Annotated in this window: 42 protein-coding genes, 2 pseudogenes and 1 other annotated feature (1 of these 45 running past the window's edge); of the genes and pseudogenes, 22 read left to right on the top strand and 22 right to left on the bottom strand. The window is 64.3% G+C overall.

The features are described 5' to 3' along the window. From KAK07_RS23945 to KAK07_RS23865, 17 genes are all read right to left on the bottom strand, one after another. Positions 1-2,485, bottom strand: partial view of a conjugal transfer protein TraN gene (locus KAK07_RS23945; protein WP_210863500.1) — the 5' portion only. 29 nt of this gene lie to the left of the window's left edge; the window shows 2,485 of its 2,514 coding nt (coding positions 1-2,485); it begins with the start codon at positions 2,483-2,485; its stop codon lies off the left edge, out of view. After that, positions 2,482-3,189, bottom strand: coding sequence for a type-F conjugative transfer system pilin assembly protein TrbC (gene trbC / locus KAK07_RS23940; protein WP_210863498.1), 708 nt, complete (start codon positions 3,187-3,189; stop codon positions 2,482-2,484). Before trbC ends, KAK07_RS23945 begins: the two co-directional genes overlap by 4 nt. Positions 3,190-3,199: 10 nt before the next feature. Continuing rightward, on the bottom strand, positions 3,200-4,174 hold the full coding sequence (gene traU / locus KAK07_RS23935) for a conjugal transfer pilus assembly protein TraU (protein WP_210804442.1): 975 nt from the start codon (positions 4,172-4,174) through the stop codon (positions 3,200-3,202). A 113-nt stretch (positions 4,175-4,287) separates the two neighbouring features. Then, positions 4,288-4,881: a type-F conjugative transfer system protein TraW gene (gene traW / locus KAK07_RS23930; protein WP_210804443.1), complete on the bottom strand. Its 594-nt coding sequence runs from the start codon at positions 4,879-4,881 to the stop codon at positions 4,288-4,290. A gap of 29 nt (positions 4,882-4,910) precedes the next feature. Next, the gene (locus KAK07_RS23925; RefSeq protein WP_210804444.1) at positions 4,911-5,486 is read right to left on the bottom strand and encodes a S26 family signal peptidase; all 576 of its coding nucleotides are present in this window, start codon (positions 5,484-5,486) and stop codon (positions 4,911-4,913) included. Between the two features lie 77 nt (positions 5,487-5,563). Beyond that, positions 5,564-5,971: a hypothetical protein gene (locus tag KAK07_RS23920; protein WP_210804445.1), complete on the bottom strand. Its 408-nt coding sequence runs from the start codon at positions 5,969-5,971 to the stop codon at positions 5,564-5,566. Positions 5,972-5,973: 2 nt separating this feature from the next. Further along, positions 5,974-8,610 carry a type IV secretion system protein TraC gene (traC, locus tag KAK07_RS23915; protein ID WP_210863496.1) on the bottom strand — a complete coding sequence of 879 codons (2,637 nt, stop codon included), beginning with the start codon at positions 8,608-8,610 and terminating at the stop codon, positions 5,974-5,976. Further along, the gene (locus KAK07_RS23910; RefSeq protein ID WP_210863494.1) at positions 8,607-9,236 is read right to left on the bottom strand and encodes a TraV family lipoprotein; all 630 of its coding nucleotides are present in this window, start codon (positions 9,234-9,236) and stop codon (positions 8,607-8,609) included. The genes traC and KAK07_RS23910 overlap by 4 nt, the downstream gene beginning before the upstream one ends. Positions 9,237-9,294: 58 nt before the next feature. Next, complete coding sequence (locus KAK07_RS23905) at positions 9,295-10,086, bottom strand: DsbC family protein (protein WP_210863492.1); 792 nt, start codon at positions 10,084-10,086, stop codon at positions 9,295-9,297. A 5-nt stretch (positions 10,087-10,091) separates the two neighbouring features. Next, positions 10,092-11,543, bottom strand: coding sequence for a TraB/TrbI/VirB10 family type IV secretion system protein (locus KAK07_RS23900; RefSeq protein ID WP_210863491.1), 1,452 nt, complete (start codon positions 11,541-11,543; stop codon positions 10,092-10,094). Positions 11,544-11,553: 10 nt separating this feature from the next. Beyond that, positions 11,554-12,381 carry a TraK domain-containing protein gene (locus KAK07_RS23895; protein WP_210863489.1) on the bottom strand — a complete coding sequence of 276 codons (828 nt, stop codon included), beginning with the start codon at positions 12,379-12,381 and terminating at the stop codon, positions 11,554-11,556. Then, complete coding sequence (locus KAK07_RS23890; protein ID WP_210863487.1) at positions 12,368-12,970, bottom strand: TraE/TraK family type IV conjugative transfer system protein; 603 nt, start codon at positions 12,968-12,970, stop codon at positions 12,368-12,370. Before KAK07_RS23890 ends, KAK07_RS23895 begins: the two co-directional genes overlap by 14 nt. Positions 12,971-13,034: 64 nt before the next feature. Beyond that, a complete protein-coding gene (traL, locus tag KAK07_RS23885; RefSeq protein ID WP_210863485.1) occupies positions 13,035-13,331 on the bottom strand; it encodes a type IV conjugative transfer system protein TraL in 297 nt (98 codons plus the stop codon). A gap of 33 nt (positions 13,332-13,364) precedes the next feature. Next, positions 13,365-13,703: a hypothetical protein gene (locus tag KAK07_RS23880; RefSeq protein WP_210863483.1), complete on the bottom strand. Its 339-nt coding sequence runs from the start codon at positions 13,701-13,703 to the stop codon at positions 13,365-13,367. Next, on the bottom strand, positions 13,700-14,158 hold the full coding sequence (locus tag KAK07_RS23875; protein WP_210804454.1) for a hypothetical protein: 459 nt from the start codon (positions 14,156-14,158) through the stop codon (positions 13,700-13,702). The genes KAK07_RS23880 and KAK07_RS23875 overlap by 4 nt, the downstream gene beginning before the upstream one ends. Positions 14,159-14,288: 130 nt before the next feature. Then, positions 14,289-14,867, bottom strand: coding sequence for an OmpA family protein (locus KAK07_RS23870; RefSeq protein ID WP_256441170.1), 579 nt, complete (start codon positions 14,865-14,867; stop codon positions 14,289-14,291). A gap of 227 nt (positions 14,868-15,094) precedes the next feature. Beyond that, positions 15,095-15,691 carry a lytic transglycosylase domain-containing protein gene (locus KAK07_RS23865; RefSeq protein WP_310740770.1) on the bottom strand — a complete coding sequence of 199 codons (597 nt, stop codon included), beginning with the start codon at positions 15,689-15,691 and terminating at the stop codon, positions 15,095-15,097. Positions 15,692-16,547: 856 nt separating this feature from the next. On the opposite strand from KAK07_RS23865, the gene KAK07_RS23860 reads away from it, so the two are divergent. From KAK07_RS23860 to KAK07_RS23840, 5 genes are read left to right on the top strand one after another with little or no spacing between them, the layout of a single operon-like run. Then, the gene (locus tag KAK07_RS23860; protein WP_210863481.1) at positions 16,548-17,030 is read left to right on the top strand and encodes a hypothetical protein; all 483 of its coding nucleotides are present in this window, start codon (positions 16,548-16,550) and stop codon (positions 17,028-17,030) included. Then, a complete protein-coding gene (mobH, locus tag KAK07_RS23855) occupies positions 17,027-19,249 on the top strand; it encodes a MobH family relaxase (protein WP_210863479.1) in 2,223 nt (740 codons plus the stop codon). Before KAK07_RS23860 ends, mobH begins: the two co-directional genes overlap by 4 nt. After that, the gene (locus KAK07_RS23850) at positions 19,246-19,659 is read left to right on the top strand and encodes a hypothetical protein (protein WP_210863477.1); all 414 of its coding nucleotides are present in this window, start codon (positions 19,246-19,248) and stop codon (positions 19,657-19,659) included. The genes mobH and KAK07_RS23850 overlap by 4 nt, the downstream gene beginning before the upstream one ends. Before the next feature lie 33 nt (positions 19,660-19,692). Continuing rightward, positions 19,693-21,759, top strand: coding sequence for a type IV conjugative transfer system coupling protein TraD (gene traD, locus KAK07_RS23845; protein WP_210863475.1), 2,067 nt, complete (start codon positions 19,693-19,695; stop codon positions 21,757-21,759). Position 21,760: 1 nt separating this feature from the next. Beyond that, positions 21,761-22,501, top strand: a complete 741-nt coding sequence (locus tag KAK07_RS23840; RefSeq protein ID WP_210863473.1) for an IncC plasmid conjugative DNA transfer DtrJ family protein — start codon at positions 21,761-21,763, stop codon at positions 22,499-22,501. Between the two features lie 727 nt (positions 22,502-23,228). Here KAK07_RS23840 and KAK07_RS23835 read toward each other — a convergent pair. Next, complete coding sequence (locus tag KAK07_RS23835; RefSeq protein WP_210863471.1) at positions 23,229-24,281, bottom strand: cell wall hydrolase; 1,053 nt, start codon at positions 24,279-24,281, stop codon at positions 23,229-23,231. Between the two features lie 171 nt (positions 24,282-24,452). Between KAK07_RS23835 and KAK07_RS23830 the strand changes: the two genes are divergently transcribed. The 5 genes from KAK07_RS23830 to KAK07_RS23810 all read left to right on the top strand — a co-directional run bounded on the left by KAK07_RS23830 (position 24,453) and on the right by KAK07_RS23810 (position 31,676). Then, positions 24,453-25,505: an IS5 family transposase gene (locus KAK07_RS23830; protein ID WP_210863510.1), complete on the top strand. Its 1,053-nt coding sequence runs from the start codon at positions 24,453-24,455 to the stop codon at positions 25,503-25,505. Positions 25,506-25,775: 270 nt separating this feature from the next. Beyond that, positions 25,776-27,467 carry a hypothetical protein gene (locus tag KAK07_RS23825; protein WP_210863469.1) on the top strand — a complete coding sequence of 564 codons (1,692 nt, stop codon included), beginning with the start codon at positions 25,776-25,778 and terminating at the stop codon, positions 27,465-27,467. 18 nt (positions 27,468-27,485) lie between these two features. Then, positions 27,486-28,949 (top strand): cell wall hydrolase, encoded by a 1,464-nt coding sequence (locus KAK07_RS23820; protein WP_210863468.1) that lies wholly within the window; start codon positions 27,486-27,488, stop codon positions 28,947-28,949. 15 nt (positions 28,950-28,964) lie between these two features. Beyond that, complete coding sequence (locus tag KAK07_RS23815) at positions 28,965-30,869, top strand: peptidoglycan-binding domain-containing protein (protein ID WP_210863466.1); 1,905 nt, start codon at positions 28,965-28,967, stop codon at positions 30,867-30,869. A 12-nt stretch (positions 30,870-30,881) separates the two neighbouring features. Then, entirely contained in the window at positions 30,882-31,676 is a 795-nt protein-coding gene (locus KAK07_RS23810; protein ID WP_310740769.1) for a peptidoglycan recognition protein family protein, read from the top strand. Between the two features lie 280 nt (positions 31,677-31,956). On the opposite strand, the gene KAK07_RS23805 is transcribed toward KAK07_RS23810, so the two are convergent. Then, the gene (locus KAK07_RS23805; protein WP_210863462.1) at positions 31,957-33,324 is read right to left on the bottom strand and encodes a replication initiation protein; all 1,368 of its coding nucleotides are present in this window, start codon (positions 33,322-33,324) and stop codon (positions 31,957-31,959) included. A gap of 602 nt (positions 33,325-33,926) precedes the next feature. On the opposite strand from KAK07_RS23805, the gene KAK07_RS23800 reads away from it, so the two are divergent. Beyond that, on the top strand, positions 33,927-35,156 hold the full coding sequence (locus KAK07_RS23800; RefSeq protein ID WP_247664578.1) for a ParA family protein: 1,230 nt from the start codon (positions 33,927-33,929) through the stop codon (positions 35,154-35,156). A 1-nt stretch (position 35,157) separates the two neighbouring features. Beyond that, positions 35,158-36,264 carry a ParB/RepB/Spo0J family partition protein gene (locus KAK07_RS23795; protein WP_210863460.1) on the top strand — a complete coding sequence of 369 codons (1,107 nt, stop codon included), beginning with the start codon at positions 35,158-35,160 and terminating at the stop codon, positions 36,262-36,264. Positions 36,265-36,342: 78 nt separating this feature from the next. Here KAK07_RS23795 and KAK07_RS23790 read toward each other — a convergent pair whose 3' ends face one another. Continuing rightward, positions 36,343-38,157, bottom strand: a complete 1,815-nt coding sequence (locus KAK07_RS23790) for a site-specific integrase (RefSeq protein ID WP_210863458.1) — start codon at positions 38,155-38,157, stop codon at positions 36,343-36,345. 387 nt (positions 38,158-38,544) lie between these two features. On the opposite strand from KAK07_RS23790, the pseudogene KAK07_RS23785 reads away from it, so the two are divergent. Continuing rightward, positions 38,545-38,872, top strand: a pseudogene (locus KAK07_RS23785) (IS3 family transposase); the annotation flags it as partial. After that, positions 38,786-38,885: a sequence feature (AL1L pseudoknot), on the top strand. (Overlaps the previous pseudogene by 87 nt.) 6 nt (positions 38,886-38,891) lie before the next feature. Here KAK07_RS23785 and KAK07_RS23780 read toward each other — a convergent pair. Further along, positions 38,892-40,045 (bottom strand): IS3 family transposase gene (locus KAK07_RS23780; protein ID WP_210863456.1). Its coding sequence is split into 2 segments (ribosomal slippage): positions 38,892-39,796 and positions 39,796-40,045, totalling 1,155 coding nucleotides; the frame shifts between segments, so codons are not numbered across the junction. A 66-nt stretch (positions 40,046-40,111) separates the two neighbouring features. Here KAK07_RS23780 and KAK07_RS23775 point away from each other — a divergent pair. The 8 genes and pseudogenes from KAK07_RS23775 to KAK07_RS23740 all read left to right on the top strand — a co-directional run. Beyond that, positions 40,112-40,969 (top strand): annotated as a pseudogene (locus tag KAK07_RS23775) (IS3 family transposase); the annotation flags it as partial. Positions 40,970-41,435: 466 nt separating this feature from the next. Next, a complete protein-coding gene (locus KAK07_RS23770) occupies positions 41,436-43,631 on the top strand; it encodes a TonB-dependent receptor plug domain-containing protein (RefSeq protein ID WP_210857231.1) in 2,196 nt (731 codons plus the stop codon). 57 nt (positions 43,632-43,688) lie between these two features. Continuing rightward, on the top strand, positions 43,689-48,731 hold the full coding sequence (locus KAK07_RS23765; RefSeq protein ID WP_210857230.1) for a non-ribosomal peptide synthetase: 5,043 nt from the start codon (positions 43,689-43,691) through the stop codon (positions 48,729-48,731). A gap of 53 nt (positions 48,732-48,784) precedes the next feature. Beyond that, complete coding sequence (locus KAK07_RS23760; protein ID WP_210857229.1) at positions 48,785-51,322, top strand: lantibiotic dehydratase; 2,538 nt, start codon at positions 48,785-48,787, stop codon at positions 51,320-51,322. Beyond that, on the top strand, positions 51,319-52,122 hold the full coding sequence (locus KAK07_RS25935; RefSeq protein ID WP_210857228.1) for a 4'-phosphopantetheinyl transferase family protein: 804 nt from the start codon (positions 51,319-51,321) through the stop codon (positions 52,120-52,122). Before KAK07_RS23760 ends, KAK07_RS25935 begins: the two co-directional genes overlap by 4 nt. Beyond that, positions 52,119-53,426, top strand: coding sequence for an MFS transporter (locus KAK07_RS23750; RefSeq protein ID WP_210857227.1), 1,308 nt, complete (start codon positions 52,119-52,121; stop codon positions 53,424-53,426). Before KAK07_RS25935 ends, KAK07_RS23750 begins: the two co-directional genes overlap by 4 nt. A 10-nt stretch (positions 53,427-53,436) precedes the next feature. Beyond that, entirely contained in the window at positions 53,437-56,664 is a 3,228-nt protein-coding gene (locus tag KAK07_RS23745; RefSeq protein WP_210857226.1) for a non-ribosomal peptide synthetase, read from the top strand. A 19-nt stretch (positions 56,665-56,683) separates the two neighbouring features. After that, the gene (locus KAK07_RS23740) at positions 56,684-56,866 is read left to right on the top strand and encodes an MbtH family protein (RefSeq protein WP_210857225.1); all 183 of its coding nucleotides are present in this window, start codon (positions 56,684-56,686) and stop codon (positions 56,864-56,866) included. 174 nt (positions 56,867-57,040) lie between these two features. Here KAK07_RS23740 and KAK07_RS23735 read toward each other — a convergent pair whose 3' ends face one another. Continuing rightward, positions 57,041-57,244: an integrase core domain-containing protein gene (locus KAK07_RS23735; protein WP_210857224.1), complete on the bottom strand. Its 204-nt coding sequence runs from the start codon at positions 57,242-57,244 to the stop codon at positions 57,041-57,043. A gap of 96 nt (positions 57,245-57,340) precedes the next feature. On the opposite strand from KAK07_RS23735, the gene KAK07_RS23730 reads away from it, so the two are divergent. Next, entirely contained in the window at positions 57,341-57,529 is a 189-nt protein-coding gene (locus KAK07_RS23730) for a hypothetical protein (RefSeq protein ID WP_210857223.1), read from the top strand. The last annotated feature ends 142 nt before the right edge of the window (positions 57,530-57,671 follow it).

The following is a 57,671-nucleotide window of genomic DNA, read 5'->3' as shown; positions in this document are numbered from 1 at the left end:
AGCAGGTCATCTGCTTCTTGAAGGCCTCGGACTGCAGGCCGCCCAGGTCAGCCTGGGTGGGAACGATCTCGGCGTAGAACTCGCTGAGGTCCATCCGGCTGAAGTCGAGCGCCTGCAGCTCGGCGATCGTGAAGCCGTCACAGATCGGCGCCTTGGGGGTGCCCCAGCCACGAGCGAGCTGAGGTCGACCCTGCTCGTTGATGATCCGAGCCAGCCTGGACGGATAGCAACAGTAAGTCTGGGTGCGCGTGATGCAGCCGCCGAAGAGGTCACGGTCCGAGCAGTAGTCGCCCATGTCGTGGCACAGCTTGGCATCGCGCTTCATCGCCGTGGTCTGGCTCGAGGTCGGGCAGTCGAGCAAACCGGAGAGCTGTATCGCCAGCATGGCGAGAGACCAGGGCCCGGGCACCAGGCTGGTCAGGAAGTCACCCACACCGAGGTTGCCGGCCAGCACCCCCGCCAGTCCCGAGTCCAGTCCGGTGCCAAACAGACCCTCAAAGCCCGAGATCACCCAACTCGGCGCCTCGGAGGTGAAGAGCGCGTCATAGGTGTAGCTGGAAAACGCCGCCTTGCCGACCATGCCCACCGCAGCGCTGGCCACGCTGAGCGTGTTGAAGGCCGCAAAGGCGTTGGTGCCGCCACCCTTGCAGCAGTTCTTCAGGCCCCACAGCTCGCGATCGCAGCGGTTGTCCGTGCCCTGGAAGATCTTCGTCGCCGCCGGGTCCAGGTAGCGTCCGGACTCGCGCTGGGCTTCCATCATCGTGATCGCCTTGACGAAGTCCTGGTCCTGGCTGTAGGACTTGTCGTAGCAAGAACCACCGTAGCAGTAGCTCTGGCCCCCACACTCGATCGGCTGCTCGTAGACGGCGTCAGCGGTCTTGCAGTCGAATTGCGCGCTGGTGCTGAGGCAGTGGCCCTGGGCGTCGAACTGGTTGCAGGTGAGGCCGCCGTACTGGCTGCAAGCCCGCAGCCTCGGGTCACTGCAGGTCGAGGGCTGTCCCAGCGTGGTGCAGTCAAACCGAGCCCGCCACTTCCAGCAGGCCCGGTAGACCGGAACGCCCTCGATGTCACGTGTGGCCTCGCCCTCGATGCAGACGCTGTCCATGCGTACGCACTGGGCGGTCGCGAGCAGCGAGAGCGCCGGCAGTGCGATTGGTGGGTCCGGGTTAACGCCGTCGGGCGGCAGGGCGACGGTCTTGGCCTCGTAGGACGCGCAGGCGTTCTCCCAATAGTCCCCCGCAATGTGGTCGATGTGGGGCTTGTCCATCGACTCCACCAGCGTGCGCGTCGGGCCGGACGGAACGACGAAGTACTCCGAGGTGGGGCTGGAGCTGCCTGCCTGGTGGTAGGGGCTGAGCTCGGTGCCACCCAGCCGCCTGGCCCAGGCCATACCCCCTGGTGACCAACACGCCGCGCCGTCACCCCGCGCCTCGCTACAGCTAGGTCCGTTGTCGCCGCCCTGATCCACACACTCCACGAAGATCAGTTCATTGCCGGGCACCTCGCCGCCCGGGCAACTGAAGCGATGGTCGAAGACCGCCGGCGGGACCGGTGGGTCGCAAAAGGCTTCACCGTCGCCATTGACCCACGAGCAGTGCTGATAGCCCTCGTGGAAATGGAAGTCGAGGCGGCAGCGCCCGTCGCGATCACAGGCTGGCCCGTCGACGTAGACCTGCACCGAGAAGCTGTCGAGCCCGTAGGCACCTTCAAACTCCGCGATCACCGGCGGCAGTTGGCCGGCGACTGGGATCGGCGAGTCCACAGCCAGCGTCACCTCACGGGACTGGGCACCCACGCCGATCCGAAACAGTACCCGGCCGTCCTTGCGCCCCCAGTCGCAGTAGGCGGCCACGGTGACCGTGCCGGCCAGGTGCAAGCTGCCACTGAGCTGTGCGAACCAAGTCGACTGCTCGCAGCTGTACTTGTCCTTGGTGAAGACGGTCAGCGTCTTGTCGCACGTGTTGGTGTTCCAACTCCCCGTCTCTACGGAGCAGCCTGTGCGCTCATAGGTGGCCGCCTTGAGCAGCTTTGGCGCGCCGACGGTGCAGGCGCTGTAGCTCTGGGCCACATTGCCGAGGACCTGGCTGGGATCCTTGGCGACACCAGCGCCAGCCAGGGCCGGATCTGCCGAGGTCACCGCTCGCGCCGGGCGAGTGGCCACGCCGAGCGCAACCCCGGCACAGATGGAGTCGCCCGGGTTAGTCTGGCACTGGGCCCGCACACTGGCCGCCGGCGACACCAGGTCGCCCTTGCGGTAGTAGTCGGCCTGTGGCGGCGTGTCGGTGTAGTTGGGGACCATCGACTTGGTGGCGCCGGACTTCAGGTCTTGGACCGTTCCCGTGACCAACTGCTTGCCCAGGGCCTTGCCCGCTTCAAAGTCGTCTTGGGGATCAGCTGCCGCCGCTGCGCAAGCGCTGACCAGCGCGATGGCCGCCACCACCTGGCCGGCGGCGTGGTTGGCCACGAACAACCGCAGCCAGCTCATCGCATGCCCCGCATGGCGGCCAGGTGCCGCCGGGCGAGTGCCGCAAACGGCGGATCCTCTCGCTCCATGGTGCGCAGCGCATAGTCCATCGACACATCGCCCGTGAGCTTGCTGAAGGCCATCGGCCCACATTGCCCCCCATCGCAGCCCACCGTGACGGGCTGCCTCGGATCGACCAGCACAAAGGTCGGCACCGCAGCGACCGCGAAGCGCTCAAAGGCCTGCGGGTCGATCGTCCAGGCCACCTTGCGCGTGCCCAGCACCGCGCGCACGGCTTCAGCGGTCTTGCGGATCGAGCGGTCCTTGAGCCCGCGCATCACCAATTGGGCGTGCGCGCGCTCCGCCTGCTCCACCAGCGCCTGCAGGGTGGCGCGCGGCATCGACAGTGACACGAAGATCATCAGATCGGCCACGCTTCGGGAAGCCGAGTCCTGAGGCCGCCCACCGGCCCCGAGGCCTGTGGCGCGCTCAGCCTGGGCGGCAATCGCCTGGATGTCGATTTGCGAACCTGCGCCCGCCGGCAGCGCCAGGACAGGCATCTGGTCTCGGCTGGCGGCCATGGCTGCGGCCATCTCGGCATCGGTCGGCATCCGGGCCGGCGGCAGAGGCTGGCTGGCGGCCGGCAGACTGATCGCCAGCGCCAACGCGGCAGACAGCGCAGCGCGACCAGGGCGACCAGAGCGACAGCTTGCATTCATGGTCATCGCCTGGTCCTCACCACGCGCAGCAGTTGCGCTTGCGGAACACCATGTAGGAGAAGTCCTCCCCCTTGATGGGGTACTCCTTAGCCATGCCCCAGATCTGGGTGGTCCTGCCCAGTGGCTGGCAGCAGCGCCCCTCGTCCTTGCTGGTGTTGGGGACCGGATAGACGAGCTGGGTCTTGTAGCCGGTCTTGTCCATCAGTGGCGCCAGCTTCGGGCCGCACTGCGCGTCGCGGCCATGCCATCTCCAGGCCAGCATCTGCCTGTGCATCTTGGCCAGCATCCGCTGCACGAGCAGTGAGGAGGCCTGGACGCCGCCCACATGGGCCTGCACGTGGCCGTCAAGCGGGTACACCGTGCCATTGCAGCCGGCGCACCAGATCATCTCCTTGATGCCGAAGCCGATCGAGGCAGCCACGCAGTCGGCAGCGCAGGCCGCCTGGGCCACCGGGTTGGCGAACAGGATGGCCTCGGGGTTCAGGATCGCCGTGAGCTGATCGTCGTTCCAGGCGGGGTCGAGCTCGGTCAGGTAGGCCAGGTCCAGACTGCCCTTCTCCAGGCAGGGAAAGTCGAGCAGCACCTCCAGGTAGTACAGGATCAGGTTGGTGTAGTAGTGGACCTGGTAGGTCGATCCACGCATCGTGCCGTCCCAGGCCGCTCGCGAGTCCTGAGCGCCGCGCGGTGCGTCGATGCCGGGGTCGAAGTCGATGCCGCCCAGCGACACCAGGCAGTAGGGCGTCCGGGTGACCTCGATCAGCCGCGCCGGCTCCCAGAATCCGATCTCGATGCCGATACGCGGCGTGGGCGTCGCACAGAAGCACAGCGGGTCCGAGGGGTTGGAGATGTCCTCCTGGTCGAATTCCAGGATGGTCATGTTGCCTATTGACAGCGGAAAGATGCAGGACCAGCAGATGTCGGTGATGGGGTTGGGGAACTGCCCAAAGCACGTTGCGCTGGCCACAGCCGGCGTTGGCGCGGCGATCAGCAAGGCACAGGCCGCCCCGGCGAATAGGCCGACGGCGTGGCTGGACCAGCATCGGCCAAGTTGGAGTGCCCGCAGACCAAACTGCCACAGCCGTTGGATTGCGCTCAGTGAGGGACTCACAGCGGCAGCTCCTCAACCTTCAGCCGCAAGCCGTCCTGGCTAACACGGGCGGGCACCTGACGGATGCCAAAGCGCTGCACCAGCTGCCCGTCTTGGTCGAAGAAGACCTGAACCTTCCACTGCCGGGTCAAGGCCAGAGGCTGGCCGGCCACGAGGATGGGCTTGATCAGGGTGCCCAACTCGTCCAGGCGGGCCTTGACCAACTTCACTTGATCCGGGTCGCGCCCATCGAAGAAAAGCAGCTCACGGGTCAGACGAACCGCCTGCAGAGGGTTGCCCACGGTGCCCGCGGCGATGACGATGCGACCTTGGTGGTCGACTACGGGCTCGTCGAAGCGCACAGACGGGTCGAAGAGGAAGGTGCGCGCCCTGACCGTCCGGCGCAGGCCCGGCACCGCCGCAGGCGTCTCCACCCGCGCGATGGCCCGGCGCTTGGCCTCGTCTTGCAGGCGCTGCAACTCGCCGCTGGCCTGCTTGGCGCGCATCACCTGAAGCATCTCCTGGAGCAGGTCGGGCTCAGAGATCTCGTAGAGCGGCCCTCTTGCTCCCAGGTCGCGGGCCTGGGCACTGACCGTCCACACTGATGCCATGGCCAAGCACAGTGACAGTGCTGCACGGCTCACCACAGCGCTATCCCCTTGCCAACGATCGCGGTCGCCGGCACCAGGCCCATGACGGCATAGCGCGAATCGAGCGCGTCGACATGCGGCGCCCACATGTAGGTGTAGCCCGGTGGAATCACCTGGGGTGTGATGGGTGTCAAGGGCACACCCGCCCTGGACTGCGGCTTGCAGGCGCCGGCATCGAACCGCTCGCCTGTCGGTCGCACGATCCAGACGTGGTTGGCCACCACCTCAATGCGGTCCCCAGGCACGCCGACCAGGTACTTGACGAAACCGTCACCCTTTCGCGGCCCGTCGGTGGTGACTGCAGGCCTCCAAGCCTGCTGGACTCGGGTCCAGGCGTTGTGCAGGTAGTAGCCAGGAATCGCCTCACCGGCATAGGCGAAGACAGCCAGCTCGCCCGGTCGCGGGGGGACGCTCTTGAACACAAGCACGACGCTGGTGTGCACGCTGTCCGTCATGACCCAGGCCAGGCCCAGATACCGTGCCAGGCCAGCCAGGACAAGCACGACAGCCAGATCACGGGGCAGCTGGCGACGGATGACAGGCCAGCGCATCATCAGGCGATCCATCAGGCGCTCGCCGAGCGGCCGCGGGGGGACTGCCGCTTGACCGGCCCCTGGCATGGCATCGGGGATAGCCGGCTTGCTCACTGATGGCCCTCCGGCGTTGGCGCTGCCTGCAACTGCAATCGACGCGCCGCCTCGGCCGTGAAGTCCGGGATGGACGGGTGTTCACCCACCACCGCGGCCATGGCCACCAGGGTGCATTGGCATTCGGCCGCCAGTCCCTTGAGCGTGCCCTCCAACTGGGGCCCGAAGTCCTCGGCGGTACGGAACAAGGCGCCGACCGCCGCGCCAGCGGCCTGATCCCCGCGCTGCGTGCCCACGGCCTTGCTCGCAGCCACCCGCTCCGCCAGGTTGTACAGCCGCGCGACATCCACCACGGCCAGGCGCGGCGTGCTGGGCGAACGCACCAGCCGGTCGTAGGCCGTGATGCCAATCGCCACCAAGGAAGTGGCCACCATGGCGTTGATCACGGTGTCGCGCAGACCCATGCTCAGGTCGCCTCCTCGATGCCGCGCTCTCGTAGTACCGCGTCGATGGCCTCGGGCACACCCAGGCCGCAGGCGAGCTGCTGGTCAATGGGGGTGTTGTCCTCCGGCCGGTTGGAGAACAGCAGCAGAGTGCTGGGGTTGAGCACCAGGCGCACGACGCCCTTGAACAGCGGGCTGTGGACGTACCACTCCTTGAAGTGCCCGCTGCCGCCCCCGATCGAACCCAACAGGCGCCGCAGGTTTTCATCCAGGCGGATGGCCTGACTCTTGGCCGCCGCCTCTATCGAGTTCTCGCTCTGACGGCCCATCAGGATGAAGTCCGACTGGTTCCAGATCGAGGCGCCGTAGGACGAGGTGAAGTAGTGCGCAACGTCCTGGGTGGCGGTGATCGCTGAGCCGTTGTACTTGCGCACACGCAGGTAGAGCTTCTCCAGGAACTCGGCCAGGATGCGGTCATCCGGTCCAGAGCCGGCCAGCGCCTCTTTCGCCTCGTCCATGATGAAGAGCTTCTGGCGGGTGCGCTCCTCCAGCATCTCCTGGGTGATCTGGTAGAGCAGGATCATTTGCACCACGCCGCGCAGATGCGGGTTCGTGGAAAGTTCCTGCAGCTCGAAGACGATGAAGTCGTTGCTGAAGTCGAGCGTCGCTGGTCCCTCGAAGTAGTTGGCGTACGGCCCGTTCTCGGCAAACGGCGCCAGCATGTCCGCCATGTCGAAGTAGCGCTGGTCAACGGGTCGGCCCTCATAAAGCCTTCCCTCCTGATAGCGGCGCATGACGTCGGTCACCGTCATGGCGCGGCCCTTCCTCTGGAACTCCTCCTTGATGACGGTGGCCAGGGTGGCGTAGATCGCCGGATCGAGCGACTCGTTGGGACTGGCCATCTTGGCCAGCAAGGGCTGAAGCATCGCCACGTCGTCATCGATGCCACCGCAGAGCTCGCCATCGATCTCGCGAGGGTCCGACACCAAGGAAAACGGGTTAACGCAGATCAGCTTGTCGGAGTTGAAGCGGACGAAATCGCCGCCCAGGCGGTCGGTCAGGCGCTCGAACGACCGGCCGGCCTCGAAGACGCGCACGCGGGCGCCCTTGGAGGCGTAGGAGGCCGCGATCTCCTGCAGCAGGGTGGACTTGCCCGAGCCGACCGAGCCGACGATGGACACGTTCTTGCCACCCTCCCGGTTGTCGTAGAAGTCCAGTGTGGTGAGCTGACCTCGGCGCCCCAGGCCCAGCATGGTCGGCGTGCCGGTCCCGCGCGCCTCGGCGATCAGTGGCGCCATGTGGATGGTGTTGCCAGAGGTCCGCAGGTCCAGCCGCTTCAGGCGCTCCAGATCAGCGGCGAAAGGTCTGCTCAGCGTCATCGGCAAGGACTGGAGCAACGCGGTCTTCTGGATGTAGCCATCGACCACCAGCTCGAATCCACGAGCGCGCCAGACGTCGCGGATCGCGCTCTCGGCGCGCTGGCCTTCGCCAGGCCGCGCGAACAGCGCCACCTGGTGGTAAGACCACACCAGCTTGCCGCCGGCCTCCATCGCCTTGAGCGCCGCGGCCCAGTCCGCGTTCTTCTCGGCCATGCCGGGCGAGAGAGACGCAAAGTCCGATTTCGCATTGCGCTCGGCCTGGATCTTCTCGGCCGCTGCAGCGCTGCTCATGGACTTCTGGTCCGGGACGACCGCGCCCATGGTGATCATGAACGGGCACGGCACCTGCAAGGTGTCCTGGAACAGGTCACCGATCAACCCGCCCATCCCCCAGAGCGTGAACCGCTTGGGGGCACGCTGCAGCGAGAGCATGCGCAGCTCGACCTTCTGGTCCTCAGTGCCCCCCAGACGCTCCAGGGTCGCCTTGGTCGGGTTGCGCCAGTCCCCAGTCGTGTCGCGGTCGACGCACTGGTCAGCCAAGGAGCGCATGGGGTCGTACTCGGTGTTCACCTTCGCAGCGGCACGCAGCTTGGCGGGATTGAGCAACTCGGCGACGAAGTCGATCAGGTCGCTGGCGCCCAGGACCTCGTTCGGAAAGCGGGCCGCCTCGAAGGTGGAGCGCATGCCGTCGCGGATATCGAGCAGCTGGTCGACCGCACCCAGGTTCTCGATGTGCCCCGGCATGGTCACGCTGACCAGCAGACGGAAGTCGCGCACCAGGAAGCCCGAACCAGCCACCAGCGCTCGCTGCGAGCCACGGTTGAGGTGGGCGTAGCGGCGCCGTGCCATCAGCCGGAAGACGTTGCCGTTGCGGGCCGGCCTGCCTCCGAGCAGGCTGGATGCGGCCTCGGCGTCTGCATCCATCTGGCGCAAATTGGCATAGTCGCGCAGGATGTGCGAGACGTTGGGCGACGCAAACAGGTGGATCTGCATCGTCGCGTCGGTGGGCAGCCTGGCGTACAAGCCCTTGAGCCGGTCCGCTGTCTGCTGGTCAGCGCCGGTCTGTGGCAAAAGCTCCAGCACGAAGCCGAGCGAGTCGCGGTTGATGAAGAGCTTGTCGTGCTCCCGAAACGACCTGTAGGGCAACCAGTCCGACATCCTGGCGCCGTCCTCGTGGAGATCCACATGGCGGGCGTCATCCTCGGTGGGGTCAAGGTCGTCGGGCGCGGCGAAGAGCTGCCTCAGCATGGACTGGGCCGAGTGGAGCAGTCCATCGATCATTGCGCACCCTCCTGCTTGGGCACACCGGTGCCTAGGACACCAGCTCCGGCTGTGGTGCCGCTCGTGCGCGCGGAAGCGCCGCCCTGAACCGGCCGCGCGGCACCCGGCACCGTCGGCATCTGGGGGTTTCGGGTCTGGGCTGCACTGGCCGCCAAGGGCGCGAACTCTCGCCGAATGCGCTCGCGGTTGTGCTCAATGAGCCAGCGCCCGGCGTCGATCTGCAGATAGACACGGCTCTCGTCGTTGAGATCGCCGTCCGAATCCTCCCAGGGTGCAATCCAGATGCGGATGACGGTCGGCTCCGAGCGGATCGCACCGAGCATCGGCGCCGGGGAGGTGTCACCCGCGGTCAGCGCATCACGAATCCCTTCGGGCATTCCGCCTGCGAGTGTGCGGGCGCGGCCCGGTGCACCCAGGTCTGCAGAGCGGCCGGCCGCGGCGCGCTGTGCCGGCAGGGTGCCCGCTCGCTCGTTGAAATGCACGCCGCTGACGCTCTGACAGGGGATGCCCTCAGGTGCCTTGCATTGAAAGTCACTGGTGCCGCCCAGGCCCGACAAGTTGGTACAGCCGGCGAGCAGCGCGCCCATCAGCGTGAGAGGCACAACGACAACACGGGAAGATCTCATGCGACGGCTCCAGTGGGCAGGATTGCCCGGGCGTCGGGCTGGTGGACGGGCTGGTGGCTCATCGCGCGGGCGTCTTGACGGTCGTTGTCGCGGCATCACGGGGCGCCGCCCCGACCGGGCCAAGCCAGGCGCTCAGTTCTGCAGCAGGCAAGGCACCGGCGTGCTTGCGGCCGTCCGCAGCGACCAGGGCAGGCGTGGCGCCAATGCCCATCGACTCGGCCAGACGCTCGATCGCAGCGAAGGGAGTCTCGCAACTCGACCCAGCGGGGGGCGGCGACACGCCACGCAGCATCCAGTCGCGCCAGGCGGCGCCCTTGTCCGGCGCACACCAGACGTCGGCCGCCAGGCGGCGGGACTCCGGCCCAAGGATAGGCAGCAAGAAGGTGTAGACGGACACATCGTCGAGGTCGCCCACGGCCCTCTCCAGCTGGCGGCAGTAACCACACTGGGGATCGGCCATCACGTAGAGCACACGCTTGCCGCTGCCCCGCACGCTGCGAATCGCCAGTTCCTTGGGGAGTGCGGCCGGGTCGACCTTGTCGAGGGCCGCCTTGCGATCCGCTGTCAGGTCCTTGCGGGCCTGCATGTCCCAGACATGGCCAAAGAGGAAGTAGCGCCCCGTGGGCTCCACATAGGCCACGTTCTTACCCATCGTGACCTCGTAGAGGTTGGGCACCGGTGCTGGCATCACAGCGTCAAAGCGGGTGGCCGGGTACTGTGCCTTGAGACGGGCAGCGAAGGCGTCCACGTCATTCCCGCCAGAGACGGGCTGCGCCAGGGCGGTACTGAACAAGGCGGAGATCAACCATGCCATGGCAGCCGAGGCCGACGAGGTGGTGCGTCGAGTCATCGGGATCAGTCCTCGTCATCCGTGCGGACCGCCTGCATCAGCTTGCTGCGGTCGTTTCCACTGTCACGGCTCGCCAGCTGAGAGCCGGCGGAGAGCGTGGCGTCGAGCTGGGCACCTTGGGTGACCACGATGTCGACCACGCGACCCGGCAGGATCTCGATCACCGGAAAGGTCTTCTCGGCCAGCGAGATGTAGTACTGCGACAGGCGGTCGAGCGCCTTGCCCACGCCGGTGCCGACACCGGCCTGCACGATGGACTTGGCATCCGTGCCCGTTGTCGTGGTCGAGCCCAGCGGCGAGGTGGTGATGGTCTGGCTGGCCTGTGCGAGGCCGGAGCCCAGGCCGGAGGCGATGCCGGCAAGCAGTGCGTTCGTCAGGATCTGCCCCTGCTTGGTGACCAGCTTGCCCATCATGCCGTTCATGCCGTCTTCGCCGAAGACCGAGCCCTTGAGGGGAATCTCCATGACCCGGCCGTCACGCATCACGCAAGACAGCAGGGTCGTGCGGATGTAGGCGCGCTCCGCCGACTGGTCGCCAAAGCCCTCGCCAATCACGAGGCAGTCCTTGACTTGGCTGCGGAACTGGTTGGGCAAGACAGCTGCATCCATCAGCCTCAGAAGAACCGGAACGGGGTTCGCCTGGGCCTGCCCGCCGGTCGGCGCTGCCAGGCCACCGAGCAGGACCGCGCGGGTGAAGCTCACAGGAAGAAAGTTGTCCACCCGCCGCGGCACCGTGGCGCCACCGACAGCCCCCGTGCCCGTGGCCTCAGCGCCCTCCCCTCGCCCTCCCCCACTGCGAAGTGAGACCCTGAGCACAACCGGTGCCGTCTGCTCAGCAGCGAGGACAGGCCCAGCACCGGGTGCGCCAGTACCCGCGGCTCGGTTCGGCGTGCCGGGCGGGTAGGCCGTCGACGCGCCAGGGCCTTGGACCGGTGCCGGTAGTCGCTCGCTGCGCGGCTGTGCCGGAAAGCTGCTGCCGCCCATGGCCGCGGGTGTCCCCGGGCGATCCAGGGAGCGATCCGAAGTGCGGTCCATGGGGCGGCTCGCCGAGGCTGCGGTTGCCGGCTCGCGCACAGCAGACATGGCCGTGTCCGCTCTCCCCTCCCGCATGGCCTTGAGCTCGGCCATCAGCTCCTTGTTGATCCGCTCCTGCTCCTCACGCTGATGTCGAACCTCATCGGCCTGCAGCTTCAGGTCATCCCTCATCCGGGTGAGGTCCTTGCCGGCGGCGCCGACCCAGGCGTCCTTCGTGTCAAGCGCAGCACCTGGCACGGCGCCTAGGGGCTTCGGCTTCGGCGCATCCTGCGTGGATGCACTCTTGATCGCGGGCGGTCCGCCGACGAAGCCCGAGGCGAAGAGCACGATGCCGACCATGACGAATCCGCCGAGGGCCATGTTGACCTGTTGCTTGCGCTTGGGGCTCAGGCGGCTGTAGCCAGGGATGGTGATGCGGGGCATGCTCAGCTCCTCACTGCCCCGCCTGGGCCTGTCGGATCACCCACACAGGCGTGGATTCGCCTGGCGCCAGCACCAGGCGACGCAGCGCCACCGACAAGACGCCCTTGTCGAACAGCTCGCGCTCGTCGATCACCATGCGCTGACCGCTCACGTTGATCAGCTCATACACCTCGCCGACCATGCCTGTGGCCACGTGCCGAGCCTTCAGGACAAAGCGCGCCTCCTTCCAGAGCGCCAGCTCCTCACCGCCGCCAGGCAGCCACTGCGGCGGCACCTCGCTGGCGAGGTCTGGATTGGCCATGGCCAGCGTCAAGGCCTTGATGGCTCGAACATGGGCCGCACCCTTGTATCGCGCGGCAGCCTCCGCGTTGGGCTTGATCGGCGGTGGACCTGCTGGACGCAATATGAGGGTGTCCCCGGGAACATCCATCGGCTGTAACAGGAGCGCAAAGGTCCCGCGGTCGCTCTTGATGTCCAGCTTCACCGGCACCGGGGGCGAGCCAGGCAGCACCGGCGCGGCACCGTCGCCCGGCGCCACCTGTGTGACCGGGCGGACATAGACCTCGCCGTCCTGGTCGTCCTTGACGAGCACGATCCGGCCGGCGGGGTTGCGCTGCGCGTCATAGATGTCGCCCAGCACGTCGGTAATGCGGGCACGGTCCACGCGGATGCGGGTCTGGTCTCTCTGCGAGATTCGGGCGATCGCCGTGTCGCCATCGCGCACGTCCAACTGCTGCGCTGCCCAGGCACCGCCATTGGCGACCAGGGCCTGGAGGGCCACCGTCCAGGACAGGCAGCGCGCAGCCACGCGAGAGGTCCGGTGTTCACTTGCCAGCACGCTTGTCCTCCTTGGCCTTTTCAGCGGCTCGCGCCTGCTCCTCCATGGCGCGGACAAGCCATGGATCGTCCGGCGGCACTTCCTTCCACTCCTTGATGAGTGCGCGCCCCCCGATCGACTCGAAGCTGACCTGATAGGCCACGGTGCGACCCGTCCCGCCAACCTTGGCGCTGTTGACGTAGGTCTCCAGTTGGCCCATGACCAGAACCCGCTGGGCATCGGGGTCGGGCGCCACCTGCGATGGCCAGAAGATCGTGGTGGCATTCGCCTCGGTCATTCGCTTGGCCTGGACCGTCATGCGCTGCTGCAGCTCACCGTGCGTCGACGGGTGAACCCACTTCAGGATCTGCTCTTGCTGCCAGCCGATGGACTGGGGCGTGGCATCCAGCATCAGGTGGGCAACCCACAGTCCCATCTCCTCAAGCCAGGCCCCATCGACGCGATCACCGACGACGGTCATGGTCCTGGCACGCGTTGGCGGCTCCAGGATGGTCGTCGTGCGCTTGGTGAGCACCGCAAATGCCAGCAACAGGCACAGCACGGCCAGCGTGGCACTCAGCAGCTGCTGCCGCACCAGCAGCTGTCTCATGTCACGCGTGTCTGCGAGGTGTTTGTGTGGAGTCATCGAGGGCCTGCCTGTGGCAGCGAGAGAATCAACCGACCGTGCGGATGCAGTACATCGGGGGGGTGCGCTGGAGCCGTGACACAACGGGCGGCAAGTACCAGTAGCAAAGATGACGGACATAGCCGCGCGGTCGGTCCTGTCGCGCCTTGTGCACCCAGTAGCCGATCAGCCCGGGAACGGCCATGACGATGAAGGTGTTGAGGCCTGCCATCAGCAGGGCGATGCCGATCGTGGAGCCGAGCATCGCGATGTCCATGTCCACGAACAGGAACTTCCACGGGTCCTTGAGCCGGGAGACGATCGTGGTGTCGTGGTCCTCGTCCATGGCAGGCCTCCAGGTGCTGGGCCGCTGGGCTGGTCAGATGACGGCGCCAACCAGCGTGACCGCGGCGGACAGCGCCGCACCCAGGAAGATCGCGTAGCCGATGAACTTCATCACCACGCCGGAAGCGTTGGTGGCGATGTAGCCGATCGCCGCAATCACGAAGCCCATCAAGGTCAGGATCTGCTTGCCGTAGCCATTGGCCATGTCGTCCAGGCTGTTGTAAGCCGCCTGCAGGGCAGTGCCCTTGTTCGACGCCGCTGTGGCGTCAAAGGCGAACAGCAAGGCCACCAGCAGCACGAAGCCGGTGGTCAGCACAAGGCGCCCGCTGCCCTCGATCGAGGGCAGAACGCGCGTCAGGGAAAGCTTGCTCATGGGTCTGTTTGCTCCAGATGGATGTGATGAAGGGACAGCTGCTGCAGTTCAGACAAGTGCTCAATGAGCGCCTGCCTGGCGTGCCGCTCCCACTTGGCCTGTTGATCCGCTCTTCGCCGCAGAAGGCCAACGGCCCCCTCGACCAGGTAGCGCATCTCCAGGCGTGGTGTGTGGGTGGTTCGCTGGATGGCCTTGAGCCGCTCGAACGCCGATTCGCCGACCTGCAAGGACTTGCAGTCGGCATGACGACGAGACGGCGCGCTGCCGCCGTGAGTCCGGGCTGACGCCCCTTCGGCGGCGGGTCTGGCCCGCACACCGGTTCCTGACTCGCTGCCCAGGTCCATCGGGACCTGCAGGTGAGTGGTGAGCGCGCAGCGTGCGGCGTCGATCCATGCAGACCGGAGCTCCTGCGATGCGCTCAGCAACGCGACGGCGCCCTCGATGAGGTAGCGCATGTCCAGGCGCGGACCTGACCCATTCGCTTGCGCCACCCTGAGGGCTGTGAAGGCGTCCTTGCCGACCAGCAAGGACCGCGCCGCTGTGACAGGGCGGCGCCGGCTGCCTCGCACCACAGGGGCCTTCGGTTCAACTGGCAGCACGAGCGCCTCCAGCCGAGGGGAATCGGACCATTGCAGGACCGGCCAGCAACGGCTGGTGCCGATCGATCAGCCAGGCGTTGCCCGGCGTGTCCTCCAGCTCGATCAGCAGTTCCACCCGGCGGTTGGCCGCGCGCGCACCCCAGCTCTGGTTGGCAACCAGGTAGCAGCACAGGCCACGACCACTGGGGATCAGCGGGGTCTGGCTGGCCTGGCCCAGCAACTGGCGCAGCTGGCTCGCAACGGCCAGGGCTCGCGCGAGCGCAAGCTTGTCATTCAGCGCTTGGTCACCGATGTCGTCCGTGTAGCCGACGATCCTCACGCGGGCGGCCTGCTTCAACAGCACGCTCAGCTCGGCCAAACGCGCCTTGGCCAAGTCGCCGACGTTGGCACTGTCGGAGGGGAAGATGACGACTGCACGCTCCAGACGCCGCGCCGCCCGACCTGGCCTCTGGGCCTGGTCCTGGGGCTGAACCGGTACAGGTGCTGCGGCTACTATGGGCGCCTGCAAGGGCCGAGCGGCGGTGGTGATGGTGGAGACTGCCGAGCCCCCTGCCCCGCTGGTCATAGCCGTGACCTGTGCCCCCAGCTGGCCCGCGCTGGCCAGGGTTTTAGGCGTCGGTCCTTCGCACCCACGGCAACTGATGAAGCGGCCGTCGTCGCGCTGAACGATGCCCTGTGAGCCAGGATCTGGCTGGGGTATGTCGGCCGGCCGCGATGGGAGCGCCGAACATCCGCCCAGAACCGCGGTCACGGGTGCGACCAGCAGAGGCCACCAACGTTCGCGACGCTGGATCACTGCGATGCCTCCTGATGGCCTGGGGGCAGCGATGACGAATCGACACGCGCGACCTGACTGAGGGCGTTGATGGACACCAGGCCAGGATCCGTCGGGCGCATCGACCTCGCCGGAGTTGTCGGAGCGAACTGCACTGCCGGCAGCCCTCGTGCGGCGCTTGGGGTCGCGCCTGGAGCGCGCAGCGCATCGCGTTGTTGGCTGCGCCAGACCTTCCAGGCGTAGGCAGATCGCGCCCGCCGGCAGGCCTCACCCTTGAGCTGGGTGCAGGCGGCGTTGTAGGCGCCGACCGCGTCCCAGGAGTTCCCGTGCCTGCGCACCAGGTCGGCGAGGATCCACGCGCCGACCTCGATGTTGGTGCAGGCATCGCGCAGCTCCCTCAGGCCGATCCCGTGCTGACGCAGCACCGGCAGCCACCCAGTGTTGATCTGCATGAGCCCAATGTCCCGCGTTCCCGTGCGCTGGAAGTGGTCGTTGTTGTCCGCGCCTGGCCGCAGGCCAGACTCCACGACGGCGACGGAGCGCAGCAGACTCGCATCGAGTCCGAAGCGTGCAGCCTGGAACTCAAAGCACTGTTCGATGGCCGGCTCGCTCACGCTGCGCCCACCTGCCCTGGCGTCAGAGCTCGTGAACCACGCCAGCAGAGCCACTGCGCAGACAGACTCCACGGCAAACAGCGCCCAGGTGAACACCTTTGCGCGGCTTGACCGCCTGTTTGCCGACACTGAACCTTGACGAAGCACGACTCACCCTCAAATCTGAAAAAGCCCCCGAGGTCTCAAGACCCCGGGGCCAACGGACAGCGGAGCCGGCGAGAAGCACGAACCGGCCCGGCGCCAGTGTGGAAAAGCGTCGAGGGAATCTCCAGCGAGAACCCTAAAGTCGATTCAAGAAGGTTCTTGCTGGACGACGCTTTCTTCGCAAGTTAGGATGAAAGGTTTTGCGCGAAAGGGCCTGCCTCTGCAGGATTCGCCGAGTTCCTTCTGAATCAAGCATCTAGGCGACGCGCCCTCGACTGAGGCGCCGCGGCCGAAACAGTCGTGTCATCAGGCCCAGGGCTGCAGCAGCAAGCCAGCCACATCAAGACCGAGGGCTACAGAAGGGTAAAGGCCTGACTGAAAGGGCCTCGGCCCCCTTCGTCGCAAACCGACTTGGGGGCCTCGAAAGGGCCAAGGGACTAAGAGCGAGGTCCCAATGGATAAAGGCTGCAAAGGGTCAGCAGGTTGCCGGCCTCATCGGCGGAACCTGCAAGTGGCGCTCCCCCAAGGGCCTCTCGACATGTCAAGCGATAACCCTCGTGCATCGGTCAGGGGGTTTTCGCTTCGAGTCCATCGCCTCTCTGACTAGCCTGCCGGTGTGCGGCGTCAAGCCAGCAAGCCCCTGTGCCACGGAGCGGAGCACAAAAGGGCCTGTCGGCGGGCATGTTGTCCTGGGCCGCCATGGACCCTGCCCATGCACGCCAAGACACCGAGCGCCGAACCACCGGACCAAGACGACCCCGACCTGATGCAGGTCCTGGTGGGGCTCGGGTTTGGTCACTGGCACAGCCTGCTGATGGACCTGTGCCAGCGCTTTGACGGCTGGCTCGTGGACTTCCTGCAGGCGCCCGAAGCTTCGCCCGACTACCGACCGATGATCGACATCGTCAAGGCTCTGCGCGCGTTCCCCCAAGCCCAGGCGGGCCAGGACGTCGCGCTGGCCAGAACCATCGGGACTTGCGACTTTCTGGCCAGGGCAGCTCGTGACTGTTGGGGCGGCCGCATCTGCTGGGACCCTTTCGTTGAGACCTACAACACGTTTGCGCAGCGCCATCCTGAGCGCTACCCCTACTGGGAGGCGCAACCGGCGCGCCGAGAAGCCGAGTTGACCGCCTGGATGCTGGGTCATCTGCCGCCCCACCCGCCCGCAGCGACCCCACAGCAAGGCCACCAATGACACTCAGTTGGTGGGACCTCGGGCTCGTGTGCGGCGCATTCGCCACCGGCACCGTGCTGGTCCACAGGCTTCAGTCCAGCCATGCCACTCGTCAGGGACAAGGCGGCGCGTCCGCCGCGGTGGCGACGACGCCCAGGCCAGCTACACAACTGCCCGTGCGCGGACCCGATCAGCTGGTCGAGATCACACGCACCAAGGATCTGATGCGCTCGATTGAGCGCCGCACCAGGTTCTCCAGCAGCGTCTTCAGCAGAGATTGCATGCCCGCGCTGGAGGCACTGGCCGAGTTTGTTCAGATGCTCCCCGCATCGGAGGCCCATCACCACGCACAGCCTGGCGGGCTGTGGATCCACCTGCTGGAAGTCGCCGACGCAGCGCTGACGATGCGTGCAGGTCTGGAGCTGCCCCAGGGCGCCACCACTGAGGAGCGCAAGCGCCTGGAGCACCGATGGACCTACGCGGTACTGATCGCCGCGCTGCTGCACGACGTCGGCAAGCCGGTGACTGACGTCAAGGTCATGCTCTTCAATGCGGACCCACGGGCCGGCAGGCCCTGGGCACCGCTGGCCGGGTCCATGCGCGCGGCCGGCGCGCACTGGTACAGCGTTGCGTTTGCCGATACGGCCGTGCGGGACTACCAGGCACACCAGAAGCTGGCCGCGATGCTGCTGCACCAGTTTGTGCCGTCCAGGTTGATGCGCTGGCTCAGCGAAGACGGCAATGTGCTGTCTCAGCTGCTGGCATTCCTTGCGGGAGAGGCACCTGATGGAACCTTGGCCGACATCGTCAAACGTGCGGACAGCGACTCGGTGCGGCGAAACCTGCTGCACGGCCCACGCACCAGGTTCTCGACAGCGCGCACCCGGCCGCTCATTGAGCGACTGATGGAGGCCCTGCGGCGCATGCTCCTCGAGGGCACCCACCTGCCCTTGAATCGACCCGGTGCCGCTGGCTGGGTTCACGACGGCTGCCTCTGGTTCGTCTGCGCGCGCCTCGCAGACGAGGTGCGTAGCTACCTGTCTCAGCACGAGAGCCTGCAAGGGGTTCCCGGCAAGGACAAGAACGACCGGCTGTTCGACACCTGGCAGGAGCACGGTGCCTGCATTCCCAGCGCCGACGGCGGTGCTGTCTGGCGAGTACGGGTGGAGTGCGAGGCCTGGCGCTCGCCCGACATCCTGACCGTGCTGTGCTTTCCGCTGGAACGACTGTATCCGCGCCCCGAGGACTACCCGGCAGCCATGAACGGGCGAGTAGTCGCTGAGCGCCCCGCAGGGTCCGCTGGCGGTGATGGGCTGGCCCAAGCAAACGACACTCCCCGCTCCCTTCCCAGCGCGGTGCCAACGTCTGCGGGTCCTGGCCCAGCTCCCGCGCCCGCTCTTGCTGTACCCGTGACTTCGGCGGCCGATGGAGCGGGCCTGGAACCCCCGTCCTTGCCACCCAACGAAACGGACGCTATCGCGCCGCCTTCAACCGCCTCGCCTGTGAGGACGGCCGTCGACCCTCTTTCGGATCAACACCAACTTGCACAGGCGCAAGTGATGCCGTCAGAGGCCGTCCCACTGGCTCACCAGGCGCCCAAGGCAGTTCCGCCACCGGCAAAGCCTCGACCGAGCGAGAACGATGAGGGGGTGTTGTCGCTTGGTGAGTCTGCCGCGCTGGTGGAGCGCGCCGTCGCTGCCCCGGCACTTCCGCCAAGTGCAGCCGTCACCACACTAGGGCCACCCATGCGCCCGCATCAGCCGGGACAGCCGCCCAAGTCGAAGAAAGGCCCGACGCCCGCTGCAGAAGCCTTCATGGCCTGGGTCGCTCACTCGGTGGGGTCCGGTGAGCTCAAGTACAACGAAGAAGGCGCCCTGGTGCATTTCGTGCAGCAAGGCTGCCTGCTGCTGTCGCCAGAGATCTTCCGGCGATTCCTCGATGTGTATCGCGAGCTGACGGAAGGCCCAGTGGCGGTTCTTCGGGCGAGTCATGGCGAGAAGGCGTTCAGCCGTCTGCAGAACGAGTTGGCCAAGAGCGGCTGGACGCAGCGCAATGGCGACGAGAACCTCCACTACGCCGCCTTCGTCAAGGCGGACGGTAGCTTGTCCAGGAAAGCCAGCTTCTACCTGGTGCCGAAGCCTCATTTGTTCTGGAACCCGGTGCCTGCCCCCAATGACCGGATCAAGGTGCTTCCAACGCCAAAGAAGCTGGCCTTGCCGAAGCCAGGAGGCGTTCATTGAGTCCCGTCGTCGACCTCAGCCCGAGGGACAGTCTTGTGGCGCGCGACATGGCCATGTCGCTCCTGCCAGGCACGCTCAAGACCCCCATTCAGGTCGACATGCTGGCCGATGTCTTGGAAATCACAGCGGCGCTGTACGGACGGTACTTCACCGAGGCGGCCTGCATCAGTGAGCTGATGCATCTGGCATCGACACCGCTCCCAGAAGTGACGCACCTCGCACATGCGCTCACGCAGGTGCGTTTCAACCTGACGGCCGTCGGCGTCTCGCCTCCACGCCGATTTCTGCTGCGCTACCACCGGCGGCGCGACCGGCTGCTGGCGCGAGAGGACTTCGACGCAATCGTGGCGCGATACGGCTGGAAGTCCCCCGAGCTTCGCCGCGCGATCGGCGCCGCCACCGCGGACTGAACAGTCCTTCAACGAGCCTGAGCAGAGGGAGTCATGAGCGATCCGATCTCGAACGTCTACCGCTGGCCATACGAGTACGCCAGTGTTGTTGCCTTCTTCGCCGCCGTATCGATGGTGTTGGCCAAGCCCGAGGTGTTCCTGCTGTCACGAGACATCGCGCCGGCCGTGTCTCTGAGTCTGGCTGCCATCGGCGCGTGGAGGTTTCGTCAGGCACGCCGCATCGCGCGGCACCGCAAGGCCGTGCGAGTCCTGAAGCCCTATGCGCTGGCCCCTGACGAGCTGCCATGGTCGCAGCGTGCTGTCTTCCTGGGTATGGGCTTCGAGTGGAGCGTTCGACACACGCAACGCATGGCGCTGCTCGCTCTGCCTGAGAACGAGTCGCTGCGTCAGCCCCCTGTCTGGTATCGATGGGCCCGAGCGATTGAGCGCGATCCGCATCGACCGGAATGGCTCCGCGAGCTCCTCAGCCAGGACAGCCCCTGGAATCCGTGCCGTCCGATGCCACCGGTTGGCGGCGTTCCCGCTCTGCACGGCGTTGAGATCGACGAAGAGAAAGTGTGGACGCCGCTGCCCGAGCTGAACAACCACATGATGGTCTACGGCACCACACGGGTCGGCAAGACGCGGCTTGCCCAGATCCTGATCGAGCAGGACATCAAGCGAGGCGACGTCGTCATTGTGTTCGACCCAAAGGGTGACGTTGACCTGCTGCTGGGGATGTACTCCGCCGCCCTGAGAGCCGGCCGTGCCGATGAGTTCCTGCTGTTCCACCTCGGATTTCCGGAGGTGTCCGCACGGTACAACCCTATCGGCAACTACGAACAGGTCACCGAGGTAGCGACGCGCGCCACGGGCCCACTGCCTGACCAAGGCCAGTCCGCAGCGTTCAAGGCCTTCGCCTGGCGCTACGTCAACGTCATCGCGCGCGCCATGGCCGCCGTGGGCGAGCGCCCAGATTTTCGGAAGATCTACGAGTACGGCGTGTCGATCGACAAGCTCGCAGGCAAGTACGTTCGCCAATGGCTCAACGCCCATGCACCGAGCTGGTCTGGCGAGTTCGACCCAACGCCCACCAAGGAGCACAAGGACTTGGTGACCAAGGCCGAGAAGAACTCGCGCGATCTGGAAGTCCTGATGCTGCTGGCCTACTTCAAGGAGAAGGGCTACCACGACCCGATCGCCGACGCCCTCAGCTCCGTCCTGGCTAACGACCGGACCTACTTCGAAAAGCTGGTCAACTCGTTGTACCCATTGCTCGAGAAGCTCACCAGTGGCAGCCTGGCCGAGCTGATCTCGCCTGACTACGAAGACACCGCCGATCCTCGGCCCGTGCTCGACTGGCTGTCCGTGATCAACCGCGGCAGCATCGTCTATTGCGGCTTCGACGCCCTGACCATCCGCGATGTGGCCGAGGCCGTCAGCGCGTCCATGCTGGCCGACCTGACCAGCACCTTCGGCCGCATCTATAAGCACGGCTCAGGCTACGGCATGTCCAGTGCCGAACCCATGCGCCGCGTTCGGCTGCATGCCGACGAGCTCAACGAACTGATCGGACCAGAGTTTGTCCAGGCGGCCAACAAGGGGGGTGGTGCCGGCCTGTTCATCACCGGCTACTCCCAGACCGCTCAGGACATTGAGGTGAAGGTTGGGTCGAGTGCCAAGGCGGAACAGATCGGCGGCAACCTGAACTCGCTGATGATGCTACGCGTCGTCAACCTCGACACGGCCAAGAAGCTCACGGACCGATTGGAGGAGGTACGCATCGCCACCCGGCTGGTGGCCAGTGGGGCAAGCGACACCAACGACCCGGCGGACTTTGCCGAGTTCGCGACCCGCAACGAAGACCGGGTCTTGACCGAGAAGGTGCCGATGCTGGACCCCGCATGGTTGATGAAGCTCCCCAAGGGGCAGGCCTTCGCCCTCCTAGAAGGTGGGCGCCTGAGCAAGGTACGGATTCCGTTGCCGCTGCCCCACGTTGACGACCAGATACCAGCAGACTGGGCGGCGATGCTGGGGCACATGCGCGCGGAGTACGCCGCTTACCTGGCGCGCACCCCCGACATGGATCTCACGGTGGAGGGCACCGGCGGTGGCTACTGACTTGGCGACGATCGAGCGCAGCGTCTTGCTGCGCCAGTGGTTCTGGCCCCTTCGCCTGGCGTTCTGGTCGGCCGCCATCGGCGTCACAGTGTGGATCTTCGGGATGCTGTCTCAGGCTGCTTGGGCAACGCACCGCCATCCGGAGGACCCGGTGGGCTACCAAGCCATGCATCTGGAGCAGGAGCTGAGCACGTTGGCCGGCCTGACGCCGGTGGTTGTTGAGCCTGCGGCCGTCGCACGCTTCATCGGCGACGCGATCCATCACACAGCCCTGGCGACCGCAACTCTGGTGTCGCGCGCGTTGATGAACATCCCCGGACGCGCCCGGGAGTTCGCAGCGAGCGACTTCATTCGCAATTCCCCAGACCCTGGCGGAGCCTACGCTCGAGAGCTGGTTCGCGGTGCCGGCGCTGACTGGAACCTTCTGATCCTCGGAACCTATGGGTTCGCCGTGAGGACTGGGATGTACCTAGCCATGTTGCCGGCGCTGGCTTTGGGATGTCTGCTGGGCGCCGTTGATGGTCTGGTGGCCAGGGCCTCTCGCAAAGCCAATGCCGGCCGTGAGTCTTCCAGCATCTACCACCGAGCGAAGTTGGGGGTGACCTTCGTGCTGATCACCGGCTACCTGGCATGCCTTGCGTTGCCTGACGTCACACATCCCAACATGGTTCTCCTCCCCCTGGCGGTGGCCGCTGCGCTGTTGCTGCGGCTGCAAGCGGCGTACTACAAGAAGTACCTCTGAGCGGTCTGCGTCGATGCGGCGCTTGGCTTCCCACCAGCAGCAGGTCTACGGGGGACAGGTCGCCTGAACATCTGCCCTAAATTTGACGGAAAAATACTCCCCGAAGGTTTCCCTTCGTCAATTGCAGTATGTCTTCATAACTTTTCGTAGCAGATTGCCTTCATCTATCACTATCGAGTTCATTGAAGCCTTCTCGAGATCTTCCCCAGATAGGTCACGTCCGTAAATCTTTGGGCTCGCACGATACAGCACGTTTCCCTGCTTGTCATAATATGTTTGCACTTCCGTGTATGCCCTCTCGCTTTCGCACGAAATGTAAACCCTTGACCTAAACATGAAGAACGACACCTTCTTTCCATCAAGTTCTAAGGGCTCCATTTTCCCTCCTGAGCGCTCAAACCAAAATCGTATACGACCCTTGGCAGGTCTAGCAACGTCCGTATTGTAGAAGGCCAGTGAGCCATCCTCTTGACGCCCAAGTGGTTCCCAACTACCGGATTGCGCGACTGCGTAGTCGGAGATTGCCACCAAGCAAATCAGACAGCAGGCGCATATGCATTCCTTCACAATGCTCTCCTTAATCACATAACCTCCTAGAAAAACAATCGCTCCAAGCGTATTCGAGACTGATAACACCAAACCAAGCACAGGATTTATCCAAGGCAGGGCTTGAAATACGTCCCGCCGCCGAGGGCGAAGTATAATATTTCCAATTATTCTTTAGGCCTCACCCAAGTTCCAGACGCGCGTAGAACAACAATTTGTCGATTCGAGCCACTGGCTGGTGGCCTCTTGCCCAAGCAGGTTGAATGCCCTCGAAGTGAAAGTGCGTAGCGCCGGAAACCCTGTCGACCAGTTCACCCGCAAGCAAGCGTCGAGCAATATCTCGACTCTCAATAAATATGGGATCTCGTTCATCCACAGCAATCATAGGCCCGCGATTCGGATTTCCCGGCGTCCAAGCTGGAAACTGCCAAGCCTTAAGACAAACCTCTTCAACCGTCTCGCCCAGTACTGAGCGGCCAGCGGTCGAAGCGAGATTCGCGCGGTTGGCAACCACAGCGGCAATTGCCTCGCGAAGTTCCTTGTTGCCACCCCTGGCCTCTCCCCAAATTGTCCTTGCGAGAATGTCGAGCGCCTTCGTATAGTTCTCGTATTTTGGGATAGCTATTCGCTTTTCGACAGTTGTGAGTCGTTGCTTAAGAGCCGCAAATTGCTGTGCAGCAAGTTCTTCATTTTTCGCGATGCGCTCACCCAATTTAGTGAGTGAGACCGTGAGCTTAACGCCCTGCTCATCTAGAGCGCCTGCCTTAGACGTGGCAGTTTGAACGGCAGAGGCTGCTTGATCAAGTTGCCTCATTTGCGCCGCAATTTTAACCTCCAGCACACGCGCTTGTTCTTCACCCTTATCAACCTGAGAGGCTAGCACTTGAGCGCGTTTCTCAAACTTGTCAAGCTCCTTTGATACATCGCTTAAGTCGATATATGCCTTTGCGCCAAGCGCGGCAAGAGCCGCCACAGGGATGGAGATGATTGCGCCGGCATATTTAGCCCATTTAAGCACTCTTTCGGCAACTCGCTCGGCCAAGGTTGCCTCAACATAGTTTGAGTCCTTGAATAGGTCTTTGGCGGCCGCCGGAAGCTCGCGAGCAACCAGAGATTTGACCTGAAGGCCAAGCGCAGCACCCGCAGGCAAAGTAAATCCGCAGCGAGCGCAGAAGTGCTCGTGGTGAGAAACCAGATAGCCGCACTGTCTGCAGTTCAATGGTTCGCTGAACATTTTATTGTCTTTCTCCCTAGGACAGCGTTTACTTCTATTTTAGACCTATCAGACCGTTGCGATACCGATTGCCATGTTTCTCGTGATAAGCGACGATCTTGCGCGTTGAGAATGGGCTTGCCGCAGCCGATGTGAGGCGCCGACAGCTACAGCGAGAAGCTTTTCAGCACGATCCGACTGGAGGACTTCGTGCCGGCCAATCATCCGCTGCGGCCGAGCCGCGCGTGGATGAACGAGACGCTGGCGAAGATGGACGAGAGGTTCTCGGCCATGTACGAGGCGGATGTTCGAGGTGGTCGTCCCAGCATCGCCCCCGAGAAGCTGATGCGCGCGATGCTGCTGCAGGTGCTGCTCAGCATCCGCAGCGAGCGGCAACTGGTCGAGCAGATCAACTACAACCTGCTGTTCCGATGGTTCGTTGGTCTGTCGATCGACGACGCGGTGTGGAACCACTCGGTGTTCAGCAAGAACCGCGACCGGCTGATCGAGCACGAGGCGGTTACCGAGTTGTTCAATGCCACGGTGGAAATGGCAGACCAACGCGGGCTGCTGTCGGGCGAGCACTTCAGTGTCGACGGCACGCTGATCAAGGCCTGGGCCAGCCACAAGAGCATGCGGCGCAAGGATGGGTCGGATGATGACCGCCCGCCCGAGGACTGGCGCGGCGAGCCGCGTAGCAACGAGACGCACGAGTCGCGCACCGACGATCAGTCGCGCCTGTACCGTAAGAGCCATGCGGCCCCGGCGCTGCCCAGCTACCTGGGTCACGTGCTCAGCGACAACCGACACGGCCTGGTGGTCAACGTGCGCGCCAGCCAGGCCAACGGAGTGGCCGAGCGGGAGGTGGCTGCACAGATGCTGGCCGATGTTGCCAGCACGACGCAGCGCAAGACAGTCGCTGCGGACAAGGCCTATGACACCAAAGGCTTCGTCAAGGCGTGCCGTGAACTCAACGTGACGCCACATGTCGCGCAGAACCTCAACCGCCTGGGTGGCAGTGCCATCGACGGGCGCACGACGCGCCACCCCGGCTACGCGATGAGCATGCGGGCCAGAAAGCGCATCGAGCAGTGCTTTGGCTGGGCCAAGACGGTAGGCCAGTTGGCGCAGGTGATGGTGCGGGGACTGGATAAGGTTGACCAGCTTCTGACCCTGACCATGGCCGCCTACAACCTCACGCGGCTGCGCAGCTTGGCCCCATTGCGTCCGCAGGTGGCGCAATGACCCGCGAGCGGGGCGAAATGGGGCTTCGCAGGGCATCAAAGCCGCAATAAACGCGCCGAATCGACCACCTCGGACGTACTGGATGACTGGCATAGCGCGATTTAGCATCACAGGTTAGCTTCGGCGAGCTGGTGTTTCAACGGCCTGCTAAAGATTATGGATGGAACGCGGTCCGCGGACTCGACGCCGTCCGCCGCCCAGCTTAGAGTTTGTACCTGTAGGCATACGCGTGTTTCGTAAGGCAGCCAACGAACTGAGGGGGAGGCCAACGTGAGAAAATCCATTAGGTTGCACCGTCCGGCTCTGCTGGTTTTGGTGTTGCTGGCCGGCTGCTCAAGCCTAACGCCACAGATCTTTTCGGAACGCTTACAAGTTCACACGGGAATCGATGGCAAATACGTGCTGGCTGATGCGGTTCCGCAGATCGAACTGGAACTCGCCTATGCCGACGCGGCCTTCGTACGCCAGCGCTACATCACAGCGTTGCAGGACCAGGGGAATGCAGTTCCACAACTGTCGACGGTGCTTCTGGGTCTGTCGGCACTGACGCTGTTCAAGGGCCTCACCCATCCCGACACCAATGACCTAGCCGGCGCCGGAGTCTTAGGCTCGGCCGGCTGGGCGATGGGCAACACGCTGCTGTCCCGGCCACGCCTGGACGTCTACCGGGCCGGCGCTCGCGCACTCACCTGCGCGATGGCTGCAGTGGAGCCGATCCGACGCGTCGCGAATGACCTCGGCGATCCGTCCGACGCGCCCGGCGCCAAGACCGTCTACGGCGCGAGCTTAAGCGTCGAGCAGGCCAGTGAGAACTTGCAGACGCTGCTTGAGCGAAACGCTGGCCTGGCGCAGGAACTGACGGTTCCGATCCCGGAGATCAAGCCGACAACGCGGACCGTGCGGCGGCGCCCGGCCTGCAACATTCCCAAGGACGCCTCCGCTACAGAGGCCCTGGACCTGCGCGCTGCCTGCGACAAGAGACCGGACATCGTGACCACCGAGACGGTCGACAAGGGACGCGCAGCAGGTGAAGAGACCGTGAGGCCCGCGCCAGCCGCCATGGCCGCGTTCAAACGCGCCCAGCGCGAGCTGGCGCTGGCCGGCGGTGTGTTGGCCACGGCGCAGAAAGCCATTGGCGCCAACGCCAACGCCGGAGGCCTGCTATGGAAGAAGTCGGCAGACATCCAGCTCGCCGTCAGCGAGCAGGTCGACAAGACCGTGCCGGACCTCGCCTCGGTGATGCGCGCGGCGCAGGGCATGCGCGACAGCGGTTTCCTGCCCAGTGGCGCGGCGCCGCCTGCCCCCGCCACGCCGGCCAACCCAGCGGTGAACGCGGGCAATGCGGCCGCCCAAGGTGGTGGCGCCAAGGTCCGGACGCTCGACGCGGCCGCGCAGCAGTCGGTTCAAGAGATCGAGCGCGCTTCCGAGCGGCTCGGGCGGCTGCGCGCCACACTCGATCGACGCGTGCGGCCGTTCACTGGTCTGGACGAGCCCAACCTCATCAACCAGCTGAATGGCTGCTCCGTTGACACCACTGGCGTGCGCCTGGCCGTGACGCCCTCGGGCGAGGAGATCACGGTTGCGCTGGGCACGACGCAGGTGTTTTTCGTGTCCGGCGGCAGCGGCGTGCCTCGCGCCGACGTGGTCGCCGGGCCCACCGCAGCAACGGTGGACTTCAAGCCCGAAGGCGGCCAGTTCCGCTTCGAGTTCAAGCCACCCGCGAGCCTGGTGGCAGGCGACGCACTGCTGCTGCGCTTCACCGATGGCGCGGGCGCGGCTTCGCATACCGTGCAGGTGCGCATCGCAGCAGAGAAGTCGGGGGCCGCTCCGGCCACAGACAGCCCGGCTGACGGCAAGCAGACGGATCCGCAGGCTAGCAAGCCGTCGCCAGCAGCCTCGGGTGCAGGCACGGCCACGAAGGCCAATACGACGCCGCTGCCCTCGGGCGCCGCCAAGTCCTAACCCGCGCGCCTGCGGCCCATGCCGACACCAGTACACCATACGCAGGCGCTGCGCCTGGCGCTGCGCGCGGTGATGGAGACGCCGCACCGTGCCCTATCGCACGCGCACCGTCTCGGCCTTGACGAACAGGCGGCCGGCTCGTTGTGGGCAGTGCACGCAGGCCCCGGCGCGCACTCGGGCGGCGCGGCGCTGTTGCTGCACTTCGGCCCCGATGTACCCGCGCGTGCCTGGCCGCACACCCTGCGCTCGCCGCTGGACGGCACGCCCGTGCCGGTGCGCGCCATCTGCACGCTGGCGCCGGCACGAGCGCACACGGCATGGGTGCAAGCCTCCAACGGCTCGCACTTCATGCTGCGAGGCACGCTGGCTGCGGTTCTGCGCCTGGACGACGAGCCTACGCGGCTGTTGGCGCTGACGGCCGGGCACGTCTGCGGCGCGGCCTTTTCCAGCGCGCGCGGCGACGAGCTCCGCTTCGAGCCCCACGGGAACACTCCGGCACCCTTCGAGGGCGTTCTGCTCGACTGGCAGCCCAATTTTGCGCGGCTCACCGGCAACATCGATATCGACGCCGGCATAGCCGAGATCGACCCGCAGGCCGTGGCCGGCTGGCTAGGCAGCCCGGCGGACTGGCCGACCGGCTCGGCTCAGGCCTTCGCAGAGGACACTCTGCTGCTGCGCACCCGCTGCACTGTCATCCCGGGTCGGCCCGACGGCACGGCCGACGTAACGCTCACGGTGGCCGACGATCCGCGCCGACGCTACGTGCTGCGCAATGCGCTGTGGTGGCGACCTGAGTCGCCGGTTCAGGAGGGCGACAGCGGTGCGCCGGTGTGGAACAGCCGCGAGGAGCTGGTGGCCCTGCACGCCGGCGGCCAGAGGCTCGATGATGGCCCCATTGCCTACGCCACGCTCATCGGTCCCGTGCTGCGCTGGGCCGGCGCGAGCGTTGTGCGGCGCGGCGAGCCGCTACGCCGCACGACCGCAGCCGCGGCCGCGGCCGCGACCGCGCCGACGCTGCCGATGGCCACGGCGTCGGACGAGGCCGAGATCGACATCCTGGCCCGCACGCTGTACGGCGAAGCAAGGGGCGAGGGCGAGCTGGGTATGGAGGCGGTCGCCCACGTGGTATTCAACCGCGTCGAGGCGCGCAGCTGGTGGGGCCGCGACGTTATCGGTGTGTGCCGCAAGCCCTGGCAGTTCAGTTGCTGGAACGCCAACGATCCTAACGCCACTCGGCTGCTGACCCTGAACGCGTCCGACCCCTTCTTCGCGGCCGCGAGCCGGGTCGCAGCCCGGGTACACGCGGCGCAGCGAATGGGCACGCGATTGCGCGTCGACGCCGCCGCCGGACTGCGAGGCGACATCACCTTCGGCGCCACACACTACTATGCACCGGCCCGCGTGGCCCGTCCGCGCTGGGCCGCGCACCTGCAGCCCTGCGCCCGCATCGGCCATCATCACTTCTTCCGTGGCGTGGCCTGACTAGGAGCAACTGGCATGGACACCCGCATGATCGACGTCGCCATCGGACTGGCGCTCGTCTTCGCACTGACGAGCCTCTTCGTCACCGCGCTGCAGGAGGTCTTCTCCTCCTCTAGCCAGATGCGCGGCCGCGTGATGAAGCAGGCGCTCTCCTCGTTCTTCGGCGACGACAAGGACTTCGCGCAGGCCATACTTGACCACCCGTTGCTGGTGTCGCTGTCGGCGCAGCCTCAGGCCGAGCGTGACAAGCGACGCCCGAGCTACATCGAGGCCGGCAGCGTCGTCACAGCACTGCTGGCGCACCTCACCGAAACGCACGCCGGCAACGGCCGCCGCCCCAGCACGCCACTGGAACTCGTGGAGCTGGTCGATGCTACGGCCAGCGGTGCGCAGCGGCTCGTGGTCCAGACCGGCCCGGCCCTGCTGGCGGGTGCCACGGCACAACGCCCCAACCTGCAGTTCGTGCGTGGCCTGCGCGCGCTGGTGCAGGGTGTGGAGTCGGACTGGCCAGCATTCGAGCATCGGCTGGCGGCCTGGTATGACTCGGTGGTTGCACGTTCCACCGGCTGGTTCAAGCGCAAGACGCAGGCCGGCGTGTTCGTGCTCGGTCTGCTGACGGCCGCCTTCCTCAACATCGACCCCCTGTACATCGCCGTGCGGCTGTGGAATGACGCGCCCCTCCGCGAGGCCATGGTCGCCGCCGGAAAGCAGATCGCCGCAGAGCACGCCGCGTCGTCCGCCGGGACGGTCGCCATGACGCCGATGGCATCCGACTCGAAAGCCTCGGCTCCCGCGGCAGTGCGCGCCGACGCCAAGGTGACGCAGGCCCACAAGGTCCTGGAAACCGCGGTGGCCGACGCCGCGCGCGCCGGCACCGGACCGACCGCGAGCCTAGTGACCCTGAACAGGGCCATGCAGGACTTCGAGAAGGCGCTGAAGAGCTGGCAGCAGGCCGGTGGAGGCGCCGCCGAGCCGGCGGTGCGCGACCTGGTGGCTCAGTTGCCCGCCCTCACCGCCGCGGCGCCGGCCGAGCCGTCTCTGGCGGCGCTGCGCGAGCGCACGCTGGCCTTGGCCGACGAGACACGCCGTGCCGTTCCGCTGGCTAGCACCGGCGATTCCAAAGCTGCCCGTCCGTCCAGCATCGACCGCAGTAGCCGGGCCCTGTGCGGCCCCGCCAGCTCAGCTGGTGCAGCCAGCGATGCGGCCAGCGCCGCTGCCTGGGATCAGATGTGCCAGCAGCTCGACCAGCTCGGAAAGTTGCAGGCTGCGGGGCTGCCGCTGGGCTGGCCACGCAACGACCTACGCCTCGAACCCGACAAGGGCAGCTTTTGGGGCTCGCTGCTCCTGATGGCCTTGGGCTGGCTGGCCACCGCACTGGCCTGCACGCTTGGCGCGCCATTCTGGTTCGATTCGCTCAGCCGGCTGGTGCGGCTGCGCGGCTCTGGCGCCGCCCCTGCTACCACCACAGCAGCGGGGACCACGCCCACGCTGATGACCCGTTCCGACTCCACCGTGGCAGCTGGTGCCGCCACGGCGACGGACGGTGCGGTCATGAGCGACGCGCTCAACGACGCCGAGCGGCGCCTGACGACGGCCGAGGTGCAGCGCTTGCAGCGCGGGTTGCCAATACCCGAGATCGAGGTCACCGGCTTCTTCGACGGCAACACGCGCCGTGCCATCCAAGCTTGGCAGACGACACGCCAGTATCTGCCGGCCACCGGCGAACTGAGCGAGGCGCAGATCCGCGAGCTGCTGGCGATGCGCACCACTACCCCAGCCGGCAGTGCTGCCGCATCGGCGCCAACTGCGCCGCCGCACGATCACGCCGACGACGACCACGACGGCTGCGACGTGCCCATCGCCAACCCCACCGAAGACCATGAACTGCCTGCTGCCCGCGGTGGCGTCGAAGGCAGCTGAGGAGGAATTGCTATGGCCTTTGCACTAACCTGGATGCCTGGCGTCTTGCTGGAAGTTGGCCTGCGTGTGGCCGAGGTACCCGGCTGGCAGGCGCGCGGCCATGCCGAGATGGGGCCAGTGCGCGGCGTAATGATCCATCACACCGTGGGCCCCGCCAACGGCAACATGCCTAGCCTGAACACGCTGGTGCGCGGCCGCAGCGACCTGCCTGGCCCGCTGGCGCACCTGGGTCTGGCACGCGACGGCGCCTGGTACCTGATCGCCGCCGGTCTGGCCTACCATGCTGGCAAGGGCAGCTGGCGCGGGCTCACGGCCGGCAACACGCACTTCATCGGCATCGAATGCGAGAACACCGGCACTGCGGCCGACATGCCCTGGCCCGAGATCCAGATGAACGCGCTGCGCCAGGGCGTGGCGGCTTTGCTGCGCCACGCTGGCTGTGACGCCGATGCCTGCATCGGCCACAAGGAGTTCGCGCCCGGGCGCAAAGTGGACCCGCTGTTCGACATGGCCGATTTCCGCCGCAGCGTGCAGGCTGTGATGGCCGGCGGTGTGCCCGCGCTGCCGCTGGTGCCAGCCGCGGAGCCTCTAACGGCTGCGGGCCAAGCCGGGCGGCCGACACTGCTTCGGGGCAGCGCGGGCCCCTTTGTCATGGAGTTACAGCGCCGTCTTGGCCTGTCTCAGGCCGACGGCATCTTCGGCCCCATGACCGAGGCCGCCGTGCGCCGATTCCAGCGCCTCCATCAACTGGTGCCTGACGGAATTGTCGGCCCGAAGTCCTGGGCGCAGTTGCCTGCCGCAGACTGAGGTATTTCGGGATGATGTCACCGCGAATGCGCAATCCTGGACCCCGACGCCTTCAAGTCCAGAGGTAACCCTTGGACAGCGCTGAACGTTATGCGTGAGGCGGACAAAGTAGCTGCCGACGCCAATAGATGTGCCCGCCGCGACTCGTGTCTTCGTGGGTTGGTGCGTCGAAACGCCGAACAGCTGCCTCTAGCCAACCTCGGCTCCTGGCTGCGGGCAGGCCTTGGGCAGTGGCAGCTTCCCGGAACCTAAGTCGTAGCTGCGAGCGTACCCGGAGCAGTCAGGCTAGGACCTCCCAATTCGTGCCATAGGTGGACTCGGCATAGCACCTGACCACCATGGCACCCAATGGGCCGTGAAGTGGATCGCCCTGCTCTGCTCTGCGGCGGATGACCGGGGTGAAAAGGCCTCGCTCGGTCATCAGTGTGATCGCCTTGTCGACGAACGCCTTCCTACGCAACGGGTCGAGCGCTTGGATCTCCGACCTGAGTTGGGCAATCCGTTCGCCCAGTTTGACCTGCCGCGCCTCAAGCTCAGCCTGTGACTGAGCTGCTTGCTGTGCCGCCTTCTGAGCCGGGGATCGCGGGCTGGACAGATCCGATTCGGCCGACGGCGTGGTATCGGGAGTGTCTGGAGCCTGCTCAACGCCGCCATTGCGCAGCAGCGTACGCAAATAGGAGTAGGCATTGTCGATGGGCTTCAGCGCTGGATTGGCAACTCGTCGCTCAATGTGATCCAAGCAGCTGCGCACGGCTTGGTCCCCGAACTCCAGGATCAGGCCATCGAGCTTGATCTCGCGGATGTGCAGCTGACTGGCACGACGGACCAGGTCGACGTCGATCGGCACGTGCGGCAACTCACGGGGCGCCTGGCGCTTCTTGCGGACGGCGAATTGAACTTCTTCCACCGCCCTACCCTGCTTGTGCTCGATCAGTTCGATTTCGATCTCGGTCTCCCGATTGATCTCGTCGATGGCGTCCTTGACGCGCTCGGACTTGAACTTCCGCCATTCGCGTCGCTCGCCATTGGCCGGCGCGTTGCTCAGGGCGTCTGCCCACCAGGCGACGGGCTTGCGGCTGGTGAGGCCAGACGGATTGTCTCGGTAGCGCGCACAGATCTCATAGAGCGCCAGTGCGGTGTAGGTGCCCAGTCGTCCCAGGACCTCCAAGTCCAGGCGAGCCCATCGGGTGGGCTCACGCAGCGCAGCCATCAGGGTGGGCGGGTAGGACCAGGAAACCCAGTTCTCGCCATTCCTGACCTCAATGCTGACCTCCGAGAGCATTGAGAAGCCACGCCACTTGACGCCGTCTCCTGCTGCCGTCGACTCCCAGTCAACCTCAAGGCCCCTCATCTCACGAAGGTAACGCTTCGCGGCAGTGCGATCCTCGCCGCTGGAGCCCGTGGCTCGAAGGAGACTTGGCAGCGGCGCAGAGAACATGAAGTCTGCCGGCGGCATGGCCGGCATCGCCGCCATATGACTCTGCGAAACCTGAAGCAACGCGTTGTAGAGCCTTCGGCCAGTGAGCGTGACTCTGCCAGAGCGGGGCATCATCACGATCATCTCGTGTGGCTTGCGAAGATCGTCGCCCGGCGCCGGTCCTGGGACGCGGGTGGCCAGACCTGACACGGCTTCGTCAAGATCGCTCATGCTTGAATTTTATGTCCAAGCCGGCTTGGACACTAGCAGGAAGATGCCTTCGGGTAGTGCCGGTTAGTTGTTGGACAGTTCCTGATCGTTAGGCCCCGGGTAGATTCCGGACAGTTGAGGAGCTCGTTGCTCGGCGGTGGCGGTTTAGACCTGGACACTTTGGTGCTTGCTCGGCTCTCACCCCTGCCTGCAACCTCACGTTTGACATTGACCGGTGGCCAAGTGTCCAGGTTTTTACCGTCTGGCGCACTTTGGAAGGGCTCCTATGGGCAAGCGGGTCAGCTCCGGACGGTAGGCGGGTTGTTCATGGACACTGACGGGTAGAACCAGGACAGAAGCGGTTCAGGTCTGGACACTTGGCCTTGCAGTTGGTCGCTAAGGTATTGTCGTGCAAGGATTTTTTCGCAAGCCGTGAGGTCTAGATGTATTTAAGAGGCTTTGAATCCCTTAGATCTCCCCCTGGAGAGGAGCCGCTACTCTGAAGTCTGAAGAGATCGAGGCCGCACAAGCCGGGTCTCACTAAAGATGTCGCCGTGTCTCCTTCCACAGATCTTAGAGTCTTCGATTTTCCTGAGAGTGGACGGATAATCGAAGCATCTGAGATGAAGACGGAGATCATGATGGCAATGAACGACCAGGACGTGCCCACCGAGATGCCCTCGGCACCCATCCGCAAGCAGTCATTGGGCGACATCGAAGCACAGGCCGCTCGAATCGCAGCAATGATGAGCGCGATCCGATCGACCATGTTGTCACCCACCTCCGCCAAGAAGGCGCCGTCGGTCAGCGCGGCGCAACTGGCGCTGATGTGCGGCGTCGACAAGAGCAAGATAGCGTACCGCCTTTCCCGTGGTGGCTTGCCGGAGGGACAGATGGCAGGCAACCGGCGCGAGTGGACGATGGAGGAAGCGCGTGTCTGGGTCCGTGATCTGCGTGCCAGCCACATGCGGCCTATGGACGCCGCTGGCACGACGATTACCGTGGCCAACTTCAAAGGCGGTGTCGCAAAGACCACGACTGCGGTGACCTTGGCTCAAGGCATGTCTATGCGAGGGCACCGAGTCTTGTTGCTGGATCTGGACCCACAGGGCTCAGCCACCACGCTCTTTGGCGTGTTGCCGGATGCCGAGGTTGAGCAGGAGCATACGGCCCTGCCGCTCTTCTCCGGTGCTGAAGAGGATCTGAGTTATGCGATCCGGCCAAGTTACTGGCCGGGCATCGACATCGTCTGCGCTGCCCCCCTGCTCTTCGGAGCGGAGTTCGCTCTTCCAGCTCGGCAGACGCGCGACGCGGGGTTCGAGTTCTGGCGTTGTCTGGACCGCGGGCTGGACCAGGCGCGTAGCGACTACGACGTCATCGTGATCGACACCCCCCCTGCCCTGTCCTATGTGACCATCAATGCTCTGATGGCTGCTGATGGCGTGTTGATGCCACTGCCACCCTCAGCGCTGGACTTCGCCAGTTCTGCGCAGTTCTGGGACTTGTTCTCCGATCTGTGCAACCAACTCATCCTGAGCCGTGGCCAGGACAAGACCTTCGAGTTCATCGACGTCTTGCTGTCTCGGGTGGAGTCTGCCGATGCCGCCAGTTCTGTGGTCCGTCAGTGGGTGATGCAAGGGTATGGCGACAAGGTCCTGCCCATTGAGATCCCAAAGACCGCGGTGGCTGCCACGGCCTCGGCAGAGTTCGGCACGGTGTTTGATCTGCCCAGGGGCGCAATGAACGCCAAGACTTTTTCTCGAGCCAGGGATGCCTACGATCGCATGTGCGAGCTGATTGAGCAGCAGGTGCAGGCAGTGTGGGCCGGTCAACGCGTGAACGCTGGGGGCTGAGATGACCAAGTTTCGTGACAAGGCCGCGCGCCTTGATTTCAGTAATCTGCCAGGCTTGGCGGCTGCAGGAGCAGGGGAGGGTGGAACCGTTCCACCCCATGCTGAGATCCATCGCCCGAAGACGGCGCCAGGCGCAATGATGGCTTTCGCCGCGGATGCCCGATCAGAGCTTTTGGCTGAGAACCAGGCGCTGAAGGCCCAGGCGGAAGAGGTCGAAACACTGCGTGGCAAGGTCCATGAGTTGGCCGCCGACCTTTCTCAATGGGACGGTGCCAAGGCGACGAGGCAGATTGATCCGAAGCGGATCAGTCGGAGCCGGTGGGCCAACAGGCACGAGCTGAGCTTTGCCGATGCTGAGTTCCAGCAGCTGAAGGACGAACTGGCTAACGCCGGAGGTAATGTTCAGCCCATCAAGGTGCGACCCGTGGGGCGTGACGAGCAGGGCGAGCTCTATGAAGTTGTCTTTGGCCATCGCCGGCATCAGGGCTGCTTGGAGCTTGGGCTTCCAGTTCTGGCGCTGGTGGAGAACCTGTCGGACCAGGGCCTCTTCGTGGACATGGATCGCGAGAATCGCGCTCGAAAGAGTCTCTCGCCCTACGAGCAAGGACGGATGTACCAGCGAGCGTTGGATGAGGGGCTCTTTCCGTCGAACCGCAAGCTCGCAGATGCCGTCGGCGTTGACCTGAGTGCATTGGGCAAGTCACTGTCGTTGGCGAAGTTGCCTCACCAGGTGGTAGCCGCCTTTTTGTCGCCGCTTGAGATTCAGTTCCGCTGGGCAAAGCCATTGGCCGATGCGCTGGAAGCTGACCCGGCGGGCGTGATCCAGCGTGCAGATGCCATCACGAAACTCGAGCCAAGGCCGTCCGCCAAGGATGTCTTTCTGCGCTTGGTTGGGCAGCAAGGGGAGGGGGGTGGAACCGTTCCACCCCCAGCGGCTGAGCCGTTGCTCCTGCAAACCGGGAGCAGGCGATGGGGCAGCTTGAGTGTGGCTCCGGATGGTGCAGTGAGCATCAAGTTGAAGGCGGGTGTGTTGGCCGTCGACCGCCAGAAGGCCTTGGCCAAGCTGCTGGCTGACTTCCTTAGCGACTCGCAGCCCACGAAGCGATAGGGTGTTGAGACGGGGTCTGCATGGGGGTGGAACCGTTCCACCCCTTTTTTTTGCCTGACCCTTCGATGTGGTCAGCGGCTACTCGCCGCTGAAGGCCCCTTGCAGAGCCTCCAATTGTCGATCCAGCTGCGCTCTTGTGTAGCGACTGGTGGTCCGAGGGTCGGCATGGCCCAGCTGCTGCTGCACCACGTCCAGCGGAATGCCGCGTTCCACCGCCCTCGTGCCGAAGGTGTGTCTAAGCCAATGCGGACTGGCACCCCAGGCCTGCTGCCGAGCTGATTCAATCAGCGTTGCCAACCTCAGTGCCTTGGTCAGCCAGACCCGCACGGTCTTGTAGAGCGCCTCATAGCTGATGGGCTCCATCGGGTCTGTGGCACTGGCCAAGAGTGGCGCGTCGCCAGGAGCCTGCCCCAGAGGTGGAAGGTGCCGAGTGCGCAGATACTCTTCGAGGGCATGCACCGCCTGGGGCGGGATGGCAACCAGGCGGTTGCGTGAACCTTTGCCGTGTACCTGCAGAACCCGCCGACCTTTATGTGACCTGAAGTCGTCCAGCCTTGCCTGCACCAGCTCGGTGGACCGCAGGCCGGTGGCCTCCACGAAGCGCAGCACAAAGACGATCCTGTGCAGGGCAGGGGAGGGCGGTTGTTCGGCGAGCACTCGCAGAATCTCGGACCAGGTCTCTGGTGAGAACGCGCGACTCTCGAGCTCATTGCGGCCGGCGTCATCTCCGATGCGGCGATTGACCAACAGCCAAGGGTTGCGCACCAGGTAGCCCACCGACACCAGCCAATCGAACAGTGTGCTCAGAATCGTGGCTGACAAGCGCCTGCTGGCCACTGACAGCGGTCCTCTGAATGGGGCCCAACCGCGCTCCAGCGGTGAGGCCTTCGAGCGCGAGATCCAGTGCGCGGGCACATGCTCCAGGAACACCAGGTAGGCGCGACAGTCGTCGACGTTGAACTGCTTGAGGCCCTTCCTTCGCTCGGCCTGCAGCCAGACCAACAGTCGCCTGGCCTCACGCCGATACGACTTCACCGTGGCCGCGGAGCCGGCACGGGCTTGTACCCAGGCTTCGATGGCGTCCTGGTCATTGCGGGCGCGAATGAACAGATCAGCCTGGCCACTGGGCTCGGCGCTGACCGGGTCAACACGCGCTGCGGCGCCAGGGGAGGGGAGGGGGGTTGGCTCCCGGCTTGCGATCACTGGTCGGATGGTGGCCGAACTGCCCCGGTCCGTGGGGCTGACGTGCGGTGCCTCGAGGTCATGCAGAGCAAAGCGTCGAGGCGAAGCAAGCGGGTGATCTGGTAGCAACACAGCCAGGAAGGCTGCCAGGCGGGCGGCCTTGGTCTGCCCGATCGCTGCAATGCTTCGCCACCACCGACCGCCTTGGGTGATGCGCTGATGCAGATCCTGCAGCAGCAGCACCCCGCTAGCCTGCAGGCGCGCGGCGGTGACTGGATCGAACCAGGAGTCAATGCGATCACTCATGGCCGGAACAACCGCGGAAGAGCTCTCCAGTCGGCGCAGAAGGCCCAGTTGGCGCTCTCGTAGCCGCTCGCGTCGGGCAGCCTTGGGCTCGATGGGGAAGGCCTCGTTGTAGAAGTCCTGTACCTCTCGCTCGGACCAGCCATCAAGGTCGCGCTCCGCAATGAAATCCTCCAGGCTGGGGCGGTGCTCTCGGCCGTGGATGCGGATGGTGAGCCCGACCAGGCGCCAGTCCCGCTCGCCGGCGCGCCGGGCGAGTGCGCGCACGCTGTCAACCACCAGGTGGTGGGCGCCGGGCGCCTGAAGGCCGTGGTCGATGCCCAGGTACATGGCGGCGGCCTGGTGCAGCTCGACGCCTTCGGCTATGGCTCGAAGGTGGGCGAAGTGATGGCGGCCCAGCCTGACCAAGCCGCGGTGGTGCGGACCTGGGTAAGTGCCTGATTTCTCGGAGAAAAGCGGCGAAGTGGGCACGGCGCGGCGGGGCAGGTTGCTTTTCGGCGGGGATTTTGTGGCTACAGATTATGCGCGTTATCTGTAGCCTCTACCGCATCCTGCAGCGATTAAGTGCCCTCCAGCAGTTCTCGCCACACCTGCCAGAAGGCGCCCCTGCCATCCCACATTGGTTTCCACATCCTCGGGGCTGCTTCGCGCGATGCGTCCAATTAAGGACGAGTCCCGCGCGGGCGGCTTCTGCTCGACACTACAACAGCAGCATTGTGAATCGCCCCGGGTTTGGCGGAGGCTCCAACTCTGGAGAATGGAACCATGAAGAAGTCCCCGAAGTTTTCGCCTTAGGTGCGCGAGCGCGCAGTGCGCAAGGTGCTGTAAGCGAGCACCCGTCGCAGTGGGCCGCCATAGGGGCCATCGCCCGCATGATCGGCTGCGTTACGCAAGCGCGGCACACCTGGGTCAAGCAACATGAAGTGGATGCCGGTGTGCGCGATGGGGTGTCGACGGCCGAAGCCCAGCGCATCAAGGATCTGGAGCGCGAGGTACCCGAACTGCGCAAGGCCAACAAGATCCTAAAGCTGGCCAGCGCGTTTTTCGCCCAGGCGGAGCTCGACCGCCGCATCAAGTCCTGAAGGCCTTTGTCGACGAACACCGTGGGCAGTTTGGGGTCGAGTTGAATCGCCCCGGATCTCCTAGACACCCGTGAGCCGTTGGGAGTGGCGTCGTTCGAACTCTACCGGCGAAGTGTTGCCGGCAGTGCCGTGGCGCCGCTTGGGGTTATAGAACATCTCGATGTAGTCAAAGACATCGGCGCGGGCATCGCCGCGTGTTGCGTAGATCTGCTGGCGGATGCGCTCGCGCTTGAGCAACTGGAAGAAGCTCTCGGCCACGGCGTTGTCGTGGCAGTTGCCGCGCCGGCTCATGCTGCTGATCAGGTTGTGGTCACGCAGGAAGGTCTGCCACTCATGCCCGGTGAACTGGCAGCCCTGGTCCGAGTGCACCGTGACGACCTCCTTGGGCCGGCGGCGCCACAAGGCCATCAGCAGGGCATCCAGCGCCAAGCGGGTGTCGATGCGACTGCCCATCGACCAGCCCACCACCTGGCGCGAGAACAGGTCCACCACAACCGCCAGGTACAGCCAGCCCTCGTGCGTGCGGATGTAGGTGATGTCGGTCACCCAGGACTGGTTGGGCTCGGCCACTGAGAACTGGCGCTGCAGGTGGTTGGGTGCGACCACGGCAGGCTTGCCGCCACGCGCCCCCGGCCGGCGCCTGTACCCGGTCTGCGAGCGCAGGCCCTCCCGCTTGAGCAAGCGCGCCACGCGGTGCTTGCCGCAGCGCTCGCCCAGGTCGCGCATGTCCAGCGTCAGTTTGCGATAGCCGTACACGCCGCCACTCTCCAGCCAGGCTTGCTTAAGCAGGCCGGTCAGGCGTTGATCATCCCTGGCCCTTGGGCTTTGCGGATCGGCCTTCCACGCGTAATAGCCGCTGGGGTGCACCTGCATCACCTTGCACATGCGCCGAACACTGTGCTGGGCCTCGTTCGCCTTGATGAACGCGTACCTCACCCGGACTGCTTGGCAAAGTACGCGGCGGCCTTTTTTAGGATGTCGCGCTCCTCGGTCACGCGCCGCAGCTCAGCCTTCAGGCGCCGCAATTCCTCCGTCTGCGACGCCTGGGCCTGGCGGTCCTGCGCAGGCTGACCAAAGAGCTTGATCCACTTGTACAAGCTGTGCTGGCTCACCCCCAGGCGGGTCGCAACCTCGGCCACCTTGTGGCCTCGCTCGGTGATCTGCTTGACCGCCTCGATCTTGAATTCTTCCGGGTAGTGCTGGTTCTTCGTCATGGCACCTCCTATTGGGCTCAGTTTGAGGCTCGAAGGTGTCTACTGAACCCGGGGCGATTCAAGTCGATCTGCCGTGTGCTGCAGATCGCCCCATCCGCCTACCGGCACCACGCCGCGTGTCAGCGCAGGCCTGAGCTGCGGTCCCATCGAGCCCAGCGCGACGCTGTCCTCGTGCCCGAAGTCGAGCGGGTCTGGCGGGCCAACTTTCAGGTCTATGGTGCCGAGAAGGTCTGGCATCAGCTCAACCGCGAGGGCATCGAGGTGGCGCGCTGTACGGTCGAGCGTCTGATGCGGCTGCAGGGCTTGCAGGGCGTTCGCCGAGGCAAGGCGCTGCGCACCACCATCCCTGACCCGAAGTCGCCGTGCCCGCTGGACCGGGTCAATCGGCAGTTCAGAGCCGAGAGGCCGAATCAGCTGTGGGTGTCGGACTTCACCTACGTCTCGACCTGGCAGGGCTGGGTCTACGTGGCCTTTGTGGTGGACGTCTTCAGCCGGCGCATCGTCGGCTGGCGCCAGAGCAGTTCGATGCACACGGAGTTCGTCCTGGATGCACTGGAGCAGGCGCTGTATGACCGCAAGCCCGACGACGACGGCAGCCTGACGCACCACTCCGACAGGGGCTCGCAATACCTGTCGATTCGCTACAGCGAGCGCCTGGCTGAAGCCGGCATTGAGCCCTCCGTGGGCTCCAAGGGCGACAGCTACGACAACGCGCTGGCCGAGACGATCAACGGGCTCTACAAGGCTGAGGTCATCCACCGGCGCGGGCCGTGGAAGACCAAGCAGGCGGTGGAACTGGCCACCCTGGAATGGGTGGCCTGGTTCAACCATCACCGCCTGATGGGTCCGCTGGGTCACGTGCCGCCGGCTGAGTTTGAAGCCAATTACCATCGGCAAAGCGCTGGTCAGGCCGCGATCGTCTGACTTAAACCGACTGGCCTCCGCGGAACCGGGGCCTATTCATACGAACCCTTGCCCGGTAACCCACTGGAAATTCAGTAGAGCCTCTTCATTTCACCTGCGACCGCATGCACCACGTGCCTTCCTGCTGAACTTGATGAAACGAAAGCCGGGGTTCGCACCGAAAAGTTTTCGTGTAGCATCCGAGCCTGCTCCGCAGTGAAATTGTCGACAAAGGCAATCGGGAGCAAAGTAGAACAATCGTTCGGGTGCTTGCGGGGGGCTTAGCCGGCCCCAATGATGGGGCATCCAGGGAGGCGTCATTAGTAGCATTCCAGTGCCTAGTGCTAAGCTAGCGCCCAGCGTCACGGGCGGACAGGTTCTTTGGGGCCCATTAGTTGCATTCCCCAATCTACGGCTAGTAACGGAGGCGTCAGTTCGCTTGTGGCAGCACGTTGGCGCCAGGATCGTGGTTCGCCCGCAGACCGACATGCATCGATTGGCTGTCGCGCACCTGCCCACAACTGCGACGTTGGTGTATTCGGCTCTTGCTTGCCAGTCTGTTTTCGCTGAAGACCCCAGCCGAACCGCAGCCGCGGCGGATAGCGCCGTCCAACAAGTCCAGGTCACCGCGGCTGCTGACGACGGGCTAGCCGATCAGCGGAGTGCTACTACGGCGCGCGTTACGGTGACTCAGGCGGAACTGACAAAATTTGGCGACACGAATCTTGCAGACTCGATGCGGCGCGTTCCCGGCCTTGAGGTCGTTAGTAGGCAGGGCAAGACCGACATCCGCATGCGCGGACTGGGCAATGGCTACACGCAGATTCTGATCAACGGAGATTCTGCTCCGCCTGGGTTCGCGATCGAATCCTTGTCCCCTTCCCTGGTGGAAAGGATCGAGGTCAGCCGGGTCGCAACCGCTGACCAAAGTACCCAGGCAATCGCGGGCACGATTAACATCATCCTGCGCCAGCCCCCCCGGAAAGCCACGCGCTCGATTCGAGTCACTGCTGGAGGTCCGAAGGGCGAGGAAAGCTACGCTATCAACGGCGAGCTCTCTGGCGTCGTCAACGACTTGTCATATTCGCTCTCGCCCTCGGCCAGCGAAACCAACTCGCGCACGCCCACCACCCTCAATCAAAGCGCAACGGATGCAAGCGGCTTCGAGTTCCTGCGGCGGCATACCGACCAGGAGAATTCGCTGCGAATCGACAAGCTTGAGTTTGCATCGGCCCTCAAGTGGAAGCCGGTTGACCGAACTGTCCTCACGCTGGATCCATGGCTGTCGCTGCGTCGAATCGAAGACCGCACCAGCGACGAACGGATTTCCACAACCGGGGTCGTTCCGACTTTCGCCAGCGACACGCAGTTCTCGCGGATCAATGCCCAGCTCGCTCGCTTTCGCCTCGCGTGGCGGCAGCAGCTGTTCGACGAAGCGGACCTCGACCTCAAGCTCGGGATGAGCCGCTTCCGCATCCTCGGCACGTCGCACTTCGAAGGCTTTGACGAAAACGGCCTCCGCACCCTCAATGAAGACATCTTCGCGACCACCTTTACGCGGACGCTCACTGTCAACGGCAAGTTCCGAGCCCCGGTGGTCGAGGGCCACGCGATGGAATTCGGCTGGGATGGTTCGGTGACCAATCTGTCCGAAGACAGGCGGCAGTTTCAGTCGGCGCCGCCGGGCTATCCGGCCGTCGACCTGGTCGAGATCAATGACGTCAGGATCGACAAGCTCGCGCTATTCGCACAAGACGAATGGGCCATAACCAAGGAGTTGTCGGTCTACGCTGGTGTTCGTTGGGAAACGCTGCTGACGCACGCCTCGGGCAACACCATCAGCACCGTCGACAGCCGGTCAGCGGTACTGAGTCCGATCGTCCAGATGGTCTGGCGCCCGCTCGAATACAAAGACGACCAGCTGCGCTTGGGGTTAAGCCGGACCTACAAGGCTCCTACGCCCGACCAGCTCAATCCGCGTCGGCACGTCGCCAACGACAACACGCCGACCACACCGAACACCAGCGGCAACCCGGCGCTAAGCCCGGAGCTGGCATGGGGCCTGGATATTTCACTTGAACACTATTTGCCTGCGCTGGACGGCATGGTCAGCGCCACGGCGTACGCCCGTAGCATCGACGACGTGACCGTCCAGGAACTGAGCTTCGTCGATGGAGCTTGGGTCGTGCGCCCCTTCAACAATGGCAAGGCCATCACGACCGGCCTGGAGCTGAGCGGCAAGCTCAGCCTCCGGAAGCTGGGCGCGGAGTGGCCCCAAGTCGACCTTCGCGGCAACGTGGGGTGGAACTGGTCACACCTGTCGAACTGGCCCGAGCCCGGCAACCGCATGGTTGGGCAGACGCCGTTCACCTCCAGTGTCGGGATCGACTATCAACTGCCGACCCATCATCTCACCGTGGGCACCAGCCTGACGTATTCGTCAATACGTACGGCCCGCGCCTCGAGCTCCCTGCTGGAGCGTCGTCATCGCTCGACGGTCTGGGATGCGTACGCCCTATGGAAGTTGAATCAGGACACACAGCTGCGCATCGCGCTGAGCAATTTGTCGAGACAACCGACGCTCACTGACCAGATGAACTTGGATGCCAGCGGCACCTTCCAGCAGAGGACCCGAGAAGAGCGCGCGGCAACGGTTCGCGCCACCCTGGAATGGAAGCTCTGAGCAGTTAGCGAAGCTCTTCCTGATCCCACCTCCCCACATCGCCGATTTTCTCTGACGATGGACCCAGCTCATACTGACGCGCCGGCGCGATGCGCGGTCCGCGATTCGAATTCGATACAAGAGCGGTTCGAGCACCACGCGCGAACGTCGCCGGATGCTGTCGCGCTTGTCTGCGGAGCTGCACACACGACCTACGGTCAACTGAACCGTAAGGCCAATCAGTTGGCCCACTACCTGCGCGGCCTCGGCATGACGCGAGGTTCGCTGGTGGGTGTCTGGCTGCCGCGCAGCAGCGCTGCGATCGAAGCCCTGCTTGGCATTCTGAAGGCGGGATGCGGCTACGTGCCCATCGAGGCAGACTGCCCTTCGGAACGTCTGGCACACCAGCTGCGCGAAACGGAGGCACGCGTCCTCGTGACGGACGGACATCGAATCGCGCGCCTGCCCCACGGTATTCAAGCGCGGTCCGTGTGCCTTGACGACATCGTGCCGGACCTCGCGACGCAGAGCCCTCGCGATCCGGTGGGCCAGTCCGCGCCCGGCGACGTGGCGTACTGCATGTTCAGCTCGGGGTCCACCGGCGCTCCCAAGGGCATTCTCACTCCGCACGCAGGTGTGCTGCGGCTGGTTTGCGAGCCGGACTACGTGCATCTGGACGCGAAGGAAGTCCTGCTTCACGCCGCGCCATTGGCGTTCGATGCATCCACCTTCGAACTGTGGGGTGCCTTGCTGAATGGGGGCACCGTAGCAATCCTCGAACCCGGCCCGGTGAACCCGGAGACGATCGCCGCCGCGATCGAGCTCCACCGCGTGACCACAGCCTGGCTGACGGCGCCATTGTTCCATCGCATCGGTGCAGGCCATTTCGAGGGCATGTCGAGCTTGCGTCAGCTTCTTGCCGGCGGCGACGTGCTGATGCCCAGTGCCGTCGCACGCGCGCTGAAGGCCCTGCCGGGCTGCCGGCTCGTCAACGGGTACGGGCCCACAGAGACGACCACCTTTGCCATCTGCGGCACTGTGTCGTCGCAGGAGGCCGCGAGCGCTGTCCCGCTCGGAAACCCGATCAACGAGACCTGGATCCACATCCTCGACGAGCAGTTGGAGCCGGTGCAACCCGGCGAGGTGGGCGAGATCCATATCGCCGGCTCAGGCTTGGCGCGGGGGTATCTAAATTGTCCGGATCTCACCGCCGAAAAGTTCATCCCCAATCCGTACGGCCCCCCGGGCAGTCGAATGTACAGGTCGGGCGACCTCGGCGCGCGGCTCGCTGACGGTCGCATCACGTTTGCGGGCCGAATCGACCACCAAGTCAAGATCAACGGACACCGTGTCGAACTCGGTGAAATCGAAGCAGTGGTCGCCCGCGAGCCCGGTGTCCATGAAGCCGTGGTCGTTGCATGGGAACGCGTTCCGGGCGAAAGGCGGCTAGTGTGCTACCTGACCGCGGCGCCGGGCCGGCGCCTGACCGTCGAAGGACTGCGCGACGGGCTGGCTCACAAGCTGCCGCACTACATGATCCCATCCGCCTGGACCGTCCTCGATGCGATGCCGCATGGCCCAAGCGGGAAAATCGACCGACGCTCGCTGCCGCCGCCTGGATCGGGACGCGACGGGATCGCCACCGCGTACGTCGCACCCAAGCCGGGCCTAGAGACTCGCTTGGCCGAACTCTGGGCGGAGGTGCTCCGTCTGGACCGCGTCGGCAGGCTCGACCAGTTCGCGACCTTGGGCGGCAACTCGATTCAGGCGATCGACCTCAGCTTCCGGGCGGGCCGCAAGCTCTTCGGCGGACATCGGGTGCCAGCGCCTCTGGGCAATATGACCCTCTCCGAATTCGCCCAGGCTTGCATCGCCGTGCTTGATCCACACGGGCAGGACGCGTTCGCCGCGGACTCCGCCGGTAGCACACCTTGCGCCTCGCAGGCTCAGCATCAGGTCTGGTTTCTCGAGCAGCTTGGTGAGGGCTGGCGCGCCTATCGCTTCCACGCGCGCTTCAATTTTCGGGGAGCGCTGGACGTGCCGGCGCTGCAAACCGCGCTCGTCCAATTGGTCGACCGCCATGAGATCTTGCGCACCGCGTTCATCCAGCACGACGGTGAACTCTTTCGCCAAGTGTCACAGCGCCTCGAGGTCCCGCTGCCGGTGGTCGACTTGTCCGCGCTTCCGCTGGGTAAACGCGAGCCTGCGCTGCAAGCCCATATCGCCGCCGAACTCGCGCACCGGTTCGACATTTCACAAGCACCGCTGGCACGCTGGCTGCTGCTGCGAATGGCGCAGGACGAGCACGTCCTGTTGCAATCCGAACACCACTTCTTGCACGACGGGCAATCCTTCCGGATCCTGGTGCGTGACCTGTCGACGCTGTACAGCGCCGCCACGACGGGTTCCGCAGCGGGACTGCCGCAGATCGAAGCGCAGTACGGCGACTACTGCTGCGAAGAGCGTGCATGGCTGCAGTCTGCCGAGTTTCGCGCGCAACTTTCGGCCTGGCGCGGGGCGCTAGCGTCGTCTGACCCCCAGGTTCGCCTGTTCTCGAACCGCCCGCGGCCTCCCCGGCGCCAGGGCATCGGTGCCCAGGCGCGCAGGCCTCTCGCGGCTGAACTCGTGCGCGCGGTCGATACAGTCGCGGCCAGTCTGGGGGTAACGCGTTTCGCGCTGATGTTCTCCGCCTTCGGGCTGCTTTGTGGGCGCCACAGCAACGAGCAACGCTTTGTCATCGGGACGGCATTGGCCAACCGCACTGCGGCAAAGCACCAGTGGACCACCGGCATGTTCGTAAACATGCTGCCGTTGCCGTTCGATTGCGCGCCGAGGATGCCCTTCGAGGCATTCGCACACGCTACGTCGGCCGCCATCGACTTCGCGTTGACGCACAGCCGGGTGCCACTCGGCGAGATCGTCAAGGCGTTGAACCTGTCGGCCACTTTGCAAGGGGAACCGCCGTTCAACGTGGGCTTCTCGTTCCACGATTCCCTCGAAGCCCAACCCCGCTTTGGCGAGTTGGTCGTTGACGTCGACGAAGCGATCGCCATCGGATCGGCCAAGTTCGACCTGGATGTGGTGGTGATTGCCGGCAATCCTGGCAAGGGCGAGGGTCTGGAGCTGCTGTTCGAATACAGCACCGACTGCCTCGACGAAGCGAGCGTTGAGCGGTTGCTCGACCACTACGTGACGCTGCTGCACGCCATCTCGGCCGATAGCCGCCGCTGTCTGCAGGACCTCTCAGTCCTTCCGTCCAGCGAACGCCGGCTGCTGTTGAGAGACTTCGTCGACACATCCGAGGGTTGGGACCTGGACCGGTGTGTCCACGAGCTGTTCGAGCTGCAGGCGGATGCCCATCCCGGCGCGACAGCGGTCGTGGCCGGAGCGCACCGGGTCAGCTACGGCGAGCTGGAGCGGCGTGCTAATCGCTTGGCGCACTGCCTCCGTTCGTGCGGCGTGGGGCCGGAAGTCGCCGTCGTCGCCTGCGTCGAGCGCGGCGTCGAATTGATCGTCGCACTGCTGGGCATTCTCAAGGCAGGTGGCGTCTACGTGCCGCTGGATCCGGGCTATCCGGCCGAGCGGCGCGACGGTGTGCTTGCCGATACAGGTGCGCCGGTCCTATTGACGACGGCGCGGCACGCGCCGGCGCTGCGTTCTTCGGCCGCACGCGTCATCGTGCTGGACGGGGGTGATGACAATCTTTCTGGCCAGTCGTCCGAGCGCCCGCTGAACGTTTCCCGGCCTGGCCATCTGGCCTATTGCATCTTCACGTCCGGATCGACCGGGCGCCCTAAGGGCGTTGGCGTCTCGAACCGATCGCTCGTGAACCATGCGTGGTCGCATTGCACAGCGTGCGCGCTGACTGCTTCAGACCGCGTTCTGCAGATCTGCTCATGCGGCTTCGACGCATCGCTGGAGGAGATCGTGCCCACGCTGCTTGTCGGCGCGACGCTCGTCATCGCGCCGCCGGAACTGCGGGCGCCCGACGAAGAGTTCCTCGCGTGGATGGCCGCGGAAGAACTCACAGTGCTGGATCTGCCGACGGCGTTCTGGGCCGCCCTGGTGACGCATGCCGATGACCGAAGCCGGATCCCGCATTCGGTCCGGATCACCGTGATCGGCGGCGAGGCCGCGAAATGGGAGCATGTCGAGCGCTGGCAGCGCTTGACCCGCCATCCGGACTTCACGCTGTTCAACACCTACGGCCCGACTGAAGCCACCATCATTGCCACGCGCGGCCGCGTTGACCCGACCGACCGTCCGCCGTCGGGCACAAGTGTGCCGCTGGGCCGCTCGATTTCGAATGTGCGCGTGTACGTGCTCGACGCCAACCTCGAGCCGACGGCATTCGGCGTTCCGGGCGAGATCTGCATCGGCGGCGCTGGGGTCGCTCGCGGCTACCTGAATCTGCCCGGCCTCACCGCAGAGAAGTTCGTCCCCGATCCTTATGGTGCGCCTGGCGAGCGTCTGTACAGGACCGGCGACCAGGGCTTCTACCGGCCCGACGGCAACATCGAGTTCCTTGGAAGAACGGACAGCCAGGTCAAGATCCGCGGCTTCCGGGTCGAGCCCGGCGAAGTTGAGGCCGTCCTGGTCGGTCTGCCGGGCGTACGCGGGGCGGCGATCTCGGCTCACCCGGGCGGCTCGGGTGACCTCCAGCTCGTGGGCTATCTGGTCACCGCTGATGGCGCGGCGTTGGACCTCGACGCCGTCCGTGCGCAGCTCGCGCAGCGCTTGCCGGAATACATGCTTCCGGGTGCCTGGGTCTTCCTGCAGCACCTGCCGCTCAGCCGCAACGGCAAGGTCGACCGTTTGCAGTTGCCGCCGCCAGAGCCCTCGAGTGCCGACCGGGCGAGCATCGAGTGCCCGGCGGTCGACGCTGAGTGCCCGACGCTGCCGGAGGTCATCGAGATTCTGCGTGAGCTGATGCCTTCTATCGCAATCGAACCAGACGATGACCTGCTGCGCAATGGCATGCATTCGGTGCAGCTGCTGCGCCTGGTCGCGGCCTGCAAAAGCCGACTGGGCGTGCAACTGAAGGTGCGCGACCTCTATCGGCTGGCCACCCCACGCGCCATTGCGCTCCATATAGAAGACATTGGGGTGACGTTGGTATGAGGCGGGCATCTACCGGGCCGGTAGTACATCGCGCCATCGCGATCCCAGCCCACTTGACCCCGGCCAGTCCGCAGGGCTGGTCATACTGGCGCGACATCGAGTTTCGCAGCGCTGGTTTCTCTGCTTCGCTGATCGCCGGTTTCGCTTCTGCGGACGCGGCGCGGACGGCAGACGAAGTCAACGGGGTCGAAACGCGCGTTGCCATTCTGCGCAAAGCCGCGCTCAAGGCGCTCAGAAGCCGGACCGAAGCCTTGCGCGAGCGCATACGGGCTCCGGGTCTGAACGCAGGCGCGCCAGCACAGGATGCCGCGCAGCTGCGCGACCTGCAGCGGGGCCTGCGACAGGCTTACCGCACAGGCCACAATACACCGCTGCTACCTCACCTAAGCACCGTCATGGCCGAGGCGATGATCGAGGCCGAGGACCTCTTGAGAGCAGCTCGCGCACGATACGAACATGTCCATGTGCAAGCAGCCCGGCGATCGCGCGAATGGGCCGCAACGATTGCCCGTCAGGAGCGCTTTCGGGAAGCCGTGGCATGGCAAAACCTGAAGGCGCTGCACCAATGCGTCGACCGACTGCTGGTCGATGTGGTCGATGATTCGGCGAAGTTGCGCCAGGCCGAGACGCTGGTCACCGCTTATGCGCAGCGATATTCAATCAAGAATGACACGATTGGCTTCTTCGGGCCCGAGGCGTGGGCACTCTTCGCTGAATCGCCGGGCCACATCAGCTGCGCCCTGGGGCCTTCTTTCCTCCAGGCGCGGCATGTGTATTTCGAAGACTGGGCGATTCGCGCTTATGCAGAACGTTTGTCCGCAGATTTGCGCTATCGCCATTGGCAGACACCTCGCTTAGCACCGCAGTTGAGATGGGATGGTGCTCGTCTTCAAATGCCGCACGGTCACGCCGTTGAGCTAGACGAGCGGTCTGCATCCGTCGTGGCCTGCTGCGACGGCGTCGCGCTCGCGAGCGACATCGCTGCTGCCCTGTGCGCCAACCCGTTCGGGCCCTTCGAACAAGAATCGGAGGTCTTCGCGACCCTGGAGGCGCTGGCCGGCTCGCGCCGGATCGTCTGGGAGTTCCAGGTCCCTGTGGGCGAACCTCGACCAGAGCAGCCGCTGCGGCGCCAACTGGAGGCAATCGACAACGAATATCTAAAGCAAGAAGCCCTCGCTGGACTTGACACGCTAGAGCAAGGACGTACGGCGCTGGCGGCAGCGGCTGGAGACGCAGATGCGGTTGCCGATGCCGTGGCTGCCTTGAATTCGGCCTTCGAGCGAGTGACTGGCGTTGCCGCGGTGCGAGCGCCCGGGGAGACCTATGGAGCCCGTACGATTGTCTACGAGGATTGCCGGCGCAACCTCAGTATCAGTCTCGGCATCGACGCACGCGCGAAGCTGCAAGCGCCGCTGGACTTAGTGCTCAGTAGCGCGCGCTGGTACTGCCATCAGCTCGCGAAGCTGGCACGCGCGGCGATGCATGATGCCTTCGACCGTTGTGGCGGCGTCGAGGCTGTGCCTCTCGTCAGATTCTGGTATCTCGTTCAGGACTTGTTTCAGGGGCAAGCCCTTGACACATCGTCGCTGCAGCAGGAGCTAGCCGCGCGCTGGGCATCCATCCTTCCTTATGCCGACGGCGACCGACAGCTCGTGTTCCCAGTCTCTCGCGTGCAAGCCGCTGTCGAGCAGAACTTCATTGCCTCTGACTGTGGCTGGCGCAGTGCGTGCCACCAGAGCCCGGACATCCTGGTCGCTGCAACGGATTCAATGGCGGCCAGGCGTGGCGAACTGTCCTTCGTGCTCGGCGAACTCCACATGGGGGTCAACACTCTTATCAACCACTCAGCCTGTCAGCAGCATCCGGATCCATCGTCGCTGTTGGCAGCCTTGCGCGCCGATCTTGGCATGCCGCGTGCACTTCCCCTGTTCTCGCGCGTAGGCTCAGGCCAACCGGTGCGGGTTCAGGTCGTAGCCGAACCGGGCGTCGACCGGGAGATCTGCTTTTCTCACGACGCTTGTCCGCTGGATCCTGCGTCGGCCATTGCCGTAGGCGAGCTGATCGTCGAGCGCGTGGACGGCGAATTGGTAGCGCGGACCCATGACGGCCGGTTTTGTGCCGACATTCTCGACGCATTCGGTGAGTCGATGTCGACGCTGGCGGTAAACCAGTTCCGGATGTTCAGTCCAAGTCCCCACGTGCCGCGGATTGCCATTGGCGACTTGGTCGTGCAGCGCGAATGCTGGCGCGTCGAGTGTCGGCAGCTGGCGGGCGCTTGCCAGGGCGGTGACGCAGAGGCTTTCCGGTTCATGCGCCGTTGGAAATCGCAGAACCGGCTGCCGGAGCAGGTCTTCGTGAAGTCGCCCTGCGAGGTCAAGCCCTTCTACCTGGACTTCTGCAGCCCCGCGCTCGTGCGGCTGCTCATCAAACAGGTGCGCGTCGCTTTGGACAGTAGTGCATGCGCCGACGCATGCCTCGTGTTTTCGGAGATGCTGCCCGGCATGAATGCACTGTGGCTGCAAGACACCCAAGGCGAACCGTACACGAGCGAGTTTCGCGTGGTGGCGGTGCATCAGGATGATCGGGCATGACAGAAGATAATCGCTTCCACCTCTTGCCCAGCGGGGGAGCGGGCTCTGCGGGCGGCTCGAGCTTGGCGGCTACCGCCTCTTGCCTTGCGGAACTGGATTTGGCATGTCAGCGCGTGCCCCATGCTTTGCCAGCGTCGTGCTTCGGCGCGGCGATCCCGATTTCGGTCTGCAGCACCCTGGCGGACGCGTTGCATAGCCTACTTCCGGCGGAGCTGAGGCTGTCCGTGCCTAGTCGACGGGCTTCCTTTCTAGCCGGTCGGCTTTGTGCTGGGCGGGCACTCGCCCAGTTTGGGATTGGCTGGCCTGTGTTGCGAGGCGATACGGGTGAGCCAGTCTGGCCAGACGGCAGTGTCGGGTCGATCTCCCACACTAGTGAGATGGCCTACGCAGTCGCCGCGCCAGCTAGTGTGTGCGCCGGCATTGGGATCGACTCGGAGCTAATCGTCGATCACGCTGGATTCGCTGTCATTCAGGCCTTGTGCTGCACGGATCGCGAACGCCAACAGTTGTTCGACGGCTGCGACGACCAATGGCGGGCCACTGCTCTGTTCTCTGCCAAAGAATCGCTTTACAAGGCGATCCACCGCCATGTCCGTCGTTTCGTCGATTTCGACGAGGTTGAGGTTCTGTCGATTGAGGCACGGCCAGGCCACGCGATCGCCTGGCTTTGCGCCGGTGCCCTTGGCCCGGAGTGGTCCGAGCCGATCGAAGCCAAGATCACGACGATCGAACGCGCAGTTCATACAGTGGTCATGCTCCGGCATGGTCTTCCCCTTCCTCCCCGCCCTCTAACACCATGACCGAAGGCCCCACATCGGCCGTCCCACGATCAGCGTGGGTCTTGGTCGCTACACGCGGCATCAGTACGCTTGGGTCGACCCTGACATCGTTTGGGCTGAACGTCTGGATCTTCCGTCAAACCGGGTCGTTCCCGATCTTTGCTGTGCTCAGCACACTGGCCGCGCTGCCCGAGATCCTCTTCGCCCCATTCGCGGGGCTCATCACAGATCGATGCGACAAGAAACGCCTGCTGCTGATCGCCGACGTTATGTCCTTGGCGATGATCTGCGTCATCTGGCTTGCATCCATCACGGGTGAACTCAGCGTTGTCCTTGTGGCGGTGGCAATGATGTTGCTAAGCCTGACGTCCGAGCTACGCTGGTCCGCCCTCAGCCCAACGATTTCTGAACTGGTGCCAAGAGAGGACTTGGCGAGAGTCAACGGCCTACAGCAGGTGTTTCGCGGTATCAACGTTGTGTTGGGTCCACTGCTGGGCGCCTTTGGCCTGACACTGCTCGGCCTCAACGGGATGCTTGCACTCGACATCCTGTCCTACATTATCGGCATCGCAGGGATCCTGGCCATCCGCCCGTCCTCCCGTCCCGCTGACAAAGCCGCGCGCGGAGACTCGACCGGATTTTGGGGTGAGATGACCTATGGGTTCCGCTGGGTCTTCGCCCGTCCGGGTTTGCGTCGACTGTTGCTGTTCTTCATGTTGATCAACATCGGCCTGACAATTTTTGTGGTCACCATCACGCCCTACCTCCTATCGTTCAGTGACAACCGCAATCTTGGATTCACCTTGGCATTTGAAGGTGCCGGCGCTTTCACGGTGGGTGCCTATTTAGTCAGGCGCCGGGTCGCCATGGATCATGCCAATGCCGTACTTGTCGCCGCGTTCTTCCTCGCGATATGCATGTTCGCATGGGGCATCGCGCGAGACACGCGTCTATTGTGTGTACTCGTCCTGCTTATCGGGGCGGCGACCTCACTGATCTCAGCGTGCAGCCAGACAATCTGGCAATCCAATGTGCCTATCGCTACGCAAGGCAAGGTTTTCGCCGTGCGCACCGTCGTCGCGTATGGTCTGACGCCGCTAGCGACCCTGAGCTCTATTCCGCTCGCAAATACCGTCTTTGGCCCAATCACTCAAACCCTAGCGCCATTGGGAGCCACCTGGGGGGCAGGGCTCACCGGTGCCTTAGGCTCCTTAATCTCGGCGTGCGGGCTGCTGATCGCCTTCTGCACCGCAGGGCTGTGGTGGCAAGGCGGACTGCGCGTTTCGGAGAGTCCCCTGAAGGTCGCCGATGCAACCGCATCGTGAGCTTGTACCTATGAACAAGTCCAAACTCACTATCGCCCAGCAGGGCCTCTGGTACCTGTGCCAAAGCGATGCAGCCACTAGCGCGGCCTACAACATGGTATTTGCCTTTGCAAGCGCTCAGGCGGTCGACACGGCGCTGTTGGAGCGTGCGCTGCTTGTGTTGTGCCGCCGTCATGAGTCGCTGCGCTCGGCGATCACCGCCCAAGCCGGCGTGCCAAGCTTGAGCATCCAAGACGCAGATGACCTGCATGCCGTACCGGTGACTCTCGTACACGCGCCATTGCGCGATCTGGCGCTTGCTGAGACCGAGCGCCCCTTTGACCTCGCGGTACCGCCGCTGTTGCGCGCATTGGTTGCGCAGCCAATCGTTGGAACCGACGGCGGCGTCGTGCTGAGCTTCCCGCACATCGTGTTCGACGGCGCGTCAGCTGAGGTCTTTTTGGACGAACTTGCAGCCGTGTCCAAAGCGCTGGCCGAACATCGCGAACCCGCGTGGCTGACCCAGCCGCTGATCGCCTCTGAGTTGGCACGCGAGGAGGCCCGCTATTGCGAATCGCAGGCCGGACACGCTGCACTTCAGGCAACGCTCAGTCGGCTTGCCGGTATCCCCTCGCGTGTCGCACTGCCGCTACTCAGTGAGTCACGCCACCAGGAGACGGGGAGCGCGATTTCGGGAGTTGCGGAATTCAGCCTCGACGTCGAAGCCGTCAAACGTATCAACGCAGCCGCGCTGCGCCACCGGATCACGCCGACCGCATACCACCTCGCGGCTTTCGCTGCGCTGGTGCACCGCTACTCCGGCCAAGCCGATTTTGCGATCAGCATGCCTGTGAGTAATCGCCAGTCACCAGAGGCTGTTTCCGCAATCGGCTACCTGACCAACCTTGGCATTGTCCGGGCCCGCATCGATACCGGCGACACGGTTCGCGGTCTGCTGGCTGGCGTGCAGGACCAGTTGTTCGACCTCATGGAGAGCGCCGCGTTGCCCTTCCCTCTTGTTGCCAGAGGGATGAAACGAGCCGGCCACAGCATCCAAGGGCCCCTGGTGCAACTTGGCTTTGGTTATGAGGCAAAGCCGGTACCCCCTCTGTGTCTTGCTGACCAAAGCCTCCCCCCTGTCGAATGCGTTCCCAAATTCGTAAAGAACGAGCTTACGTTGGATATTCGGGAGGACTCATGTGGCTTGCGCGGTTGGCTGTTGTACGACCGCGGGCATCTTGATGCTTGGCTTGTTCAGGCCATGGCGCGTTCATACGCCGTGTTGGTCGAAGAGTTGGCGGCCGCCGCACCTGACAGTCCTGTAGCTGCTCTGCGGCTGCTGACTGAGCCGGAGCAGAACCAGATCCTGCTGGGGTGGAATGACACTCGGATTGACTTCCCGAGAGACAAATGCATCCATCAGCTGTTTGAAGAGCAGGTTGAGCGCTCACCAGATGCAACAGCCGTGGCAATGGATGATAAGCAGCTGAGCTACTCGCAGCTCAATGCCAAAGCCAACCAGCTGGCGCACCACCTCAGGTGCCAGGGAGTCAAACCCGACACACTCGTGGGGATCTGCTTGGAGCGCGGCCTAGACATGGTCATCGGGCTGCTTAGTATTCTTAAGGCCGGCGGAGCATACGTACCGCTCGATGCCGACTATCCGGAAGAACGCGTAGCCTACATACTCCAGGACACTGGAGCGCAAATTGTGCTCACGCAGTCATCCCTCAAGGCTCGCCTGCCACGTTCAAGCTACGAGATCGTTTGCCTTGATTCAGACTGGTCCGATATCGGCAGTCATGTACACCTCAACCCACAGACCTTAACGTCTTCGCTGAATTTGGCGTACTGCATCTACACGTCGGGCTCAACAGGAAAGCCAAAGGGAGTCCTGGTTGAGCATGGTGCCGCCGCTTGTCACTTGCTGGAGCGAAGCAAAGCATACCGTTTGAAGCCCGGGACGCGATGCTTGCAGTTGGCATCAATCAACTTTGACGTCTCTGTCGAGCAGTTGTTTTCACCACTGGTATGCGGAGCCACAGTCATACTGCGGGGCCGCGAGATTTGGAGTCCGCAGGAACTGCTTGTTCAGGTTCGCAGGCAGTCGATCGGTGTGGCCGACATCCCGGCAGCCTATTGGCATGAGTATGCCCGGAAAAATCTTGCCGACCTGGAGTCACTGCCGCTAGACACATTGATTGTCGGCGGGGAGGCTGTTCGGGCCCAGGCCTGCCGGGGAATTACCCTCCCGATGAGGGTTATAAATGCCTATGGGCCGACCGAAGCGATCGTGACCGCGACTCAGTACATGCTTAGGCCGTTGCATATGCCGTCCGGCCCACTCATACCAATCGGGCGCCCGACAGCGCAACGGAAGATTTACATTCTTGATGGCAATCTACAACCGGTCCCCATTGGCGTGACCGGAGAACTGCATATCGCTGGCGCTGGATTGGCTCGCGGCTACCTGAACTGTCCAGTGCCGACAGCGGTGAAGTTCATTCCCAATCCCTTCGATGAGCCTGGTAGCCGAATGTACAAGACCGGGGACTTGGCGCGCTATCTGCCCGACGGCAATATCGAGTTTCTCGGCCGAATCGATCAGCAGGTCAAGATCCGTGGCTTCCGAATTGAAGTGGGAGAAGTTGAGGCTGCGCTGCTGGACTGCGCTGGAATTGGTGATGCCGTTGTGACCGCTCGCGAGGACGAGCTTGGAGACAAGCGACTGGTAGCGTATGTCGTACCTCTTTCCGGAATGCTTGATATCGTTGATTTGCGTACCCAGCTTTCGGCTTTCTTGCCCGAGTATATGATCCCGTCAGGCTGGGTGTTCCTGAACAGCTTACCGCTAAACTCAAGCGGCAAGGTCGACCGCAATTCCTTGCCGGCACCCGAGTTGTCGCGTGATTCGCTCGGAACGGGCTATGTCGCGCCGCGTAACACCAGCGAAGAAATGTTGGCAGGAATATGGATCGAAGTGCTTGGTGTCGAGCGCGTCGGCGTGCACGATAACTTCTTTGCCCTCGGTGGCCACTCGCTGCTAGCAACTCAGATTGCCAGTAGGCTCGCCGAAAAAGGGTATGGCGACATCGGGCTGCGCCGCCTGTTCGACCACCCTACGATTGCGGCGCTGGCGGCTAGCATTGACCAAGCGACGGGGGCCATATCCCCTCCGGAAGTTCCTACCATCACCCGCCAAGCGCGTAGGCACGACGCGATGCGCACAGCCGACAGACAATCATCTTCACTGCAGTAGGTAATCGAGGAGTAACCAAATGGAAGCCGACAAGTACGTGGTAGTGATGAACTCGGAAGAACAGTATTCGTTGTGGCCGGCTGATCGCGCCGTGCCCGCTGGCTGGGCGGTCCAGACCGAACCAAACAACAAAGAGGACTGCCTCGACTACATCAACAGGCACTGGACTGACATGACCCCGGCCAGCTTGCGCAAGGGTTAGGTGTGAAGCTTCAATAGGTTGTTGCGGGTGTTCACCCGGGGTGGTTTTGAGAGACTGGGAATCGCCAAACGCCCTGTCAAACTAAAGCTTGAGTCCGGATGAACGCCAATAAGCACGCCCGATTGACGTTTCTGAGGCGACTAGAGATGGTCGAGGACTGAGGTCGGACTAGATTCAGACAGGTTTGAACAGGAGTCGGCCCACCGGTGACGGGTTGTCCTGACCTTGTTCGATGAACTCCCGCTGGGTCAGGTGACCGAGGGAGCTGTGGGGCCGGTGCTCGTTGTAGTCGTGGCCCCATTCGTGGATTTTTCGCCGTTCATTGTCGGTACTGCCTTCAGTGGCCCAGGCGCCCAACGAGCGCTGGGCCACGGACATGTGTCGCGTCTGGGCAGGGCGGGATGAGGCTTATGCAAAAGCGGCTTGAGCTGAGCAGGTTCTACTGGGTCGATACATCACGTTGCTCATCAGCCGATGCTCCAATCGTTCTCCACACGTATGCAGCCGGCAGACAACAACTCGAACTGCGTCAAGTTCAAACCGAATCAAAAAATCCTCCAGTCCTCTCGCAATTCGCGCCGTGCCGACTCTTGGAAGAGGTCGGCCAAGAAAGTCGCCGGTTCTGATTTCTTCATGCAGGCTGCGCGTGAATTCCAGGGCTGACTAAATACCTAAAGCCGATCATTAATTCATTCAACTAGTCGTCGTATACTCTGACCTGCCCCCTTCGGCCGTACCAGTGATTCGGTAGGGGTCCTGGGTTGAAGGTTAATGGATTTCCGTGGGAGTCAGGTGCCGAGCAGCG

The sequence above is a fragment of the Ideonella alba genome, assembly GCF_018069875.1.
GTDB lineage: Bacteria > Pseudomonadota > Gammaproteobacteria > Burkholderiales > Burkholderiaceae_C > Ideonella > Ideonella alba.
The sequence above is the reverse complement of the archived record's forward strand: the minus strand, read 5'-3'. Positions and strand labels throughout refer to the sequence as shown.

Bases quoted from the DNA above. Each gene is read 5' to 3' on its own strand.
- trbC (WP_210863498.1), bottom strand. From the start codon at position 3,189: ATGACCATGAATGCAAGCTGTCGCTCTGGTCGCCCTGGTCGCGCTGCG.
- traW (WP_210804443.1), bottom strand. From the start codon at position 4,881: ATGGCATCAGTGTGGACGGTCAGTGCCCAGGCCCGCGACCTGGGAGCA.
- KAK07_RS23925 (WP_210804444.1), bottom strand. From the start codon at position 5,486: ATGGATCGCCTGATGATGCGCTGGCCTGTCATCCGTCGCCAGCTGCCC.
- KAK07_RS23920 (WP_210804445.1), bottom strand. From the start codon at position 5,971: ATGGGTCTGCGCGACACCGTGATCAACGCCATGGTGGCCACTTCCTTG.
- traC (WP_210863496.1), bottom strand. From the start codon at position 8,610: ATGATCGATGGACTGCTCCACTCGGCCCAGTCCATGCTGAGGCAGCTC.
- KAK07_RS23910 (WP_210863494.1), bottom strand. From the start codon at position 9,236: ATGAGATCTTCCCGTGTTGTCGTTGTGCCTCTCACGCTGATGGGCGCG.
- KAK07_RS23905 (WP_210863492.1), bottom strand. From the start codon at position 10,086: ATGACTCGACGCACCACCTCGTCGGCCTCGGCTGCCATGGCATGGTTG.
- KAK07_RS23900 (WP_210863491.1), bottom strand. From the start codon at position 11,543: ATGCCCCGCATCACCATCCCTGGCTACAGCCGCCTGAGCCCCAAGCGC.
- KAK07_RS23890 (WP_210863487.1), bottom strand. From the start codon at position 12,970: ATGAGACAGCTGCTGGTGCGGCAGCAGCTGCTGAGTGCCACGCTGGCC.
- traL (WP_210863485.1), bottom strand. From the start codon at position 13,331: ATGGACGAGGACCACGACACCACGATCGTCTCCCGGCTCAAGGACCCG.
- KAK07_RS23880 (WP_210863483.1), bottom strand. From the start codon at position 13,703: ATGAGCAAGCTTTCCCTGACGCGCGTTCTGCCCTCGATCGAGGGCAGC.
- KAK07_RS23875 (WP_210804454.1), bottom strand. From the start codon at position 14,158: ATGCGCTACCTCATCGAGGGCGCCGTCGCGTTGCTGAGCGCATCGCAG.
- KAK07_RS23870 (WP_256441170.1), bottom strand. From the start codon at position 14,867: ATGACCAGCGGGGCAGGGGGCTCGGCAGTCTCCACCATCACCACCGCC.
- KAK07_RS23860 (WP_210863481.1), top strand. From the start codon at position 16,548: ATGCACGCCAAGACACCGAGCGCCGAACCACCGGACCAAGACGACCCC.
- mobH (WP_210863479.1), top strand. From the start codon at position 17,027: ATGACACTCAGTTGGTGGGACCTCGGGCTCGTGTGCGGCGCATTCGCC.
- traD (WP_210863475.1), top strand. From the start codon at position 19,693: ATGAGCGATCCGATCTCGAACGTCTACCGCTGGCCATACGAGTACGCC.
- KAK07_RS23835 (WP_210863471.1), bottom strand. From the start codon at position 24,281: ATGTTCAGCGAACCATTGAACTGCAGACAGTGCGGCTATCTGGTTTCT.
- KAK07_RS23820 (WP_210863468.1), top strand. From the start codon at position 27,486: ATGCCGACACCAGTACACCATACGCAGGCGCTGCGCCTGGCGCTGCGC.
- KAK07_RS23815 (WP_210863466.1), top strand. From the start codon at position 28,965: ATGGACACCCGCATGATCGACGTCGCCATCGGACTGGCGCTCGTCTTC.
- KAK07_RS23810 (WP_310740769.1), top strand. From the start codon at position 30,882: ATGGCCTTTGCACTAACCTGGATGCCTGGCGTCTTGCTGGAAGTTGGC.
- KAK07_RS23805 (WP_210863462.1), bottom strand. From the start codon at position 33,324: ATGAGCGATCTTGACGAAGCCGTGTCAGGTCTGGCCACCCGCGTCCCA.
- KAK07_RS23800 (WP_247664578.1), top strand. From the start codon at position 33,927: ATGAAGACGGAGATCATGATGGCAATGAACGACCAGGACGTGCCCACC.
- KAK07_RS23795 (WP_210863460.1), top strand. From the start codon at position 35,158: ATGACCAAGTTTCGTGACAAGGCCGCGCGCCTTGATTTCAGTAATCTG.
- KAK07_RS23770 (WP_210857231.1), top strand. From the start codon at position 41,436: ATGCATCGATTGGCTGTCGCGCACCTGCCCACAACTGCGACGTTGGTG.
- KAK07_RS23765 (WP_210857230.1), top strand. From the start codon at position 43,689: ATGGACCCAGCTCATACTGACGCGCCGGCGCGATGCGCGGTCCGCGAT.
- KAK07_RS25935 (WP_210857228.1), top strand. From the start codon at position 51,319: ATGACAGAAGATAATCGCTTCCACCTCTTGCCCAGCGGGGGAGCGGGC.
- KAK07_RS23750 (WP_210857227.1), top strand. From the start codon at position 52,119: ATGACCGAAGGCCCCACATCGGCCGTCCCACGATCAGCGTGGGTCTTG.
- KAK07_RS23745 (WP_210857226.1), top strand. From the start codon at position 53,437: ATGAACAAGTCCAAACTCACTATCGCCCAGCAGGGCCTCTGGTACCTG.
- KAK07_RS23740 (WP_210857225.1), top strand. From the start codon at position 56,684: ATGGAAGCCGACAAGTACGTGGTAGTGATGAACTCGGAAGAACAGTAT.
- KAK07_RS23735 (WP_210857224.1), bottom strand. From the start codon at position 57,244: ATGTCCGTGGCCCAGCGCTCGTTGGGCGCCTGGGCCACTGAAGGCAGT.
- KAK07_RS23730 (WP_210857223.1), top strand. From the start codon at position 57,341: ATGCTCCAATCGTTCTCCACACGTATGCAGCCGGCAGACAACAACTCG.